Source organism: Marinobacter sp. OP 3.4, assembly GCF_036224885.1.
GTDB lineage: Bacteria > Pseudomonadota > Gammaproteobacteria > Pseudomonadales > Oleiphilaceae > Marinobacter.
Genome location: NZ_JAVVLT010000104.1, coordinates 56,684 through 113,331 on the forward strand (window position 1 = coordinate 56,684; position 56,648 = coordinate 113,331).

General features: G+C 62.5%; 57 protein-coding genes (2 of these 57 running past the window's edge). 31 read left to right on the forward strand and 26 right to left on the reverse strand.

All coding sequences use genetic code 11. The annotated features are described in order from the left end of the window. On the reverse strand, positions 1–376 hold the beginning of the coding sequence (gene guaA, locus RO069_RS17345) for a glutamine-hydrolyzing GMP synthase (RefSeq protein ID WP_328189322.1). Its footprint begins 1,202 nt before the window's first position; only the first 376 of its 1,578 coding nucleotides appear in the window; the start codon lies at positions 374–376; its stop codon lies beyond the left edge, outside the window. A 60-nt stretch (positions 377–436) separates the two neighbouring features. Beyond that, positions 437–1,900 carry an IMP dehydrogenase gene (gene guaB, locus RO069_RS17350; protein ID WP_328189323.1) on the reverse strand — a complete coding sequence of 488 codons (1,464 nt, stop codon included), beginning with the start codon at positions 1,898–1,900 and terminating at the stop codon, positions 437–439. A 260-nt stretch (positions 1,901–2,160) separates the two neighbouring features. Between guaB and xseA the strand changes: the two genes are divergently transcribed. The 3 genes from xseA (at position 2,161) to RO069_RS17365 (ending at position 6,063) form a co-directional block, all read left to right on the forward strand. Next, positions 2,161–3,519 (forward strand): exodeoxyribonuclease VII large subunit, encoded by a 1,359-nt coding sequence (gene xseA / locus RO069_RS17355; protein ID WP_328189324.1) that lies wholly within the window; start codon positions 2,161–2,163, stop codon positions 3,517–3,519. 153 nt (positions 3,520–3,672) lie between these two features. Continuing rightward, positions 3,673–5,547, forward strand: a complete 1,875-nt coding sequence (locus tag RO069_RS17360; RefSeq protein WP_328189325.1) for a propionyl-CoA synthetase — start codon at positions 3,673–3,675, stop codon at positions 5,545–5,547. Between the two features lie 306 nt (positions 5,548–5,853). Further along, the gene (locus RO069_RS17365) at positions 5,854–6,063 is read left to right on the forward strand and encodes a cold-shock protein (protein WP_328189326.1); all 210 of its coding nucleotides are present in this window, start codon (positions 5,854–5,856) and stop codon (positions 6,061–6,063) included. A 91-nt stretch (positions 6,064–6,154) separates the two neighbouring features. Here RO069_RS17365 and leuA read toward each other — a convergent pair whose 3' ends face one another. Then, positions 6,155–7,828: a 2-isopropylmalate synthase gene (leuA, locus tag RO069_RS17370; protein ID WP_328189327.1), complete on the reverse strand. Its 1,674-nt coding sequence runs from the start codon at positions 7,826–7,828 to the stop codon at positions 6,155–6,157. A 146-nt stretch (positions 7,829–7,974) separates the two neighbouring features. Between leuA and RO069_RS17375 the strand changes: the two genes are divergently transcribed. Then, positions 7,975–8,478, forward strand: coding sequence for an Lrp/AsnC family transcriptional regulator (locus RO069_RS17375; protein ID WP_328189328.1), 504 nt, complete (start codon positions 7,975–7,977; stop codon positions 8,476–8,478). 98 nt (positions 8,479–8,576) lie between these two features. Here RO069_RS17375 and RO069_RS17380 read toward each other — a convergent pair whose 3' ends face one another. Next, positions 8,577–8,813 (reverse strand): thioredoxin family protein, encoded by a 237-nt coding sequence (locus tag RO069_RS17380; RefSeq protein WP_328189329.1) that lies wholly within the window; start codon positions 8,811–8,813, stop codon positions 8,577–8,579. A gap of 180 nt (positions 8,814–8,993) precedes the next feature. On the opposite strand from RO069_RS17380, the gene RO069_RS17385 reads away from it, so the two are divergent. Continuing rightward, complete coding sequence (locus tag RO069_RS17385) at positions 8,994–9,269, forward strand: winged helix-turn-helix transcriptional regulator (protein WP_328189394.1); 276 nt, start codon at positions 8,994–8,996, stop codon at positions 9,267–9,269. A gap of 105 nt (positions 9,270–9,374) precedes the next feature. On the opposite strand, the gene RO069_RS17390 is transcribed toward RO069_RS17385, so the two are convergent. Then, positions 9,375–10,253, reverse strand: a complete 879-nt coding sequence (locus RO069_RS17390; RefSeq protein ID WP_328189330.1) for a dihydrodipicolinate synthase family protein — start codon at positions 10,251–10,253, stop codon at positions 9,375–9,377. Positions 10,254–10,277: 24 nt separating this feature from the next. Beyond that, a complete protein-coding gene (locus tag RO069_RS17395; protein ID WP_328189331.1) occupies positions 10,278–11,054 on the reverse strand; it encodes an aldolase in 777 nt (258 codons plus the stop codon). A 109-nt stretch (positions 11,055–11,163) separates the two neighbouring features. Here RO069_RS17395 and pdxR point away from each other — a divergent pair, with 109 nt between their 5' ends. Continuing rightward, a complete protein-coding gene (gene pdxR, locus RO069_RS17400) occupies positions 11,164–12,621 on the forward strand; it encodes a MocR-like pyridoxine biosynthesis transcription factor PdxR (protein WP_328189332.1) in 1,458 nt (485 codons plus the stop codon). 148 nt (positions 12,622–12,769) lie between these two features. On the opposite strand, the gene RO069_RS17405 is transcribed toward pdxR, so the two are convergent. Further along, positions 12,770–13,195: an OsmC family protein gene (locus RO069_RS17405; RefSeq protein ID WP_328189333.1), complete on the reverse strand. Its 426-nt coding sequence runs from the start codon at positions 13,193–13,195 to the stop codon at positions 12,770–12,772. A 210-nt stretch (positions 13,196–13,405) separates the two neighbouring features. Between RO069_RS17405 and RO069_RS17410 the strand changes: the two genes are divergently transcribed. Continuing rightward, positions 13,406–15,139: a proline--tRNA ligase gene (locus RO069_RS17410; RefSeq protein WP_328189334.1), complete on the forward strand. Its 1,734-nt coding sequence runs from the start codon at positions 13,406–13,408 to the stop codon at positions 15,137–15,139. Positions 15,140–15,197: 58 nt separating this feature from the next. Here RO069_RS17410 and murB read toward each other — a convergent pair whose 3' ends face one another. The 9 genes from murB to RO069_RS17455 all read right to left on the reverse strand — a co-directional run bounded on the left by murB (position 15,198) and on the right by RO069_RS17455 (position 24,017). After that, entirely contained in the window at positions 15,198–16,241 is a 1,044-nt protein-coding gene (gene murB, locus RO069_RS17415) for a UDP-N-acetylmuramate dehydrogenase (RefSeq protein ID WP_328189335.1), read from the reverse strand. Further along, entirely contained in the window at positions 16,241–16,723 is a 483-nt protein-coding gene (locus tag RO069_RS17420) for a low molecular weight protein-tyrosine-phosphatase (protein WP_328189336.1), read from the reverse strand. Before RO069_RS17420 ends, murB begins: the two co-directional genes overlap by 1 nt. Before the next feature lie 9 nt (positions 16,724–16,732). Then, positions 16,733–17,509, reverse strand: coding sequence for a 3-deoxy-manno-octulosonate cytidylyltransferase (gene kdsB / locus RO069_RS17425; protein WP_328189337.1), 777 nt, complete (start codon positions 17,507–17,509; stop codon positions 16,733–16,735). 4 nt (positions 17,510–17,513) lie between these two features. After that, on the reverse strand, positions 17,514–17,708 hold the full coding sequence (locus tag RO069_RS17430) for a Trm112 family protein (protein WP_328189338.1): 195 nt from the start codon (positions 17,706–17,708) through the stop codon (positions 17,514–17,516). Between the two features lies 1 nt (position 17,709). Next, positions 17,710–18,738, reverse strand: a complete 1,029-nt coding sequence (gene lpxK / locus RO069_RS17435) for a tetraacyldisaccharide 4'-kinase (RefSeq protein ID WP_328189339.1) — start codon at positions 18,736–18,738, stop codon at positions 17,710–17,712. After that, a complete protein-coding gene (gene msbA, locus RO069_RS17440) occupies positions 18,738–20,483 on the reverse strand; it encodes a lipid A export permease/ATP-binding protein MsbA (protein ID WP_328189340.1) in 1,746 nt (581 codons plus the stop codon). The genes lpxK and msbA overlap by 1 nt, the downstream gene beginning before the upstream one ends. Positions 20,484–20,519: 36 nt before the next feature. After that, on the reverse strand, positions 20,520–20,942 hold the full coding sequence (locus tag RO069_RS17445; protein ID WP_328189341.1) for an ExbD/TolR family protein: 423 nt from the start codon (positions 20,940–20,942) through the stop codon (positions 20,520–20,522). Between the two features lie 5 nt (positions 20,943–20,947). Next, positions 20,948–21,577 (reverse strand): MotA/TolQ/ExbB proton channel family protein, encoded by a 630-nt coding sequence (locus RO069_RS17450; RefSeq protein WP_328189342.1) that lies wholly within the window; start codon positions 21,575–21,577, stop codon positions 20,948–20,950. Between the two features lie 91 nt (positions 21,578–21,668). Next, positions 21,669–24,017: a DNA internalization-related competence protein ComEC/Rec2 gene (locus tag RO069_RS17455; RefSeq protein WP_328189344.1), complete on the reverse strand. Its 2,349-nt coding sequence runs from the start codon at positions 24,015–24,017 to the stop codon at positions 21,669–21,671. Positions 24,018–24,170: 153 nt separating this feature from the next. On the opposite strand from RO069_RS17455, the gene RO069_RS17460 reads away from it, so the two are divergent. Continuing rightward, on the forward strand, positions 24,171–24,683 hold the full coding sequence (locus RO069_RS17460; protein WP_328189345.1) for a DUF2062 domain-containing protein: 513 nt from the start codon (positions 24,171–24,173) through the stop codon (positions 24,681–24,683). A 17-nt stretch (positions 24,684–24,700) separates the two neighbouring features. Here the strand turns inward: RO069_RS17460 and RO069_RS17465 are convergent, their stop codons facing one another. Together RO069_RS17465 and RO069_RS17470 are read right to left on the reverse strand one after the other, a co-directional pair. Then, complete coding sequence (locus RO069_RS17465; protein ID WP_328189346.1) at positions 24,701–25,408, reverse strand: ABC transporter ATP-binding protein; 708 nt, start codon at positions 25,406–25,408, stop codon at positions 24,701–24,703. Beyond that, positions 25,401–26,642, reverse strand: a complete 1,242-nt coding sequence (locus tag RO069_RS17470) for a lipoprotein-releasing ABC transporter permease subunit (RefSeq protein ID WP_328189347.1) — start codon at positions 26,640–26,642, stop codon at positions 25,401–25,403. The genes RO069_RS17465 and RO069_RS17470 overlap by 8 nt, the downstream gene beginning before the upstream one ends. Positions 26,643–26,803: 161 nt before the next feature. On the opposite strand from RO069_RS17470, the gene RO069_RS17475 reads away from it, so the two are divergent. The 9 genes from RO069_RS17475 to infA all read left to right on the forward strand — a co-directional run bounded on the left by RO069_RS17475 (position 26,804) and on the right by infA (position 33,744). Further along, positions 26,804–27,388: a PilZ domain-containing protein gene (locus RO069_RS17475; protein WP_328189348.1), complete on the forward strand. Its 585-nt coding sequence runs from the start codon at positions 26,804–26,806 to the stop codon at positions 27,386–27,388. Positions 27,389–27,453: 65 nt separating this feature from the next. Beyond that, the gene (locus tag RO069_RS17480; RefSeq protein WP_328189349.1) at positions 27,454–27,759 is read left to right on the forward strand and encodes a hypothetical protein; all 306 of its coding nucleotides are present in this window, start codon (positions 27,454–27,456) and stop codon (positions 27,757–27,759) included. Between the two features lie 142 nt (positions 27,760–27,901). Next, on the forward strand, positions 27,902–28,936 hold the full coding sequence (locus RO069_RS17485; RefSeq protein ID WP_328189395.1) for an agmatine deiminase family protein: 1,035 nt from the start codon (positions 27,902–27,904) through the stop codon (positions 28,934–28,936). Then, the gene (locus RO069_RS17490) at positions 28,933–29,847 is read left to right on the forward strand and encodes a carbon-nitrogen hydrolase (protein ID WP_328189350.1); all 915 of its coding nucleotides are present in this window, start codon (positions 28,933–28,935) and stop codon (positions 29,845–29,847) included. The genes RO069_RS17485 and RO069_RS17490 overlap by 4 nt, the downstream gene beginning before the upstream one ends. A gap of 21 nt (positions 29,848–29,868) precedes the next feature. Then, the gene (locus RO069_RS17495; RefSeq protein ID WP_328189351.1) at positions 29,869–30,786 is read left to right on the forward strand and encodes an AAA family ATPase; all 918 of its coding nucleotides are present in this window, start codon (positions 29,869–29,871) and stop codon (positions 30,784–30,786) included. Between the two features lie 140 nt (positions 30,787–30,926). Beyond that, a complete protein-coding gene (gene trxB / locus RO069_RS17500) occupies positions 30,927–31,880 on the forward strand; it encodes a thioredoxin-disulfide reductase (protein ID WP_328189352.1) in 954 nt (317 codons plus the stop codon). A gap of 61 nt (positions 31,881–31,941) precedes the next feature. Further along, the gene (aat, locus tag RO069_RS17505; RefSeq protein ID WP_328189353.1) at positions 31,942–32,664 is read left to right on the forward strand and encodes a leucyl/phenylalanyl-tRNA--protein transferase; all 723 of its coding nucleotides are present in this window, start codon (positions 31,942–31,944) and stop codon (positions 32,662–32,664) included. A gap of 2 nt (positions 32,665–32,666) precedes the next feature. Then, complete coding sequence (locus RO069_RS17510; RefSeq protein ID WP_328189354.1) at positions 32,667–33,392, forward strand: arginyltransferase; 726 nt, start codon at positions 32,667–32,669, stop codon at positions 33,390–33,392. Positions 33,393–33,525: 133 nt separating this feature from the next. Then, positions 33,526–33,744: a translation initiation factor IF-1 gene (infA, locus tag RO069_RS17515; RefSeq protein WP_008938619.1), complete on the forward strand. Its 219-nt coding sequence runs from the start codon at positions 33,526–33,528 to the stop codon at positions 33,742–33,744. Between the two features lie 150 nt (positions 33,745–33,894). Here the strand turns inward: infA and clpA are convergent, their stop codons facing one another. After that, on the reverse strand, positions 33,895–36,165 hold the full coding sequence (gene clpA / locus RO069_RS17520; protein ID WP_328189355.1) for an ATP-dependent Clp protease ATP-binding subunit ClpA: 2,271 nt from the start codon (positions 36,163–36,165) through the stop codon (positions 33,895–33,897). Between the two features lie 22 nt (positions 36,166–36,187). Beyond that, complete coding sequence (gene clpS / locus RO069_RS17525; protein ID WP_328189356.1) at positions 36,188–36,556, reverse strand: ATP-dependent Clp protease adapter ClpS; 369 nt, start codon at positions 36,554–36,556, stop codon at positions 36,188–36,190. A 586-nt stretch (positions 36,557–37,142) separates the two neighbouring features. On the opposite strand from clpS, the gene RO069_RS17530 reads away from it, so the two are divergent. From RO069_RS17530 to RO069_RS17565, 8 genes are all read left to right on the forward strand, one after another. Beyond that, positions 37,143–37,445 (forward strand): cold shock domain-containing protein, encoded by a 303-nt coding sequence (locus RO069_RS17530; RefSeq protein WP_328189357.1) that lies wholly within the window; start codon positions 37,143–37,145, stop codon positions 37,443–37,445. Between the two features lie 70 nt (positions 37,446–37,515). Further along, on the forward strand, positions 37,516–38,142 hold the full coding sequence (locus RO069_RS17535) for a pseudouridine synthase (RefSeq protein WP_328189358.1): 627 nt from the start codon (positions 37,516–37,518) through the stop codon (positions 38,140–38,142). Between the two features lie 13 nt (positions 38,143–38,155). Then, positions 38,156–38,605: an NUDIX hydrolase gene (locus RO069_RS17540; RefSeq protein ID WP_328189359.1), complete on the forward strand. Its 450-nt coding sequence runs from the start codon at positions 38,156–38,158 to the stop codon at positions 38,603–38,605. Positions 38,606–38,669: 64 nt separating this feature from the next. Next, positions 38,670–39,842 carry a tRNA 2-thiouridine(34) synthase MnmA gene (gene mnmA / locus RO069_RS17545; RefSeq protein ID WP_328189360.1) on the forward strand — a complete coding sequence of 391 codons (1,173 nt, stop codon included), beginning with the start codon at positions 38,670–38,672 and terminating at the stop codon, positions 39,840–39,842. Next, positions 39,839–40,489 (forward strand): high frequency lysogenization protein HflD, encoded by a 651-nt coding sequence (gene hflD / locus RO069_RS17550; protein ID WP_328189361.1) that lies wholly within the window; start codon positions 39,839–39,841, stop codon positions 40,487–40,489. The genes mnmA and hflD overlap by 4 nt, the downstream gene beginning before the upstream one ends. Positions 40,490–40,633: 144 nt before the next feature. Next, entirely contained in the window at positions 40,634–42,007 is a 1,374-nt protein-coding gene (gene purB / locus RO069_RS17555; RefSeq protein WP_328189362.1) for an adenylosuccinate lyase, read from the forward strand. After that, on the forward strand, positions 42,004–43,167 hold the full coding sequence (locus RO069_RS17560) for a ribosomal protein uL16 3-hydroxylase (RefSeq protein ID WP_328189363.1): 1,164 nt from the start codon (positions 42,004–42,006) through the stop codon (positions 43,165–43,167). Before purB ends, RO069_RS17560 begins: the two co-directional genes overlap by 4 nt. Next, positions 43,164–44,138, forward strand: a complete 975-nt coding sequence (locus RO069_RS17565; protein WP_328189364.1) for a GNAT family N-acetyltransferase — start codon at positions 43,164–43,166, stop codon at positions 44,136–44,138. Before RO069_RS17560 ends, RO069_RS17565 begins: the two co-directional genes overlap by 4 nt. Here the strand turns inward: RO069_RS17565 and RO069_RS17570 are convergent. Next, positions 44,127–45,137 carry a LysR family transcriptional regulator gene (locus RO069_RS17570; protein WP_328189365.1) on the reverse strand — a complete coding sequence of 337 codons (1,011 nt, stop codon included), beginning with the start codon at positions 45,135–45,137 and terminating at the stop codon, positions 44,127–44,129. The genes RO069_RS17565 and RO069_RS17570 overlap by 12 nt on opposite strands. Positions 45,138–45,355: 218 nt before the next feature. Here RO069_RS17570 and RO069_RS17575 point away from each other — a divergent pair, with 218 nt between their 5' ends. After that, positions 45,356–46,129, forward strand: coding sequence for a hypothetical protein (locus RO069_RS17575; RefSeq protein WP_328189366.1), 774 nt, complete (start codon positions 45,356–45,358; stop codon positions 46,127–46,129). A gap of 38 nt (positions 46,130–46,167) precedes the next feature. Beyond that, the gene (locus tag RO069_RS17580) at positions 46,168–48,177 is read left to right on the forward strand and encodes an ATP-binding protein (RefSeq protein WP_328189367.1); all 2,010 of its coding nucleotides are present in this window, start codon (positions 46,168–46,170) and stop codon (positions 48,175–48,177) included. On the opposite strand, the gene RO069_RS17585 is transcribed toward RO069_RS17580, so the two are convergent. Both RO069_RS17585 and RO069_RS17590 read right to left on the reverse strand, forming a co-directional pair. Next, complete coding sequence (locus RO069_RS17585; RefSeq protein WP_328189368.1) at positions 48,140–48,634, reverse strand: MarR family winged helix-turn-helix transcriptional regulator; 495 nt, start codon at positions 48,632–48,634, stop codon at positions 48,140–48,142. The genes RO069_RS17580 and RO069_RS17585 overlap by 38 nt on opposite strands. Further along, on the reverse strand, positions 48,635–49,120 hold the full coding sequence (locus tag RO069_RS17590; RefSeq protein WP_328189369.1) for a glutathione peroxidase: 486 nt from the start codon (positions 49,118–49,120) through the stop codon (positions 48,635–48,637). A 224-nt stretch (positions 49,121–49,344) separates the two neighbouring features. Here RO069_RS17590 and RO069_RS17595 point away from each other — a divergent pair, with 224 nt between their 5' ends. The 3 genes from RO069_RS17595 (at position 49,345) to htpX (ending at position 52,061) form a co-directional block, all read left to right on the forward strand. Continuing rightward, on the forward strand, positions 49,345–50,559 hold the full coding sequence (locus tag RO069_RS17595; protein WP_328189370.1) for a pyridoxal phosphate-dependent aminotransferase: 1,215 nt from the start codon (positions 49,345–49,347) through the stop codon (positions 50,557–50,559). Positions 50,560–50,586: 27 nt separating this feature from the next. Then, complete coding sequence (locus tag RO069_RS17600; RefSeq protein ID WP_328189371.1) at positions 50,587–51,066, forward strand: hypothetical protein; 480 nt, start codon at positions 50,587–50,589, stop codon at positions 51,064–51,066. A gap of 110 nt (positions 51,067–51,176) precedes the next feature. Beyond that, a complete protein-coding gene (gene htpX / locus RO069_RS17605; RefSeq protein ID WP_328189372.1) occupies positions 51,177–52,061 on the forward strand; it encodes a protease HtpX in 885 nt (294 codons plus the stop codon). A gap of 18 nt (positions 52,062–52,079) precedes the next feature. On the opposite strand, the gene RO069_RS17610 is transcribed toward htpX, so the two are convergent. Genes RO069_RS17610 through RO069_RS17620 form a run of 3 tightly spaced genes read right to left on the reverse strand, consistent with a single transcriptional unit; the run spans position 52,080 to position 55,219 of the window. After that, complete coding sequence (locus RO069_RS17610) at positions 52,080–53,246, reverse strand: 4-phosphoerythronate dehydrogenase (protein WP_442915390.1); 1,167 nt, start codon at positions 53,244–53,246, stop codon at positions 52,080–52,082. A 25-nt stretch (positions 53,247–53,271) separates the two neighbouring features. Further along, on the reverse strand, positions 53,272–54,627 hold the full coding sequence (locus tag RO069_RS17615) for a DEAD/DEAH box helicase (RefSeq protein ID WP_328189374.1): 1,356 nt from the start codon (positions 54,625–54,627) through the stop codon (positions 53,272–53,274). Next, complete coding sequence (locus tag RO069_RS17620) at positions 54,611–55,219, reverse strand: elongation factor P hydroxylase (RefSeq protein WP_328189375.1); 609 nt, start codon at positions 55,217–55,219, stop codon at positions 54,611–54,613. Before RO069_RS17620 ends, RO069_RS17615 begins: the two co-directional genes overlap by 17 nt. Positions 55,220–55,388: 169 nt before the next feature. Here RO069_RS17620 and dsbD point away from each other — a divergent pair, with 169 nt between their 5' ends. Further along, positions 55,389–56,648 carry the 5' portion of a protein-disulfide reductase DsbD gene (gene dsbD, locus RO069_RS17625; RefSeq protein ID WP_328189376.1) on the forward strand. 645 nt of this gene lie beyond the right edge of the window, so 1,260 of the gene's 1,905 nt are visible here — the first part of the coding sequence; the start codon lies at positions 55,389–55,391; its stop codon lies off the right edge, out of view.

Sequence of the window (56,648 nt, forward strand, 5' to 3'; positions counted from 1 at the left end):
TGATGTCCTTCAGCAACGGTCCTTCAGCCCGCACCTTGACCTGAGCATAGCCGAACTCCCGCTTCTCGGAACTGGCCACGCTGCCACCAAGCTGCTCCGCCATGGTCTGCATGCCGTAGCAGATGCCCAGCACCGGCACGCCGCGCTCGAACACACCTTCCGGCGCACGCGGACCACCCAGTTGGGTGACGGATTCCGGACCACCGGCCAGGATCAGCCCCTTGGGACGGAACTCGTCGATCTCCTCCGCCGTCATGTCAAACGGCTTGATCTCACAGTAGACCCCGATCTCCCGTACCCGGCGGGCAATGAGCTGGGTGTACTGGGATCCGAAATCGAGAATCAGGATGCGGTGGTCGTGAATGTTCTGGGACATGGATTCCTCAACATGAAAGACGAAAACGGCCCTCCGGAGAGGGCCGTAAACCAGGCAACATTAGCCTACGCGGTAGTTCGGGGCTTCCTTGGTGATGGTCACGTCGTGAACGTGACTCTCACGCATGCCGGCATTGGTAATGCGGACGAACTGGGGACGGGTTCGCATGGTTTCCATGTCAGCGCTACCCGTGTAGCCCATGGAAGCCCGCACACCGCCCATCAGCTGGTGGACAATGTTGCGCATCGGGCCCTTGCAGGCCACGCGGCCCTCGATGCCTTCCGGTACCAGCTTGTCGACGCCTTCGCTGGCATCCTGGAAATAGCGGTCACTGGAGCCCTGCCCCATGGCGCCCAGGGAGCCCATGCCACGGTAGGCCTTGTAGCTGCGGCCCTGGAACAGTTCCACTTCGCCGGGGGATTCATCGGTACCCGCCAGCAGGCCGCCAACCATGACGCTGTAGGCGCCGGCAGCAATAGCCTTGGCAATATCGCCCGAGAAGCGGATGCCCCCGTCAGCAATCAGCGGCACACCACGGTCCTTCAGGGCGGCGGCCACATTAGACACTGCCGTGATCTGCGGCACGCCAATGCCCGACACAATGCGAGTGGTACAGATGGACCCGGGGCCGACACCCACCTTAACGGCATCCGCACCGGCATCCGCCAGGGCAATGGCCGCTTCAGCGGTTGCAATATTGCCACCGATCACCTCGACCTGGGGATGGTTCTGCTTGATCCACCGGACCCGTTCAATAACACCGGCAGAATGGCCATGGGCGGTGTCCACCACAATCACGTCGACACCGGCCTCCACCAGCGCGGCGATACGGGCTTCGGTGTCACCACCGGTGCCCACGGCGGCGCCCACGCGCAGGCGACCCTGTTCATCCTTGCAGGCCAGCGGATAGTCCTTGGCCTTCTGGATGTCCTTGACCGTGATCAGCCCGCGCAGCTCAAATTCGTCGTTGACCACCAGCACCTTTTCGATACGGTTGCGGTGCAGCAGTTCCTTCACTTCCTCCAGGTCGGCGCCCTCACGGACGGTGACCAGCTTGTCCTTGGGGGTCATGATATCGGCGACCCGGGTTTCCATCCGGCTTTCAAAGCGGATGTCACGACCGGTCACAATGCCCACCAGGTCCTTGCCGTCCACCACCGGCAGACCGGAGATGCTGTTGGCCATGGTGATATCGACCAGTTCGCGCACCGTGTTGGAGGGCGATACGGTGATGGGATCCTTGACCACGCCGCTCTCGAACTTCTTGACCTTGCGCACGGCGGCGGCCTGCTGCTCGACGGTCATGTTCTTGTGCATGATACCGATGCCGCCCTCCTGGGCCATGGCGATGGCCAGTTCGGCTTCGGTGACGGTATCCATGGCGGCTGAAACCAGCGGAATGTTGAGGGTAATGCCTTTGGTGAGCTGGGTCTTCAGGTCCACGTGCTTGGGCAGCACATCGGAGTAACCCGGCATCAGGAGAACATCGTCAAACGTGAGGGCTTCTTCGGCTATTCGCAACATTGGGACCCGCCTTCTGGACAATCTGTGTGGAGGCCCGGCGCCGGTGTGGCAGCGCGACATCGGAACCGGTCACCTTAATCGAACTATTATAAGTGCCGCGGGCCCGACAGTAAACCGCGCCAACACCCGCCCCAGCGCGCATCTTGCTGAATTTCGGCAACTTTTAACCAACCCCTTTCTCGGAAAACCCGTATGGCAGACGGGAAGGTTCTGATAACATGGTGGTTTTCCAGACTCCCCGCACAACGATAGAGGCACCGATGCACTCCGACCCATCCCCGTCCCTGCGGCCCAGGGCCCTGACGGTTTCCGAACTGAACCGCCAGGCCCGGCACCTGCTGGAGACCAGCTTCATGCAGGTGTGGGTGGAAGGTGAGCTGTCCAGCCTGTCGCGACCATCATCCGGGCACTGGTACTTTTCCCTGAAGGACCAGCGGGCCCAGGTGCGTTGCGCCATGTTCCGGGGGTTCAACCAGCGCATCCGCCAGGTGCCGAAAGAAGGGGACCAGGTCCGCATCCGAGGCAAGGTCAGCCTCTACGAGAACCGGGGCGACTTCCAGATCATCGTTGAACACATGGAGCCGGCCGGCCTCGGCGCCCTGCAGCAGGCCTTCGAGGCCCTCAAGGCCCGACTGCAGGCCGAGGGCCTGTTTGCGGTGGAACGCAAGAAGCCGATACCGGACACGCCCCGCCATATCGGGGTGGTCACCTCCCCCACCGGCGCCGCCATCCACGACATCCTGACGGTGCTGGGCCGTCGCTGCCCCGGCATTCCGGTAACCCTGTACCCCACGGCGGTCCAGGGTCAGGCCGCGACGGCCAGCATTGTCGGCGCCATTGACCGGGCCGTCCGCCACAACCAGGCCGACGTGCTGATTATCGGTCGGGGCGGTGGCTCCCTGGAGGACCTGTGGTGCTTCAACGAGGAAGCCGTGGCCCGGGCCATTGCCGCCTGCCCGATTCCCACCGTCAGCGCCGTGGGTCATGAGGTGGATGTGACCATTGCCGACTTCGTGGCAGACCTCCGGGCCCCGACGCCCTCCGCCGCGGCCGAAAAGATCTCCCCGGACCAGGCCGCCTGGCTGGCCCGGCTCACCGAAACCCGCCAGCGACTGGCCAGCGCCGCCAGCCGTTACCTGCGCCAGCAGGAGGTCCGTCTCGACCAGCTTGCAGCCAGACTGCGGGACCCGCGCCGGCAGTTGCAGGAAAAAGCCCAACGACTGGACGACGTGGAGCTGCGATTCCGCCAGGCCATCAGCCAGCGCCTGGGCCGGGAGCGAACCCATAGCGACCACCTGGCCCAGCGACTGCTGGCCCACCGGCCCTCCCGACGCATCGGGGAACAGACACAGCGGGTGGACCAGTTGGGTGAACGGTTGCAGGCCAGCCTCAGCCGGCAACTGGAGAAGCGCAACCAGCGCCTGGAATCGGCTGCCCGCACCCTGAACGCCGTCAGCCCCCTGGCCACCCTGGGACGGGGCTATGCCATTGTGTCCAGCGACAACCAGACGGTGGTCCGGGACCCGGCCACCCTGTCCCCGGGGGATCGTATCCGGGCCAAACTGGCGAAGGGCACCGTGGACGCCACGGTCTCGTCCGTAAATACGGATTCCGACTGATATCTCTTTGCTCACTCAGTGCGGCAATCTGACATGAAACTGTAGCCAAAGTCTCCCTTAGCCTTTGGTCTACTTCCTCTGTGCCTGATATCCCTTACAGTCAAACCCAACAGTGCAATAAAACAACAATGATCGACTGCATGAGGTGGACCCATGGACTACCAATCGGAGTTCCGTCGCTCGGTGGAGCAGCCAGAACAGTTCTGGCGTGAAAAAGCCAACGCGATCGACTGGATCCGTCCCCCCGAGGACATCTGGAAGGCCAGCGAAAACGGCCATGGCGAGTGGTTTCCGGATGGCCTGATCAACACCAGCGATGTGGCCCTGGACGCCAACATCCGTGCCGGTCGCGGTAACCAGAAGGCATTGATCTATGACTCCCCTGTCACCGACACCACCCAGAGCTATACCTACCGCCAGCTGACCGACCAGGTGGCGCGCTTTGCGGGTGTGCTCAAGGCCCGGGGCATTGGTCACGGCGACCGAGTCATCATCTATATGCCCATGGTGCCCCAGGCGGTTATCGCCATGCTCGCGTGCGCCCGGCTCGGAGCCGTTCACTCGGTGGTCTTCGGGGGCTTTGCGGCCCGGGAGCTGGCGGTCAGGATCACCGACGCCCGACCCAAGGCCGTGGTGACCGCCTCCTGCGGCATCGAGGTCAACAAGGTCATCGCCTACAAGCCATTGGTGGACAGCGCCATTGAGCAGGCGGAGCACAAGCCGGAGTGCTGCATCGTGTTCCAGCGGCCCCAGGTGACGGCGGACATGACCACGGGACGGGACCTGGACTGGGAGGCCGAGATGGCCAGGGCCACCTCGGCCGACCCGGTGCCCGTGGCGGCCACTGATCCGCTGTACATCCTCTATACCTCCGGCACCACCGGCAAGCCCAAGGGGGTTGTACGGGACAACGGAGGCCACGCCGTCGCCATGCGCTACAGCATGGAACTGGTCTACGGCGCCCGGCCCGGGGATGTATTCTGGGCGGCGTCGGATGTGGGCTGGGTGGTTGGCCACAGCTATATCGTCTATGCACCGCTGATCACAGGCTGCACAACGGTCCTTTACGAGGGCAAGCCGGTGAAAACACCAGACGCCGGTGCCTTCTGGCGGGTAGTGCAGGACCACCGCGTCAACTACCTGTTTACCGCCCCCACCGCCTTCCGTGCCGTGCGCAAGGAAGACCCGGAAGCGGACCTGATGGGCAACTACGATATCAGTTCACTGAAACGCCTGTTCCTGGCCGGCGAACGCCTGGACCCCTCCACCTACGAATGGCTGGTGGAACATACCGGTCTGCCGGTCCTTGACCACTGGTGGCAGACGGAAACCGGCTGGGCCATCTGCTGCAACCCGGTGGGCATCCAGGAGATGAAGACCAAGCCCGGCTCCGCCACCCTGCCGTCACCCGGTTTCAATGTGCAGGTGGTCGGCCCCGACGGACGCCCCGTGCCCCCCGGCGAACAGGGACAGGTCGCGGTGAAGCTGCCACTGCCCCCGGGCTGCCTGTCCACGGTCTGGGGTGACGATGCCCGGTTCCGGAAAACCTACCTGGCCCCCATCCCGGGCTATTACAGCTCCGGTGACGGCGGTTTTGTGGATGAAGACGGATACGTGTTCATCATGGGGCGGACCGATGACGTCATCAACGTGGCCGGGCACCGCCTGTCCACCGGCGAAATGGAGGAAGTGGTGGCCTCCCACCCGGCGGTGGCGGAATGCTGCGTGGTCGGCATGCGGGATGAGATGAAGGGACAGGTTCCCCTGGGACTGGTACTGCTGAAGGATGGCGCCACCATCGACCCGGAGGAGCTGGAGGAGGAACTGGTGGAGATGGTGCGGGAGCGGATCGGCGCCGTCGCCTGCTTCCGCCGGGCGGTGCTGGTGGAACGACTGCCCAAGACCCGGTCCGGCAAGATACTGCGGCGGGTGATCCGGCAAATCGCCGATGGCGAGGAGTGGAACGCCCCATCCACCATCGATGACCCGGCGATACTGACGGAAATTGACCAGCAACTGCGCCGGTAATCAATCCACAGGCCTGTGTCATGAGTATGACAGACGCCTGTTTTTTCTCCGAAATCGGGGGTGGTTCAAGGGCCTCAAAAAATCTTTGACGCCCCCCGAACTCGGTCTATACTGAATTTTGCTGTGGAACAACAGCGGTATTAAGTGAAAGTGTTTCAGCGGTCTGCTTTATCAGGCGTTCGGTTACTCCTTCCCTCAGTACAACTGCCATGTTCCCGGCTATACCGTGCCGGAACTTTCCCCATGGACCGGCACACAGGAAAGGTCCCGTGAGGGCACAACGTACAGGAAACACAGGAAAGATCAATGTCCGATATCAAAACCGGCCACGTGAAGTGGTTCAACGAGTCCAAGGGTTTTGGCTTCATCGCCCAGGACGGTGGCAGTGACGTTTTCGTTCACTACAGTGCAATCAACGCCAGCGGATTCCGCACTCTGGCCGAAGGCCAGCAGGTGCAGTTCTCCGTTACCCAGGGACCGAAAGGCCCCCAGGCGGAAAACGTAACCCCGGTATAGGGTTATGATTTCCGTCCATTGCCCCTCACGGGCTTTGGAGTGAGTCAAGGAAAGCCGGCAGTTGCCGGCTTTCCTGCGTTTGGGGCCGACCTCAGGCCGTGGCCGGCTCGACAACCGCCGACGCACCCACGTGGTTACTCACCGCTGACAGCAGGGCCTGCAAGGTGGCGGAGGTGGTATCCTCGGCCAGGGCGGCGGCACTGTGGACCTGGCCGCCCACCACAATGCGGATGCAGGCCATGGCGTTGGCGTTGGTGCCCTCACCCAGGGCAAACTCGTCATAGGCCTCCACGGCCACAGAGATGCCATAGTTCTCTTCCAGCGCGGCCACCACCGCTTCAACCGCACCCAGGCCATGCCCTTTCAGCTCCACGGTCGGCTTGCCGAACCGCACAGTGGCGTTAACGCCTTCCTCGTCCCGGTGCAGGTCGTAGGTGGACAGGGCCCAGCTTTCGGCCACCGCCAGGTAACGGTCCTCAAACAGGCGGTGGATGGTCTCGGAGTCGATTTCGCCGCCGTTGGTTTCCGCCTCTTTCTGCACGCACTGGCTGAACTCGATCTGCAGCCACCGGGGCAGGCTGATCTTGTAGTCCCGCTCCAGCACGTGGGCCACGCCACCCTTGCCGGACTGGCTGTTGATCCGCACCACTTCCTCGTAGCGACGGTTCAGGTCCCTCGGATCAATGGGCAGGTAGGCCACGTTCCACTTGTCACCGTCCTGGCGGTAGGCCAGGCACTTGCGGATCGCGTCCTGGTGGCTGCCGGAGAAGGCGGTGAACACCAGTTCGCCGGCGTAGGGATGACGCGGATGGGTGGAGATCTCGGTGCAGGCCTCCACCACATCGGTGATCTCGGCCATGTTGGACATGTCCACCTTCGGGTCGATGCCCTGGCTGTACAGGTTCATGGCCATGGTGACCAGGTCCATGTTGCCGGTACGCTCACCGTTGCCCATCAGGGTGCCTTCCACCCGGTCGGCGCCGGCCATCACCGCCAGCTCGGCGGCGGCGACGCCACAGCCACGGTCATTGTGGGTGTGCACGCTGATGCTCAGGTGCTCGCGGCGCTGGATGTTATCGCAGATCCATTCGATCTGGTCGGCGAACACGTTGGGGGTGGCCATTTCCACGGTGGCGGGCAGGTTGATGATCACCTTCTGGCCCTGGTCCGGGCGCCACACCTCGGTGACCGCATCCACCACCTCGGCGGCATAGTCCAGTTCGGTGCCAGTGAAGCTCTCCGGGGAATACTGGAAGGTCCAGTCGGTATCCGGATAGCGTCCGGCAATCTCCTTCACCAGCTTCGCGCCATTCACGGCAATCTGCTTGACGCCCTCCCGGTCCATGCCGAATACCTGTTCCCGCTGGACGGTGGAGGTGGAGTTATACACGTGCACGATGGCCCGCTTGGCGCCTTCCAGGGCCTGGTAGGTGCGCTCGATCAGCTCCGGGCGGGCCTGGGTCAGCACCTGGATGTGGACATCGTCGGGAATCCGGTCTTCCTCAATCAGCTTGCGACAGAAATCGAAGTCCGGCTGGCTGGCCGCCGGAAAGCCGATCTCAATCTCCTTGAAGCCCACCTTCACCAGGAGATCGAACAGGCGTTGCTTCTGGGCCACGGTCATGGGTTTCACCAGCGCCTGGTTGCCATCCCGCAGGTCCACGGCACACCAGGTGGGTGCACGTTCAATAACCTTGTCCGGCCAGCGGCGGTCGGTCTTGCGAACCGGCTGGAAGGGGATGTACTTGCTGTGATCGAAAGCCATGGTTGTGTCCTTTTGTCTGAAACAGAGTCAGGAATGATATGACACTATATTAACGCAGGATGCCTAGAATTTTATTGCTATTTTTGCTCCCGCTGCCAGAATCAGGGCAATATCTACATCGTTCAAACCAATACTTGTGGAATATTATGCCGGATAAGCACCAGGAACTGCATAAACTGGACCGTACAGACCGCCGCATCCTGGATGCCCTGCAGCGGGATGGCACCCTCAACAACCAGCAACTGGCGGAGGCCATCGGCCTATCCCCCTCCCCCTGCCTGAGGCGCGTCCGGGCCCTGGAAGAAGCCGGCATTATCCGCCAGCGGGTGACGGTGCTGGATCACAAGAAACTGGGCCTGTCCCTGACCGCCATCATCCTGATCGGCATGGACCGGCACACTCCGGAGCGGTTCGAAGCCTTCGAGCAGCAGGTGGCCCAGTACCCCGAGGTGCAGGAGTGCTACCTGATCACCGGCCAGGACGCCGACTACATGCTCAAGGTGGTGGTTCCGGACATGGACCACTACCACCACTTCCTGCTGAACCAGATCACCCGCATACCCGGCGTCAGCGGCGTGCATTCCAGCTTTGTGCTGCGACGGGTAATCGATTCCACCGCCCTGCCCCTGAAATATCTGGAGGGCCTCTGAACATCACCCTTCCATCTGATAGTGGTGAAGTAGAAACAAGGTGGGCAACAAAAGTACGGCGCCTCAACAACCGGAGGCGCCGCGAGTGGAGGAAACGATCACTTCAAATCTGAAATGCTCGCCCCGAAGTTGATGTGGAAGGGGGCACCCTCCAGGACCAGAGCGGGGACCGACTGCACACCGGCCGCCTCGGCTTCGGCGATCCTCGCCTTGTCATTGCCGAGATGGACCACTTCAACATCGTAGCGAGAGCGGTCAATCGCCTTAGCCACATTGTCCTCAGCAGCAACGCATACTGGGCACCCTGCATGGTAGAAAACAGCTTTTGCACTCATCTCTGAACTCCTGAAATCGGTTGGTTAATTGGCGTGCGCACGACTAAACGATAGAGTTGGCGGAGTGCGTTGACTAGCGGGCACAAATAAGTGGGCTGGGCACCTTCTGGTGTAATTTGTCGAAACTAAAGGAGAAATTTTTTGCAGACTCCCAGTACGTATCGCAAGTTGGAGGACATAGTGGGCTGCAAATGGTCGGTTTCGGTCCTTCTCGCCGTCGAGAAGGGCATCAACCGGCCAGGGGCTCTCGAGCGGCATATCGAGGGAATCTCAACAAAAGTTCTCTCTGAACGACTGCGAAAACTCACAGCGTACGGTCTGATGCACAAGGAGAGTTTTCCGGAGATCCCGCCACGTACCGAATATTCACTGACCAGGTCTGGCCAGAAGCTCATCAGGATCATTCAGCAAATACAGGATCTCGATGACGAGTTAAGCCAAAAAAGTGAAAGGTAATAGCCTCAGGGCTGTCTGCGTATTGAATGCCGTCAAAGGAAAATGGAAGGTTTGCAATTAGTTATTACGAAAAACTGCAAACCTTCATCGTTCTCTATTCTTATCTTAAGCCAGCATCTCCAGCATTCCCTGAAGGCGCTGTTGTGCCCGCTCATTCAAAGGCAGCAGAGGTTTTCTCGGGCTGCCGACATCGTTACCCTGCAGCGCCAGACCGGATTTAACCGCTGCCGCCAGACCCGATGAAACGATAAATTCCAGAAACTCATACTGCTGATAGAACAGTTTCCTGGCCTTCCCGTTATCACCTTGCTTTATGGCATCGTACAGCCGCTTCGGCTTGTCACCGATCAGGCAGGGGGCTGCCGTACACCATCCGCTGGCACCCGCATTGAGGGCTTCCAGTGCCATGTGGTTGCAACCATTAAAGAACGGCACTTTGCCATCCGATAGCGTGTAGATTTTATGCATGCGCTGAATGTCGCCGGTGCTTTCCTTGATCATGCTCGCGTTCGGTATGCGCTCAACCATTTTCAGCATGAATTCCGGCGACATGTCCACGCCACAGGTGGCGGGGTTGTTGTAGATCATGATGGGCAGCGGGCTGGCGCTTGCGACCGTTTCGTAGTGCTGGAAGATTTCCGCCTCGCTCAACTTGTAGTATGAGAATGGCGAAAGCATGATCATGTCGGCACCGATCTGGTGGGCATGCTGCGCGTGTTGCACGGCCTGTTCAGTGGTCAGCTCGGCAATGCCGATGATCACCGGCACCCTTCCCCTAACATGCTGCACCGTGTACTCAGCCACCTGCTTCCATTCCGCGTCACTCAGATAGGCGGCTTCACCGGCACTGCCCAAGGCCGCTATGGCGTCCACTTCCGCTTCAAGCAGCACATCGATGACGTCGCCGAGCTTGTCGAGATCAACCTGTTTATTGTCCTGGCTAAAAGGGGTTACCGGATAGCCAATGATGCCTGATAGGTTCATGTCCTGTTCCTCGAAAAAAGGGTGTTAAATGCAGTCCGCGTGGTGTTTAAGCGCCTGCCGTGCGTAGTAGGCGAAATTCACCTTGTTGCGCTTGTCAGTGGATACCCAGTCGTGCGCTTCCCGGGCCAGTTCGTGGGGTAGCGGCTTGATCTCACCGGCGGCCATCGCCAGCAGTTGCAGTTGTGCCGCGCGCTCGATCAGCACGGCCAGGTTGCAGGCTTCTTCGATTGTCTTGCCGGTGACCAGTTGGCCATGGTGGGCGAGGAACACGGCGCGGTTGTTGCCCAGGGCGTTTGAGATCAGCACGCCTTCCTCATTGCCAACCGGAACGCCCGGCCAGTCCGCGACGAACGAGCAGTCGTCGTACAGAGCGCAGACATCCATCTGGGAGATCTGCAGTGGCACCTCCAGCATGGACAGCGCCGCCACATGGGTGGGATGGGTGTGAATGATGCAGTTAACCTCCGGATGCTCTTTATAGATCCAGGTATGGAAGCGGTTGGCCGGGTTGGGCATGCCTTCGCCCGTCAGCGGCTTGAGGTCATGATCGACCGCGATCAGGTTGTTGGCCGTGATCTCGTCAAATCCCAACCCCAGTCGCTGGGTCAGGAAAGTATCCGGGCGCTCGGTACGACAGGTGATCTGGCCCGCCAGGCCCGAGTCGTGGCCCTTGTCGAACAGGATGCGACAGGTGAGCGCGAGCTTCTCACGGTCGGTCAGCTCCATATCCTGAATCAGCCTTTGCATATCGCGTTCGGTGCTCTGCATCAGTGTCTGCTTGCTTTTGGTAGCGGTCTTCATGCGCGTTCTCCTTGGTCTCCGCTTTGACATCGGTTGCACGATATCGTTAATCTGGACCGGTCATAAGGACCAGTTTTGATAGGTTTTCTGGTCCAGTGGAGAGGCTGGCGTGTTAAGACCCTGGAATGTGCAGCTGTGGCTGGAGGACAGCCCCGGCAAGACCCTGCATGCAAGATTGCTGAATACGTTGACGGCGGATATCAAGGAAGGTCGGCTGCCGCCGGGGACCATGCTGCCGGGCTCGCGCTCACTGGCCGATCAGCTGGGCGTGAATCGCAAAACCGTGCAGCAGGTGTATGAAGAGCTGGAGGCCCAGGGCTGGCTGGTGACGCGCCCGAGGTCGGGGACCTTTGTGTCCGGGACGCTGCCCGAGCAGGGGCTATCGTCCTCGGACCGTCAGCTGGTCAACAGCACAGACAGAACCAGATCCGCCTCCGAACTGGTGGAAATCCTCTATCAGGATGCGCTTTGCTCCTACAACGCCATACCGGTCACCAATGACGGTACCCCGGATTCACGGATGATCCCTTACGAACTGCTGGCGCGCACCTATCGACGGGTCTGTATCGACCTGAGCCGGAATTCCAGGTTGGGCTATGGTGACCCCAAGGGCAGTGTCGAACTGCGTAAGTCGGTTGCGAAGATGCTGTCCGGTGATCGATTCATGACCTGTTCGACCGAGCAGGTGTGCATTGTCAGGGGCAGCCAGATGGGGATCTATCTCGCCTCCCGCATTCTTGATCCGAGCAAGGGCGCCATCGTGATGGAAGACCTCTGCTATCTGCCGGCCCGGGCGGCCTTCGAGTCAAACGGCTTCAAAGTACTGAAGTGCAGGCTCGATGACCAGGGGCTGGATGTCGAGCACCTGCGGGCATTGCTTGCCGAACATTCGATTGCCGCCATCTATGTCACACCGCATCACCAGTACCCCACCACCGTTTGCCTGCCCATGGATCGGCGGCTGGCACTGCTGGAACTTTCTAAAGCACACAGGTTCGCGGTGCTGGAGGATGATTATGACCATGAATTCCACTATGAGACGAATCCTGTTCCCCCGCTTGCGAGCTTGCCCAATGCCGAGAACGTGGTGCACATTGGCTCGATGTCCAAAGTGTTTGCGCCGGGGTTGAGGCTTGGTTACATCGCAGCGGATCCCCGCTTTGTCGAACGCGCTGCACAGGAAATCATACTCATCGACCGCCAGGGCAATACGGTCACCGAGCAGGTCCTGTCGAACCTGATGGAGTCCGGTGAGGTCCGGCGTCACATCCGTAAGACGCGCAAGGAGTATGAGGCCCGACGTAATTTTGCAGCGGACGAGTTTATCCGGGTGTTTGGCGATAAGGTGTCTTTTACCGTGCCGACAGGCGGAATGGCTATCTGGGTTGATATCTCCAAACTGGTCAAGGGCCGGAAGCTGGAGAGCCTTCCGGGGAAGGACTCAACCCTGAGTACTGCCTATACTGACGATCAGGTGGACCCTACCCATCTGAGGTTTGGGTTTGGAGCACTGAGCAAAGCTGAGATTACACAGTCAGTTGAGTTGTTAGCGAAGCAGTTGGCCTGATATTTTCCGATTGGACTTCCCCCGGTGTAGTGCACCCAAAACCTATCAAGGCCGCCTATCCACGCCCACCTGGAAATCCCGGAAGCAAAGCCACGGAACAACAAACGCCACCGTGACCTACTTCCTCAACCGGGGAAAGCATTCTCCTCTATGACTCCAGCTTGGCGTCCATGGTGATTTCCGCCTTCAGCACCCTGGATACCGGACAACCGACCTTGGCCTTTTGCGCCAGTTCCTCAAACTGGGCCTGGTCCGCTCCCGGCACCCTGGCGGTTACGTCGAGGTGTACCCTGGTGATGGAAAAACCGTCCTCCGTCTTTTCCAGGGTCAGATGGGCCTTGGTGTCAATTTTATCCGGCGTGAGGTCCGCTTCCCCCAGAATCATCGATAGGGCCATGGAAAAGCAGCCGGCATGGGCTGCGGCAATCAGTTCTTCCGGGTTGGTGCCCGGCTCTTCCTCGAAGCGGGTCTGGAAGCCATACTTGCTGTCGGACAGTACGCCACTCTGGGTCGTGAGCTGGCCCTTGCCTTCCTTCAATCCGCCCTGCCAAATAGCTGAACCTGTGCGTTTCATGGGTCCTCCTTGTCTCTGGATGAGAGAAAGCCGTCTGTGTGGCGGCCATCCATAAAGGTAGGACACAACCACAACAACGAAAAGTTTCACGGCGCCCGGAACACCTGACCGGTTCATTTCTTCCTCAGGGCACGTACAATACGGGGCAAGCATCAAGGAGCCCTGCAGAACTCCTGAACCAACAACACTTCTTTCGTTACGGAAACCATAATGCGAGCAAGCCGTTATCTGATTGCCACCCTCAAGGAAAATCCCTCCGATGCCGAGATTGTCAGCCACCAGTTGATGCTGCGGGCCGGCATGATCCGCAAGCTGGCGTCCGGCCTGTACACCTGGCTGCCAATGGGCTTGCGGGTATTGCGCAAGGTGGAGCGCATCGTGCGGGAAGAGATGGACCGAAGTGGTGCCCAGGAGGTGCTGATGCCCGCGGTGCAACCGGCGGAGCTGTGGCAGGAATCCGGTCGCTGGCAACAGTATGGCGGCGAACTGCTGCGGATGAAGGACCGCCACGAGCGGGACTTCTGTTTCGGCCCCACCCATGAGGAAGTGATCACGGACCTGATCCGTAACGAGCTGAAGAGCTACAAGGAACTGCCTGCCAACTTCTACCAGATCCAGACCAAGTTCCGGGACGAGCGGCGGCCCCGTTTCGGTGTGATGCGCGCGCGGGAATTCCTGATGAAGGACGCCTACTCCTTCCATGTGGATGGTGAATCCCTGAACGAGACCTACGAGGTAATGCACCGCACCTACTGCGCCATCTTCGACCGCCTGGGCCTGGACTACCGCCCGGTGGAGGCGGATTCCGGCGCCATCGGTGGCAGCGCCTCCCACGAATTCCACGTGCTGGCCTCCTCCGGCGAGGACGAGATCGCCTTCAGCACGGAAAGCGACTACGCCGCCAATATCGAGAAGGCGGAAGCCGTGGCCCCGGCCGGTGAGCGCCCTGCCCCCGCCGAATCCATAACGGAAGTGGAAACCCCGGGCCAGACCACCATTGCCGCCATTTCGGACTTCCTGAAGGTGCCCACGGAGAAAACCGTCAAGACCCTGCTGGTGAAAGCCGAGGCGGAAGAAGGCGAGGAAGCCGGCCTGGTGGCCCTGATCCTGCGGGGCGACCATACCCTCAACGACATCAAGGCGGAAAACCTGCCGGGTATTGCCGAACCGCTGACCATGGCTACCGACGACGAGATCCGCGCAGCCACCGGTTGCCCCCCGGGCTCCATCGGCCCGGTCAAGCTGCCGGTACCGGTGATTGTCGATCGCGCCGCCGCGCATCTGACGGACTTTGTCTGCGGCGCCAACCGGGAGGGCTATCACCTCACCGGCGTGAACTGGGAGCGGGACGTGCCCCTGGAACGCGTGGAAGACCTGCGCAACGTGGTGGAAGGCGACCCCAGCCCCGATGGCAAGGGTAAGCTGGAGATCCGTCGCGGCATTGAAGTGGGCCACATCTTCAAACTGGGCAACAAGTACAGCCAGGCCATGGGCGCCACGGTGCTGGACGAGAACGGCAAGAGCGCGATCCTGGAGATGGGGTGCTACGGCATCGGCGTATCCCGTATCGTGGCGTCGGCCATTGAGCAGAACCACGACGACCGGGGCATTATCTGGCCCGAGGCCATCGCCCCCTTCGAGGTGGCCATCGTGACCCTGAATGGCCACAAGTCCCCGGCGGTGCAGGAAGCGGGGGAAAAGCTCTATGAGCAACTGCGTCAGGCGGGCTTCGATGTGCTGCTGGATGACCGCAACGAGCGCCCGGGCGTGAAATTCGCGGACCTGGAACTGATGGGCCTGCCCCACCGGATCGTCGTCTCGGACCGGGGTCTGGGCGCCGGCACCCTGGAATACAAGGGCCGCCGGGATGCGGACAAGCAGGACGTTGCCGTGGAGGACATCCTGCCGTTCCTGCTCAATGCCTCCCCCCGCCGGGGTCTCTGAGACAGCGCAGGCGGGCGGCAGGCTAGCCGGAATAGCCGTCGCCCGTAGTAATCCCGCCTCAGGCTGGCGGCGTCAGTCCACAGCCTGAGGGTACGACCCCCGGTTCCATTTCCAGCGTGACTCCGTAACGTTCCCGCACGTCATCACGAATCCTCCGGGCCAGGGCCAGCACATCGGCACCGGTTCCCGATGAGTGGTTTACCAGCACCAGGGCCTGCCGGTGGTGCACCCCGACCGTCCGGTTCCGATAGCCCTTCCAGCCACACTGATCAATCAGCCAACCAGCCGCCAGCTTGACGCCGTCGTCCAGGGGATAGGCCACCATTTCCGGCCATTGCCGCCGCAGCGACTCCCACTGGTCCCGGGTGACCACCGGGTTCTTGAAAAAACTGCCGGTGTTGGGCAACTGGGCCGGGTCCGGCAGCTTGCGGCGACGCACCGCCATCACCGCCTCGGCCACCTCCGTGGGGGATGAGGGCACCTCACCCTCGAACCACCGGGAAAGCTCGCCGTACCCCAGGGACCAGGGCCGGCTGCGACTCAGGGCAAGCCGGATCTCCAGGATCAGGTAGCGCTCGGGGTCGTGCTTGAACAGGCTGTCGCGGTAGCCGAAGCGGCAATCCTCGGTGGTCAGCACCACCTCTTCCCCGCGCTGCCGGTCCCAGGCGGTGAGGCTGACGAAGGTATCGGACAACTCGACGCCATAGGCGCCGATGTTCTGGACCGGGGCGGCACCCGCCGTGCCGGGAATCAGGGCCAGGTTTTCGATGCCCCGGTAGCCTGCCGCAGCCGCATAGAGCACCGCCCGATGCCAGTTCTCACCCGCGGCCAGCACCAGGGTGGCGCAGTCTCCCTGCATGGCCGTCCAGTGGCGGCCTTTCAGGGCCATGTGCAGGACCAGTCCGGGAAAGTCGTCGCAGAAGATCAGGTTGCTGCCACCACCGACCACCTGGACCGGCAACTCCTCTTCCTGTGCCCATGCCAGGGCCGCCTTTGCCTCCCCGGCGTTGGTCGCTTCCACCAGGTAGCGGGCGACGGCCGGAGTCGCCATGGTGCTCAGGTTCCGCAGCGGGGCGTTTTCAATCAGGTTGTGGGGGCGCATCAGTCCAGTCGCGCCCGGATGTCGGCCAGCAGGCCGTCGCTTGCCTCGGTAATCAGGTCCAGTACCCGTTCAAAACCGTCGTTGCCGCCGTAATAGGGATCGGGCACCTCGTCCTCGTGACCGGCCTCCAGGAAGTCGAGGAACAGCCGGGGCTCGGTGCCGCCCTGCTGCAGCCAGATATCCCGCACGTCCGCCAGGTTCTGACGGTCCATGGTCAGCACGTAGTGGAAATCCTCCAGGTCCTCCGGGCGGAACTGCCGGGCCCGGAGATGGCCGATATCGATACCCCGGCTCGCCGCGGCCTGCCTGGCCCGCTCGTCCGGCGCCTTGCCGATGTGCCAGTTTCCGGTGCCGCAGGAATCCACCCCGACGTGGTCAGACAGGCCACTCTGTTCCAGGCGCTGGCGGAACACGCCCTCGGCGGTGGGTGACCGGCAGATATTGCCAAGGCACACGAACAGTACGCGAATCTGGTTGCTCATCAGGGTCTCCTACACTCCTTTTACGGATGCCAGTTGCTGACGGACCCGCTCCAGGTCTTCCGGGGTGTCCACCCCCGCCGGTGGCGGCTCCGACGCCTCGCTGACATGAATCCTCGCGCCATGGTAGAGCGCCCGGAGCTGTTCCAGGCTCTCGGTGGTTTCGGTGGGCGCGGGGGGCCAGCCAACAAAACGGTGCAGCAGGCTGACGCGGTAGCCGTAGATACCGATGTGGCGCCAGGCCCGGTAGTCGTCCGGCAGGCTGTCCGGTATCGCCAGACTCTGCCACTGGTTTCTCAGCCACGGCATGGGGGCGCGGCTGAAATAGTGGGCGTAGCCGTCCTGGTCGCGGACCACTTTCACCACATTGGGGTTGAACAGGTCCGCCGGCACGGTAATGCGTTCACACAGCGTGGCGATGGCCGCCTGGGGATAGTCGTCCAGCGCCTTTGCCACCTGGTCGATCAGGCCCGGGGGGATAAGTGGCTCGTCGCCCTGAACGTTGACCACCCGGGCGTCATCCGGCAATCCCAGGGTCTCGACCACCTCCTGCAACCGATCCGTGCCACTGGCATGGTCTGGCGATGTCATAACCGCTTCCGCGCCGAATGCCTCGCAGGCGGCCAGGATACGCTCATCATCGGTGGCTACCAGGACCCGGCCGGCATGGCTGCGACAAGCCTGCTGGTAGACGTGACGGATCATCGGTACGCCATTGATATCCGCCAGGGGCTTGCCCGGCAGGCGGGAGGAGGCATACCGGGCCGGAATCACAACGGTGAAGGACATAGACCTACCCCAGCGTCCGGTCGAGGCGCTCATCCGTGGACAGGGTGCGGGCCTCGGTGGCCAGCATCACCGGGATACCTTCGCGGATGGGGAAGGCCATGGCATCGGCGTAGCACACCAGCTCATTGCGCTCCCGGTCGAGTTTGAGGTCTCCCTTGCACACCGGGCAGGCGAGCATGGCAATCAGTTTCTTGTCCATGTCAGGTCTCTCGTAAAGAAGTCGGTTCCAGGCCGCGCCCCGTCAGTTTCCGGTGCAGCGCCTGTTCCAGCGCCGGTCCAAACCCCGGGGACAGGGTCGGCTCCACGTCCAGCACCCAGCACTGGTCATGGGCGAATGGCCGGATCTTGACAGCGTCCTTGGCGGTCATCAACAGGGGACGATTGTCGCCCATGGCAATATCCCGTTCAGTATATCGATGATGATCGGCAAACGCCCTCCCCTCTACGGCAGCCCCAAGGGCCCGTAGCTGGTCGAAGAAGCGTTGCGGGTTGCCAATGCCGGCCAGGGCGGCGCAATCTTTACCCCGTAACCAGTCCGGGGACTGTATCTCGCCAGTGGCCAGGTTACGGACCCGGGACGGCTCAAGGGTCATGGCATAGCGGCCGGGATGGGTCGGTACGGGCCCGGTGGCCTCACCATTGACCACCACGAAGTCCACCTCCAGCAGGCGCTCGGGCGGCTCACGCAAGGGCCCCACCGGCAGGCCGGCACCATTGCCGATACCCCGGGCGCCATCGAATACCGCCAGTTCCAGGTCCCGGTCCAGGTAATAGTGCTGGAGGCCGTCATCGCAGAGCACCAGGTCACCCAGGCCCTGGTCCAGCGCCAGCCGGGCCGATTCGAGACGGCGGGGATGGACCACCACCGGGCGGCCGGTCTGGGCCGCCAGCATCACCGGTTCATCACCGGCACGGGCGGGATCACTGTCGGGGGTGACCACCATGGGCGAATCAGCGGGGCGGTCGGAACCATAGCCCCGTGACAGGATCACCGGGCGCCACCCCTGCTCCGCCAGATAGCCCGCCAGCCAGGCAGTCAGGGGCGATTTCCCGGTGCCCCCAGCGGTGATATTGCCCACCACGATCACCGGTACCGGCAAGGGTCGGGCCGCCGCCTGCAAACGCTGGCGACGGTTACGTGCAATCCGCTGGTAAAGCCAGGACAGGGGCAGCAGCGGCCACAGCGGGCGTCGCTGCCGGTACCAGAGCGTCTCCACCAGGCCCGCCATCACCCTTCGCTGAACTGCATCCGGTGCAACTGCGCATAGGCACCATTGGCGGCCAGCAGTTGCTGGTGGCTGCCGTCCTCGACAATGCGGCCGGACTCCATCACCAGGATGCGGTCCGCCTTTTCGATGGTGGACAGGCGGTGGGCAATCACCAGGGTGGTGCGCCCTTTCATTACTACTTCCAGGGCCTCCTGGATATGGCGCTCGGACTCGGTATCCAGGGCGGAGGTGGCCTCGTCCAGGATCAGCACCGGGGCATCCTTGAGCAGGGCCCGGGCAATGGCCAGGCGCTGGCGCTGGCCGCCGGACAGCATCACGCCATTGTCGCCCACCACGGTATCCAGCCCCTCGGGCATGCGTTCGATGAACTCCAGGGCATGGGCCTTGCGGGCGGCTTCCTCGATCTCCTCCCGGGACCGTTCCCGCAACGAGCCATAGGCAATATTGGCGGCAATGGTGTCGTTGAACAGCACCACGTTCTGGGTCACCAGGGCGATCTGGGCCCGCAGTGCCGCCAGGCTGAAGTCGGTGATGGGGTGATCGTCGAGCCGGATCTCCCCCTGATGGTATTCGTAGAACCGGGGCAGCAGGCTCACCAGGGTGGACTTGCCGCTGCCTGACCGCCCCACCAGGGCCACGCTCTGCCCCGCCGGGATATCCAGGCTGATCTGGTGCAGGACGTCGTCCAGGGTGTCCTGGTAGCGAAAGCAGACGTTATCGAAGCGGATCGCACCGTCCACCCGCTCCGGCGCGTACTGGCCGGCATCCTCTTCCGGCTCCTCGTCCATGGTGCCGAACACATCATGGGCCGCGGCCACCCCTTTCTGGATCTTGCTGTGCACCGAGGTAACCTGACGGATCGGCTTCGCCATGGTGGCCGCCGCAGTGATAAATGCCACCAGTTGCCCGGTGGTCATGCTGCCCCGGATCTCCGGCGCCAGCATCACCCAGACCAGGGCGGCCAGGGCCAGGGCCACCAGCACCTGCACCACCGGTGTCGCGATGGCCTGGGTGGAGGCCATCTTCAGGCCCTGGCGCATGGTACGGTCGGCCACATCACCGAAGCGCTGCCGTTCATAGTCCTCGCCGCCAAAGGTACGCACCACCCGGTAACCGGTAATGGATTCTGACGATACGTGGGTGATATCCCCCATGGAGCTCTGGATACGCCGGCTGATCTTGCGGAAACGCTTGCTGGCGTAGTTCACCACCAGCCCGATCAATGGCCCCAGGGCGACAAAGATGAGGGTCAGTTTCCAGTTGGTATAGACCATGAACCCGAGCAGGCCGACGATGGTCAACCCCTCCCGGAGGATAATGGTCACCGCATTGGTGGTGGCGTCCGCCACCTGCTCGACGTTGAAGGTCAGCTTGGATACCAGCCGCCCGGAGGCGTGGTTGTCGTAGTACCGGGATGGCAGCGACATCAGTCGGTCGAACAGTTGCTTACGCAGGGCATTGACTACATGGCGGCCGACGTAGGCGATAAAGTACTGGCTCATGAAGGTGCCCACGCCCCGGAAGGCAAACACCCCCACGATCATCCCCGTAATCAGCATGCGGTTCTGGGCGGTGGGGTTCTCGATGGCCTGGATGACAAACTCCATGGCCGCCGCCATGCCGGTGGAGGCAGCCGCATAGATAACGTTGCCGACCACCGCCAGTGAGAAGGCGAACCAGAAGGGTTTGACGTACTTGAGCAGGCGCCCGTAGGTCTGCCAGTTGGAAGCTTCAGCTTGGTTCATCGCCCTGCCAGTTGTTTGCCGGATTCGGTGTCCCAGCTAGGAGTCATCCGACGTGGGATCGGTGGTGAATTTGATCTTGGTGAACCCCAGTTTGCCGGCCACATCCATGGCTCGGATGACAAATTCGTGGGCCGTGCGGGCATCCGCCGTAATCACGAAAGGCAGCTCGCTGTTGTCGCCCGCCACATCGCGAATGGCCTGCTCCAGCGTCTGACGACGATTATTGATCAGGGTGCGGCCATTAACAATGTAGTGGCCCTGGGCGTTCACCACCAGATCGATCAGTTCCGCCTCCACAGCCACCGGTTCACCGTCAGCCTCGGGCAACTGGATGTTGAGCTGGTTATCGTCCGGCAGGGTGGTGGACACCATCAGGAAGATCAGCAACAGGAACACCACATCGATGAGGGGGGTAAGATCCACCCCCACTTCCCGGCTTCGCTGGCGTTGGAATTTCACGGCCGTCAGGCTCCCTCAACGTCGATTTCGCGGTCACCATGCACCACCTCCACCAGGCGGATGGCTTCCTGCTCCATACCCACTACCAGCGCCTCGATACGGCGGATCAGGTATCGGTGGGCGATCAGCGCGGGGATGGCCACGGTGAGGCCGGCGGCGGTGGTCACCAGGGCCTCGGAGATACCACCGGACAGGGTGGCAATATTGGCAGCCCCTTCGGTGCCCTGCATCTTGGCGAACACCTTGATCATACCGATAACGGTACCCAGCAGACCCAGCAACGGCGAGATGGTGGCGATGGTACCCAGGGGGTTGAGGAACCGTTCCAGGTCGTGAATCACCTGGGCCGCTTCCTGCTCGATGCTCTCCTTCATGACCTCACGACCATGCTTGGCGTTCATCAGGCCGCTGGCCAGCACCCGACCGGTGGGAGACGATGCTTGTAGTGCCTTGAGCTTGCGGCCATTGAGATCCTTGGCCTTGATCCAGCGCCACAGCTCGGACATGACATCCGGCGGCGCCACCCGTGAGGGTCTGAGGGTCCACAACCGCTCCAGGATAATGGCCAGGGCCAGAATGGAGCACAACACAATCGGCACCATCAGAATGCCACCCGCTTTCAGAAGCTCAAACACGCACGGTCTCCCTGATCTGTTACAAGCGGCGCTACTTTAGCATAGCCACGGAATCAGACCACACCCGAAAGCGACGGTTGGGAAGGATTCCTCAATCCGGGGTGACCGGCTCCGGTCCACGGACCCAGAATGGCACCCTCTGCCGCCAGGGTGTCACCCATAGTCGGTCGGCCTGCAGGTCCAGCCTCAGGGCACCGGAGGTCGCGGTATTGAACAGGTCGCCGCCTGCGGACTGGTAGCGTGCCACCACATCCTGATGCGGGTGGCCGTAGCGGTGCCGGTAGCCTGCGGTAAAGATCACCCGCTCCGGCGACAGCCGGCGGACGAAGGCGGCCCCGGAAGAAGTCTTGCTGCCGTGGTGCGGCGCCAGCAGGGTCAGTTCGCGCCCCGCCCCGAGCGCCAGGGGCCATTCCGCCAGCAACCTGCGTTCAGTCGGCACCGAAATATCCCCCGGCAACAGGATCTGCTGGTTGCCATGGCGAATGGCCAGGACACAGGAGCGGTCATTGGCATCGTCGATGGCCGCCGGCACCGCCTGCCAGAAATGGACCTCCACCGCCCCCACCGTCAAAGGCCTCTGCCGATGGCACGGCGCCACCTCACGGTTGCCGACACCGATGGCGACCCGGTCCGGCTCGCCAGAGATGATCCGCCCGGGCTTATAGCGGCGAAACAGATGGGACAGACCGCCGGCGTGGTCCTGGTCGCCATGACTGAGCACCAGGGTGTTGATGTGCCGGACACCGATGCGCTCAAAGGAAGGGATTAACACCTCGGACACGGCGTTGTACCCCGAGGCGGATTCCGGTCCGGTATCATAGACCAGCACCTCATCCCGGTGTCGGAGCATCACCGACAATCCCTGCCCCACGTCCCAGACCCATAGCTGGGGTGTTGTCTGCCACCGGTTTCCGGCCGGCATCCCGGCACCCACCAGCACCGCCCCCACCAACAGCACCGAACACCAGCGCAGCCGACGGTCCGGTACCCACAGGGCGACCAGCACGGTGCCGGCCACCACCAGCGCCAGTGCCAACGGCATCCGTCCCTGGGGCAGGTCCAGCCCGGCCAGCGCCGTCAGCACCCACCACAGGCTGCCCAGCACACCGTCGAACACCATGCCGACCCACTCAGCCGCCTGCCCACCGGTGACCAGCAACACCAGGCCACCGGCCAACAGCACCGGCATCACAATCAGGGACAGCAGGGGGATCGCCAGGATATTGGCCACCAGGCCGGCCCATGCAGCACCCTGGTCCAGCACCGACAGCACCGGCCATAGCCCCGCAAACACCGCCGCCTGAGCGATCACCAGGGCCCGGATGGCCCCGGGCTGTGCCTGTCGGCGGCTGAACACCAGGATCAGTACCGCCACGGCGCAGAACGACAACCAGAAGCCCTGGTCCAGGGGTGACAGCGGGTCCAGCAGCAGGACCGCCCCCAGGGCCAGTAACCAGCCATGCCAGGGCGAGGACAGGCGTCCCACCAGCAACAGCCAGCCAGCGATCACCACCATCACCAGCGCTCGTCGGGTAGGCACCGTAAAACCGGCCAGAAGCGCATAGCCAGCGGCCACCAGGATCACACACAACCAGAGCCACAACCGAAGTTGCCGGGGAGACGAGGCCCGGCGCGGCAACCGCAGGGCCAGCCAGCGCAGTACCAGGGACGCCAGCGTCGCCACCAGGCCCAGGTGCAGCCCTGATATGGCCACCAGGTGGATGGTGCCGGTGGCTTCCAGCACCTGCCAGTGGCGGTTGCTCAGGTCCCCGCGATAGCCCAGCAGCAGCGACAGCGCCAGACCGGTATGTTCCATATCATCGAGGGTATCGCGGGTGGCCAGCACCACCTGCTGGCGCCAGTGATAGTACCGGCAGGACAGGCCACAGGATTCCGATGGGGCGGCGGCCACCCCACGCACGGTGCCGGTGGCGCCATAGCCCTTGCGGAACAGCCAGGTCTCGTAACGGAAACCGCCGGGGTTGACGGCGCCGTGGGGGCGCTTGAGCACCACCGTGGCGTTCATGGGGGTGGGCAGATCCAGGGTTGCACCATCGCCGTACCAGGACAGACGCAACCGGCGGGGCACCCCATCGGGGCGGTCGCCGTTAAGGCACAGGCTGAAGCGGACACTGTCCCAGGCCCCCGGTGACGGGGCGTCACAGAGGTACCCGGTAACCGTCAGTTCCCGGCCCTCCAGAGCGGACACCAGTCGATCCTCCAGGCGCCCCTGGGAGGCCAGGGCGGCCCAGGCGAGCCCCAGAACCAGGCAGGCAGCCATCACCAGGTAGCGGCGAACCCTGTCGGCCCGCCACCAGAGTATCGCGGTCACCATCAGGGCCAGGCAGATAACCGACACCAACAGCGCCCGAGGTGGCGGAAAAAGCCCGGAGTACAGTATGATGACGCCGCAGGCAAAGGCGGCGATCCTTGCCCCCATGAGTTGATCGTCCCTATCCTGAAGGGGATTCCTGGTCTCCGGTCCGGCTCATTCAGCAAACCGGACGAGACCCTGCCCCATTTCCATCAACCAGGCGTTCGGAACCCGGTTTCTTCATGCCGGGCCATCCAGGCAACCAGGCTTTTCTTCGATATGCCGAAGAAGTTCATGAAACGTTACATCCCGTCACCGGAGAAAGTGCGCTCCATCGAGTCGCTGCACTTCCTGGGGGATATCCTTCATGAACCCAACCTGTGGCACATCAACCGACACTGCGTGGCCCGGGCCTTCCTGATCGGCGTTTTCCTCGCGTTTATTCCCATGCCGGCCCAGATGGTGGCAGCGGCCTTCGGCGCCGTCTGGTTTAATGCCAACCTGCCGCTGTCGGTGACCCTGGTGTGGATCAGCAATCCCCTGACCATGCCGCCTATCTTCTACTTCAACTACAAGGTGGGGGCCATGCTGCTGGACCGCCCGGTGATCACCTTCGAGTTCCAGCTGTCGTGGGGCTGGTTCAGCGAGCGGCTCGTGGAAATCGGCATTCCGCTGTACATCGGTTCGGTGGCGGTGGCCACGGTGCTGGCCTGCGCCAGCTACCTGCTGATCCAGTTCCTCTGGCGCCGCAAGGTGCGCGCGGAATGGCGCCATCGTCGCCGCCACCCCTGATCCCCCCTGTCGCCTGGTCAGGCCGGATGCAACCTGCCCTGCTCCAGCCTGAGTACCCGCCCCAGACCACGGGCAATGGTCATGTCATGGGTGACCACCACAAAGGCGATGCCCAACCGGTCCCGCAGGCCCTCGATCAGCGTCTGGACACCGTTGGCGGTCTGCTCATCCAGGTTGCCGGTGGGTTCGTCCATCAGCACGCATTCAGGCTCGTTCACCAGGGCCCGGGCAATGGCCACCCGCTGGCGCTCACCACCGGACAGTTCGCCGGGCTTGTGGCCCAGGCGCTCCGCCAGGCCGACCTGGGCCAGCATGTTATCCGCCCTGTCCCCGGCCTCCCGGATGGACATCCCGCCCAGGGTGCAGGCCAGCATCACGTTCTCGCGGGCGGAAAACTCCGGCAGCAGATGGTGGAACTGGTAGACAAAACCCAGGTGACGGTTACGGAAACGCGCCCGCCGGGCCTCGCCCATCCGGTGGATGTCCTCCCCACAGATGGCGATATGGCCGGACGACGGCTTGTCGAGCCCCCCCAACAGGTTCAGCAGGGTGGTCTTGCCGGCCCCGCTGCTGCCCACGATGGCCACGGTCTCCCCGGCCCCGACGGTCAGGGAAATGTCGGAGAAAATGGTCAGAGTGGCGGGACCTTCCCGGTAGGTTCGGGTGATGGTCCGGCACTCGATCACCGGCCGCTGGTTTGATTGCATGGACAGTTCCTCACTCATACCTCAGGGCCTCCGCCGGATCGATGCGGGATGCCCGCCAGGCCGGATAGATGGTGGCCAGCAAACTCATGACCAGCCCCGCCGTACTGATGATGGCCACATCCAGCCATTGCAGGTCGGAAGGCAGGTAACTGATGAAATAGACATCGGCGTTGAGGAACTGGTGATTAAGCAGACTCTCCAGCCCGCTGATCAGGTCACTGATGTACCAGGCGCCGAAGATGCCCAGGGTGGTCCCCACCAGCGTACCGAAGACACCGATAATCGCCCCCTGGATCATGAAAATCCTCATGATCCGACCCGGGGTGGCCCCCATGGTGCGGAGTATGGCGATATCACCGGTCTTGTCGGTCACCACCATGACCAGGGTCGACACAATATTGAACGCCGCCACCGCCACGATGAACATCAGCAGCAGTCCGATAATGGTCTTTTCCATCTGGATCGCACTGAACAGACTGCCATGGGTGCGGGTCCAGTCGGAGATGTAGTAGCGCCCGCCCAGGCTCAGGGCCGCCTCTTCCACCACGGCGGGCGCGGCGAACAGGTCATCCACCAGCAGGCGCACGCCTTCGGCCCGGCCACCGGTACGCATCAGCTTGCTGGCGTCCTCCATATGGACCAGGGTGTAATTGCCATCCAGCTCGGCCCCGGTACTGAAGATGCCCGCCACGGTAAAGCGCTTGAGCCGGGGCATCACTCCCGCCGGGCTGACCGAAGCTTCCGGCAGCACAATGGTCAGCCTGTCACCCACCTCCAGCCGCAGGCTGGCCGCCAGGGGGCGCCCCACGATGATGCCGAACTCGCCAGCCTTCAGGTCCTCCAGTTTCCCCTCAATCATCTGGCTGGAAATGATCGACACCGTGTCCTCCTCCTCAGGCACGACCCCCTTGATCAGCACACCACGGACATTACCGCCCCCGGTGACCATACCCTGTCCCTCGATAAAAGGTGCGGCGGCCAGAACCCGGGGGTGGGCCGTCACGGTCTGGTCAACCTCCTGCCAGTCCGAGAGGTACGGGTCCCCCTTGACCACGGCATGGGGCACCATGCCCAGCACCTTCTGCTTGAGTTCCCGGTCAAAACCGTTCATCACCGACAGCACAATGATCAGCACGGCCACGCCGAGCATCAGGCCGATCATCGACGTCAGGGAAATAAAGGAGATAAAGTGGTTTCGTCGCTTGGCCGCGGTATAACGCAGACCGATGTAGAACGAGAGAGGTCGAAACATACAGGTCGCCTGTCACTGCCGGAAATCGAATCGAGTGCCCCCGCTTTCTTGCCACCGGGAAGCTGCTAAACTGCTCTGGATACGGGTGCCCTTCCGATTCCTGGTCCCGGTGACCGCCTGTTACGAATCGCCCGGTCACCCGTCAATGTGCTGGAGCCCGAATGACGTCAGATCACAACACCCCCGACCGCCGGGATTTTTACCGCATTGAGGATCGGATCGGTCTGGAGTACCGGCGGATTCATCCGGACGATACCGGTGGTGATCCCTTCGCGGAGGACCACCTGGACAGCCTGAAATCGGAGCTAAAACGCCTGGACCAGGAATTCCGCAACCAGCTTCCGTTACTGGCGGAGCGGGACCGGCTGGCGGCTTCCCTGCTCAAGTCGCTGAACGGTAAGGTTGATACGCTGGCGCGCATTATGGCCTTTGACCAAAATCCGTTGCAACCGGAAGATTGGCGGGAGGTTACCCTGAGTGAAGGCGGTGTAAGCTTTCCGACGCAGGGTGGCGAACTGTCCCGGGGTGACCTGTTGGCCCTGCGCCTGACCCTGCCACCGGAACTCTACCGCCCCCAGGGGGCCGCCGAGGTGGTCGACATCACACCACTGGAATCGGCTCCGGGCGCCGGCCTGGAGCTGATACATACCTCCTTTGTCGACATACCGGAAGGTGACCGTCAGCAGATTGCGAAACACGTCATGGCATGGCAGATTCGACAGAGACAGGGCGGCGAACCATCGTAATAATGAACTGGTTCGACTCATAATGGACCGGATCAATCATTAAAGAAGTTTCAGGAGAACAAATAATGAACAAGCTGATGTCCGCAGCCGCCGCTGCGAGTCTTGCCATTACCGCACTGGGAGCCGGGTTCGCGCCCACGGCCCAGGCCGACGAGGTCAAGGTGCCGGTAATGTCCCAGGGCGATCGCCAGACCATGACACTGCCGGATACCGGCCAGTCACGGAAGACGGTACGTCAGCGGTTCGGCGATCCGGTCCGTACTTCCGGCCCCGTGGGCGATCCCCCCATCTCCCAGTGGCACTATGATGACTTCGTGGTCTACTTCGAATACAACCACGTCATCCACACGGTCGCCAGACACTCCCGCTGAATGCCGTACACACGCCCGAACACGACTGACGTCAGGCTACCAAACCGGTAGAATGCGGCGAAATCCGACGCGGGATCCAATGGCCGGTTCCCTACCGTGAACCACTGACAGGATGGTTGCTATTTTGACTTCGACACGCGTGATGCCTGCCGAATGGGCACCCCAGAGTGCCGTCATGCTGACCTGGCCCCACCCCGGAACCGACTGGTTCAGCCAGCTGGATCAAGTGGAACCGGTCTTCCTGGCCATTGCCCGGGCGGTTCTCCGGTTTGAGCACCTGGTGGTGAGTTGCGAGCATGTGTTCCGGGCCCAGAAGCTCGAACAGGAGCTCAACCAGTGGGCCCGGGAACAGGACCTGCCAGGCAGGGCCCACTGCGTGGCCGCACCATCCAACGATACCTGGGCCCGGGACCACGGCCCCCTTGCCGTGACGACCGTAGACGGGACCCGGCTGCTCGATTTCCGCTTCAATGCCTGGGGCGGCAAGTTCCCCTGGGAGAAGGACAACGCCCTGAACCAGCACCTGGCGACCGGGGGCTGTTTTGGTGATACCCCACTGGAAACGGTGGATTTTGTCCTGGAAGGCGGGTCCATCGAATCCGATGGCGAAGGCACCATCATGGTGACCAGCGAATGCCTGCTGACGCCAACCCGAAATCCGGACTATGACCGTGCCGCCATTGAGGCCCTGCTGGGGGAAACCATCGGTGCCCGACGCGTGCTCTGGCTGAACCACGGCTACCTGGCCGGTGACGACACCGACAGCCACATCGATACCCTCGCCCGCTTCTGTAGCCCGGACCATATATGTTACGTCCGTTGCGAGGACCCGGACGACGAACATTACCCGGCCCTCAAGGCCATGGAGGAGGAGTTGCGCCAGTTTCACCAGGCTGACGGCTCCCCTTACCGCCTGACACCGCTACCCTGGCCGGCCCCGGTCCTGGACGAGGATGGCGAGCGCCTGCCGGCCACCTACGCCAATTTCCTGATAATCAACGGTGCGGTGCTGGTACCCACCTATGACGTTCCCCAGGACGACGATGCCCTGGCCACCTTCCGTACGCTGTTCCCGGATCGGGAAATCATCCCCATCCCCTGCCGCCCCCTTGTGGAACAGCATGGCAGCCTGCACTGTGTCACCATGCAACTGCCGCAGGGTGTTGTGGAACTATGACCGCAGACCGGATACTCAGGGTTGCCGCCATCCAGCAGGCCTGCAGTGACGATAAATCCGCCAGCCTGGAAACCACGGAGCGGCTGGTCAGGCAGGCCGCCGCCGAGGGCGCGCAACTGGTGGTGCTGCAGGAACTGCACGCCACCCTGTATTTCTGTCAGACGGAAGATACAGCGGTCTTCGACCTGGCGGAACCCATTCCCGGCCCCACCACCGATCGCCTGGCGTCGCTGGCACGGGAACTGGGCATTGTACTGGTGGGATCGGTGTTCGAGCGCCGTATGAACGGCGTGTATCACAACACCGCCGTGGTGGTGGAGACCGACGGCTCCATCGCCGGCCTCTACCGCAAGATGCACATTCCCGACGACCCCGGCTTCTACGAGAAGTTCTACTTCACGCCAGGGGACGCCACCTTTAACAGCGGCGCTAGCGGATTCACCCCCATAGACACCTCCGTGGGCCGGCTGGGCGTGCTGGTATGCTGGGACCAGTGGTATCCGGAAGCGGCCCGCCTGATGGCACTGGCCGGCGCGGAACTGCTGATCTACCCCACCGCCATTGGCTGGGACACCACCGATGACGCCGACGAACAGGCACGGCAACTGGACGCCTGGATCACCGTACAACGGGGTCACGCGATCGCCAACGGCCTGCCGGTGATTGCCCCTAACCGGATAGGCACCGAACCGGACCCGTCCGGCCAGACCACCGGCATCCGCTTCTGGGGCAACAGCTTCATCTGTGGCGCCCAGGGCGAATTCCTGGGCCGCGCCGACGAGCACCAGGAAACCACCCTGGCGGCAGACATCAACCGGCACCGCAGTGAGTCCGTGCGTCGCATCTGGCCGTATCTCAGGGACAGACGTATCGATGCCTACAGCGACCTGCTCAAGCGCGTGCGGGACTGACACACAACCATCGGATCCTCCATGAAGAAACTGATCGACGCCGCGATCACCGAACTGAACCACATTGTCCTCGGCAAGGAACCCCAGATCCGGCTCGCTCTGTGCGGCCTGCTCGCCCAGGGTCACCTGCTGATCGAGGACATCCCCGGCATGGGCAAGACCACCCTGTCCCACGCCCTGGCCAAGGTCATGGGCCTGTCCTACCAGCGCATCCAGTTCACCAACGACCTGCTGCCGGCGGACGTTCTGGGGTTCTCCATGTACGACCGGGAAGCCGGCTCACTGGTATTCCACCAGGGCCCCATCTTTGCCCAGGTGGTGCTGGCCGACGAGATCAATCGTGCCTCTCCGCGCACCCAGAGCGCGCTGCTGGAAGCCATGGAAGAACGCCAGGTGTCCATCGAGGGCGAAACCCGCCCCCTGCCCCTGCCGTTTTTCGTGATTGCCACCCAGAACCCGGTGGAACAGGGGGGCACCTATCCCCTGCCCGAGTCCCAGCTTGACCGCTTCCTGATGCGCCTGCGCCTGGGCTACCCGGACCCCAAGGCGGAACGGGAGCTGCTGGAAGGAGAGGACCGGCGCCAGATGACCGAGCGGCTTCGTACCATGTTCCGCCCCGAGGACCTGAAAACCCTGCAGGAGGGTGTCGCCCGGGTCAGTACCAGCCCGGCCCTGCTGGACTACATCCAGAACCTGCTGGAGGAGAGCCGTCGCATGCCCGGCCTGCTCTATGGTCTGTCACCCCGGGCCGGTCTCGGCCTGATGCGGGCCGCCCGGGCCTGGGCCCTGATGCAGGGGCGCCATCATGTCCTGCCGGATGATGTTCAGGCCGTCTTCCCCGCCATCGCCAGCCATCGACTGGAACAGGGCGACAGCGGCAAGGGCGAGCAGCGGGTCCGGCAGTTGCTGGACCAGGTGCCGGTGATCGGCCGATCCTGACCGTCTGAGCGGCCGGCCATCCGTCAGGAATAGCGCCGCTCAATGACCTGGATTACGGCAATCAAATTCGCGTTTGCCATAGATCTTGGTATCCTTTTCCGCCACGGACAATCGCCCCGAGAACTGAAGAGACACGAGCAATGACCGACAGCAAACACTCCCGACTGATCATCCTGGGTTCCGGCCCCGCCGGTTATACCGCCGCTGTCTACGCGGCCCGCGCCAACCTGAAGCCGACCCTGATTACCGGCATTGAGGTGGGTGGCCAGCTCACCACCACCACCGACGTGGACAACTGGCCCGGCGACAACGACGGCGTCCAGGGCCCGGAACTGATGCAGCGAATGCTCAAGCATGCCGAGCGCTTCGAGACCAGTGTGGTCTACGACACCATCAACGAGGCCGACCTGCGTAACCGCCCGTTCCGCCTCAAGGGCGACAGCGGAGAGTACACCTGCGACGCCCTGATTATTGCCACCGGTGCCACGGCCATGTACCTGGGCCTGGAGTCCGAGGAGAAGTTCAAGGGCCAGGGCGTGTCCGCCTGTGCCACCTGCGATGGCTTCTTCTACAAGAAGCAGAAGGTCGCGGTGATCGGTGGCGGCAATACCGCCGTTGAAGAGGCCCTCTACCTGTCCAACATCGCCGACGAGGTGACCCTGGTCCATCGCCGGGACAAGCTCCGGGCGGAGAAGATCCTGCAGGACAAGCTGTTCGAGAAGGCCGAGAACGGCAACGTGAACATTGTCTGGGATCATACCCTGGACGAGGTCCTGGGCGACGGCACCGGCGTTACCGGCATGCGCATTCGCAGCACCAAGGATGACAGCACCCGGGAACTGGACCTGGCCGGCGTATTCATTGCCATTGGCCACCGCCCCAATACCGAACTGTTTGAAGGTCAGCTCGATATGGAAGGCGGCTATATCCGCATTCGCAGCGGCCTGGAAGGCATGGCCACCCAGGCCAGCGTGCCCGGCGTGTTTGCGGCCGGCGACGTGGCCGACCATGTGTACCGCCAGGCGGTCACCTCCGCCGGCTTTGGCTGCATGGCGGCACTGGATGCCGAGAAATTCCTGGACCAGCAGGGCTAAGCCCACGTCGCAATCATCCGTCCCGGTGTCCATCCGGGGCGGATAACAAGAGGCAGACCCGATGAGTGCCCTGCCCTGGCTTGATCCGGACTACCTGTGGTTTCCTCCGGCGGAGGAAGCCCTGCGGGAACCCGACGGCCTGCTTGCCCTCGGGGGCGACCTGTCCCCCGAACGGCTGTTGCATGCCTACCGGAGCGGCATCTTTCCCTGGTTCAGTGACGACCAGCCAATCCTCTGGTGGTCCCCCGACCCCCGGTGTATCCTCTTTCCTGATGACATCCATATTTCCCGCAGCCTGCGCCGCACCCTGAACCAGGGACGCTTCCGCATCACCACGGACCAGTCGTTCCGACGCGTCATCCACCTGTGCGGCTCCACCCGGCCCGAGGGCACCTGGATCACCGACGATATGGAGCAGGCCTACAAGGAACTCCACCGCCGTGGCCACGCCCACTCCATCGAGGCCTGGAATCACCGCGATGAACTGGTGGGCGGCCTCTACGGACTGGCCATCGGACGCTGCTTCTTCGGTGAGTCCATGTTTTCCCTGGAGGCCAACGCCTCAAAGACGGTGCTGGTCCACCTGTGCGGCGAACTGTGGCGCTCCGGCTACCGCCTGATGGACTGCCAGGTGGAAAGCCCCCATCTGTTGCGAATGGGCGCACGGACTATTCCCCGGCGGGTATTCTTATCTATACTGGAGGAGAACATCGACCAGCCACCTCGCCAGGACCGCTGGCGACTGGAGTGGGCCTGGCACGGCTCACGCCCGGGGGAGGGATAAGGATGAGCAGCCTGAGAACGCTGGTATTCTTTGCGACACCGGCCCACAGTTGCAGTTACCTGCCCGGCCGCGACGCCACCACCATGTTCGTGGACCCCAGGGCCCAGGTGGACAAGCGGCTCTACAGCCAGCTTACCGCACTGGGCTTTCGCCGCAGTGGCTCCCACTACTACCGCCCCCACTGCGAGCACTGCAACGCCTGTATCCCGGTTCGCCTGGATGCCCGTGCGTTCCACCCGGACCGGTCCCAGCGACGGGTCTGGAAGCGCAACGACGATGTCACCTTCAAGCTGGTACCCGCCCGGTTCTCCGAGCGTTACTACCAGCTCTACGAGCATTACATCAATGAACGTCATGCGGACGGCGACATGTACCCGCCTTCCCGGGACCAGTTCCAGTCCTTCCTGGTGGAAGGTGCCACGGACAGCTGGTTCCTGGAGATGAATGTCGGTGACGAGCTGATCGGCCTGGCGGTGCTGGACAAGCTGGATGACGGACTATCCGCCATCTACACCGTATTCAGCCCCGACCATGACAGGCGCAGCCTGGGTACCCTGGCCATACTCTGGCAGATCCGGGAGGCCCGGGAGCAGGGACTGCCCTGGGTCTACCTGGGTTACTGGATTGCCCAGAGCCGGAAGATGAACTACAAGACCCGCTTCCGTCCAATCGAGGCGCTGATCGACGGCTCCTGGCAGCAGTTCGACCCGGACCAGGAGCCCTCCTGAGCACCGTCTTTCGGTTATTCCATAGACCGACATTCCCGCAGAATGGACGCTTTTTTTGCCAATCGCGACCAAATGAGGCAGAATTGCGCCATTCCGGAATCTGGGAAACCCAATCAAGCGAGGTCCTTACTGAATGGCGAAATCAGATGTCATTGAAATGGAAGGGGTAATTGTGGATACCCTTCCTAATACCATGTTCCGTGTGGAGCTGAGCAACGGCCATGTTGTCACTGCCCACATCTCCGGCAAGATGCGCAAGAACTACATCCGCATCCTCACTGGCGACAAGGTCAAGGTAGAGCTGACTCCCTACGACCTGAGCAAGGGGCGCATCGTCTACCGCGCCCGTTAATGCCGCCAGCCTGCCGGGCCGGCAACACCGCGGCCTGACATCTGCGCAAGAAAAAGCCCCGCCAGTGCGGGGCTTTGTCGTTGTTGTGCAGGGTGCAGATCACAGGCCCCGGCTCCCCGGGGCCTGATCAGCAGTGTTCCGTCCGGGACACTAGACCGCTTCGGCCGGCTCGTTCTCGTACTCGAACACCAGTTCCCCATCCTTGAGGTGAACATTCACCTCGCCACCGTTCTCGGACAGCGCGCCAAACAGGATCTGTTCCGCCAGCGGACGCTTGATCTTGTCCTGGATCAGGCGGGCCATGGGACGGGCGCCCATGGTGGGGTCGTACCCCTTCTCCGCCAGCCAGAGCTTGGCCTCATCGTCCACGTGCAGTACCACCTGCTTCTCGTCAAGCTGCGCCTGCAGTTCGGTGAGGAACTTGTCCACCACATGGGTGATGATCTCCGGCGCCAGCCCGCCGAACTGGATAATGGAATCCAGGCGGTTGCGGAATTCCGGCGTGAACATCTTGTTGATCACCTCCATGCCATCGGTGCTGTGGTCCTGCTCCTGGAAACCGATGGAGCGACGACTGATGTCCTCGGCACCGGCGTTGGTGGTCATCACCAGGATCACGTGGCGGAAGTCCGCCTTGCGACCGTTGTTGTCGGTCAGGGTACCGTGGTCCATCACCTGCAGCAGCAGGTTGAACACTTCCGGGTGCGCCTTCTCGATCTCGTCCAGCAGCAGCACACAGTGTGGGTGCTTGTTGACCGACTCGGTGAGCAAACCACCCTGGTCAAACCCGACATAGCCCGGAGGCGCGCCGATCAGCCGTGACACGGTGTGACGCTCCATGTACTCGGACATGTCGAAACGAACCAGCTCGATGCCCAGCACCTTGGCCAGTTGGCGGGTCACCTCGGTCTTGCCGACACCGGTGGGGCCGGCAAACAGGAACGCGCCCTCCGGCTTCTCCGGCGCCTTGAGACCGGCCCGGGCCAGCTTGATGGCATTGGACAGCGACTCGATGGCCGGGTCCTGGCCGAACACGGTCATCTTCAGGTCCCGCTCCAGGTTGCGCAGCAGGTCCTTGTCGCTACTGGACACACTCTTCGGCGGAATCCGGGCAATAGTGGCCACCACGTCCTCAATGGCGGACACACCGATCACCTTGCGGCGCTTGGCTTCAGGCAGCAGGCGCTGACGGGCACCGGCCTCATCGATCACATCGATGGCCTTGTCCGGCAGGTGACGATCGGAGATATACCGGTCCGCCAGCTCGGCGGCCACCCGCAGGGCCTTGTCCGTATACTTGAGATCGTGGTGCTTCTCGAAGTGCGGCTTGAGCCCCTTCAGGATCTGGTAGGTGTCATCCACGCTGGGCTCGTTGACGTCGATTTTCTGGAAACGACGGGCGAGCGCGCTGTCCTTCTCGAAGATACCCCGGAACTCGGAGAAGGTGGTGGACCCGATGCAGCGGATCTCACCGGAACTGAGCATCGGCTTGAGCAGGTTCGACGCGTCCATCACGCCACCGGACGCGGACCCGGCACCAATGATGGTGTGGATCTCGTCGATGAAAAGGATGGCCCGCTTCTCCTTCTTGAGCTCCGCCAGCAGCCCTTTCAGGCGTTTCTCGAAATCACCGCGGTATTTGGTGCCCGCCAGCAGCGCGCCCAGATCCAGGGAATAGACCACCGCATCGGCAATGATGTCCGGCACATGGCCGTCCACGATGCGACGGGCCAGGCCCTCAGCGATGGCGGTCTTGCCAACACCGGCCTCACCCACCAGCAGCGGGTTATTCTTGCGGCGACGGACCAGGATCTGGACCACCCGCTCCACTTCGTGCTCGCGGCCAATCAGCGGGTCAATACGCCCCTGACGGGCCTGCTCATTCAGGTTGGAGGCATAAGCTTCCAGGGGGCGATTGGAGGAACCTTCCTCGGCGCCCTCTTCCTGTGCGGCCGGATCCGGAGCTTCCGGCTCTTCGCCACCCTGGACACGGGAGATGCCGTGGGAAACGAAATTGACCACATCGATACGGGCGATATTCTGTTTCTTCAGCAGGTAAACCGCCTGGCTCTCCTGTTCACTGAAGATGGCAACCAGGACGTTGGCACCGGTGACCTCCTTCTTGCCAGAGGACTGTACATGGAAGACGGCCCGCTGCAGTACGCGCTGGAAGCCCAGGGTCGGCTGGGTTTCCCGCTCACTGTCACTGCCGGGAATCAGGGGCGTGGTGGAGTCCACGAATTCGGTCAGCTCATCCTGCAGCCGCTGCAGGTCAGCCCCGCAGGCTTTGAGGACGCCCACCGCTGAATCGTTGTCCAGCAATGCCAGCAGCAGGTGCTCAACCGTCATGAATTCATGACGCTTGTCCCGGGCATTCCGGAACGCGGCATTCAGCGTAATTTCTAGATCTTTGCTCAGCATGGGCCACCCCGCATAAGGTCAGTCAGTCCGCACGTTCAATCTCGCACAGCAGCGGATGCTCGCACTCGGAGGAATACTGGTTCACCTGCGCTGCTTTCGTTTCCGCGATGTCCCGGGTATACACCCCACATACGGCCTTTCCCTGCGTATGGACGAGCAGCATCACCTGCGTCGCCTTTTCTTCGTTCATGGCGAAGAACTTCATCAACACATCCACCACAAAATCCATGGGTGTGTAATCGTCGTTAAGAAGGACCACCCGGTATTGGGGCGGCCGCTTCAGGGCCGGTTTCTCCGGAGCCACGCTGACGCCGTCTTCGCGCCCTGGCTCGTCCTCACCGTCGTGATCCCCCTGATTCAATATTAGTAGAGAATTTCTGAGTGTCCGCATGATTCTCATACCGGATGTCGGTTTCTGTGACATAAGATGGATGTCCGGGGGCGGGTTTTCAAGATCCGAGCTATCCTGCCGCCCGTCTTCTTCGGACCACCTTTCTGGTATTCCAGGGAAGAAACAGAAGGTCAGCACTCGACAGTCACTCAGACAGCAAAAACGCCACCGGGTTCAATGGATCATGATACCCCGTCGGCACCCGGGGCAACCAGCCCGGAGTGCCCCTGTCACCAAAACAACACCTGTCTCCCGGGCAAGATTTTACATTGGGTGCCCAGCGGCAGGCCGGCAACGGTGACAGTACACCATTCACGAATGTCTTAGATCCCGTCCTTTTATTAATTTCGCTGCTATAACGTATTGCTCCATAAATACCAAAAACCTGTAGATTTCAGTGGACCATAGCTCCCCATAACAATGATGTAATGTGCGCAATCAGTGATTCCCGCAACTTTGGTGTTGACTCCCACCCACTAATGATCAAAAGTAAATCCTGCAATGTAAAATTGTGTAAAACGCCGTATCAAGCGGCCTGCGCAGGCCGTAGGTTACGACAGATAATGACTGGACAAGGGAGTTCATCATGCCTAGGGGCAAAGTAAAGTGGTTTAACAACGCCAAGGGTTATGGCTTCATTATCGAAGAGGGCTGCAGTGACGACCTGTTTGCACATTTCTCCTCGGTACAAATGGAAGGGTATAAAACCCTGAAAGCCGGCCAACTGGTCACCTTTGACAAGAAACCCAGCGACAAGGGTGTTCACGCGGTGAACATCGTTCCGGAACAGCAACCCGCCACGAAGGGGCAGGATCCCCGTTCCGCGCGGGAAAACGCCGACCAGGAACAGGGTCAGGCCAGCAACGTGGTACGTATGGTCAACGGCTGACTCAAGATCGCTACCACGATCATAAGCCATCCCCGGATGTTAACGGATGTCAGTCTGTTAACATGTCGGGATGGCTGCCCTTATCCTGCTCAACAAACCCTTCCGTACCCTGTGCCAGTTCAGTGATGAACGGGGGCGATCCACGCTGGCCGATTACGTGGACCTGCCGGACGTCTATCCCGCCGGTCGTCTGGACTACGACTCCGAGGGTCTGGTCCTGCTGACCAATGACGGCGGACTGCAACACCGAATTGCCTCCCCGAACCAGAAGATGCCCAAGACCTACCTGGTCCAGGTAGAAGGCGCGATCACCGATGCAGCCCTGGACCGGTTGCGCCAGGGTCTCGACCTGAAGGATGGCCCCACCCGACCCGCCGGCGCCCGTCGCATACCACCACCCGCACTCTGGCCCCGGAAGCCGCCGGTGCGTGAGCGGGCGACGATCCCCACCTCCTGGCTCGAACTCAGGCTGACCGAAGGCCGCAACCGGCAGGTACGCCGTATGACCGCCGCCATCGGCTTCCCGACCCTGCGGCTGGTGCGCTGGCAGATCGGGGAATGGAGCCTGGATGGCCTTGCCCCCGGGGAATACCGCCAGCTCACGGTCCATCTTCCCAAAGCTACGGGCAAAACAGCCGGCAAGGGCCCCGCCCGCTCCGGCCGCCGACGCCCACGACACCGCCACCAACACACCTGACCGGGAGTCGCCCATGACCTGGAAACCACACGCCACCGTCGCCGTTATCGTGGAAGATGAGCAGGGTCGCTTCCTGCTGGTGGAAGAACGCATCAACGGCGACCTGGTGTTCAACCAGCCCGCCGGCCACATTGAAGAAGGCGAAGCCGTGGCCGATGCGGCCCGCCGGGAAGCCCTTGAGGAAACCGGCTGGGAGGTGGAACCCGAAGCCTTCCTGGGTATGTACCGCTATATTGCCCCCGCCAACGGGGTGACCTACTTCCGTTTCTGCTTTAGCGCCTCCCCGGTCCGACAGGTAACCACGGAACTGGATACCGACATCGCGGCGGCCCACTGGCTGACCCTGGACGAAATCCGCCAACGGGGGGACCGCCTGCGCAGCCCCATGGTGCTCGACTGCATACTGGATTACCGAGAAGGCCGCCGCTTCCCCCTGGAGGTCATCGTGGAGCCGGAAGCATAGCGACCACAAACGGTGTTACAATCGCGCCCCTGACATTCACCGGCAACCAGAAACCGTTTACGCCATGAACCAGCTCACCACCAGTGCACCAGCAGATACCCGGGTTATCGTCGGCATGTCCGGCGGTGTGGATTCCTCCGTGGCCGCCTGGCTGCTGAAGGACCAGGGCTATCAGGTGGAAGGCCTGTTCATGAAGAACTGGGACGAGGACGACGGCACCGAATACTGCACGGCCATGACCGACCTCGCGGATGCCCAGGCGGTGGCGGATGCCATCGGTATTCCCCTGCATACGGCCAGCTTCGCCGACGAATACTGGGACCGGGTGTTCGAACACTTCCTGTCGGAATACAGCGCCGGTCGCACCCCCAACCCGGATATCCTGTGCAACAAGGAAGTGAAGTTCCGGGCGTTCCTGGACTACGCCGTTACCCTGGGGGCCGACTATATCGCCACCGGCCACTACACCCGCCAACGTCCCGATCCGGATCACCCTGGCCGGGCCCAGTTGCTCAAGGGGCTGGACAACAACAAGGACCAAAGCTATTTCCTGCACGCGGTGTCCGGCGAGCGGGTCGCCCGCACCCTGTTCCCCGTGGGCGAACTGGAAAAACCGGAAGTCCGGCGTATTGCCGAGGAGCAGGGCTTTGTCACCCACGACAAGAAGGACTCCACCGGCATCTGCTTCATCGGGGAACGCAAGTTCAGCGATTTCCTCAAGCAGTATCTGCCGGCCCAGCCCGGTGAGATCCAGACGCCGGACGGCCAGGTGATCGGTCGTCACCAGGGCCTGATGTACCACACCATCGGCCAGCGCCAGGGCCTGGGTATCGGCGGCCTGGCGGGGTTCAGTGACGATCCCTGGTATGTGGCCGAAAAGGATCTGGACCGCAACGTGCTGGTGGCCGTCCAGGGCAAGCACCATCCCCTGCTGCTGTCCCGGGGACTGCTCAGCGGGCCGGTGGACTGGGTGGCTGGAGAGCCTCCGGCACAACGCTTCCGCTGCAAGGCCAAGACCCGCTATCGCCAGCCGGACCAGGACTGCGAGGTGACCGTGACCGGCCGCGGCACCCGGGTAGTGTTCGATGACGCCCAGCGGGCAGTCACCCCCGGCCAGTCCGTGGTGTTCTATGAGGGCGAGGTCTGCCTGGGCGGCGCCGTTATCGAGACCACCTGGCGGGACGACCAGCAGGAACCATCGGTCCCGGCCACCGGCGCCAGGGCGGAGGCGTCTTGAGCAAGTCCCTCACCGACCAGACCCTGGCACTGGCAGGCGTTTTCCAGGCTGCCACCCTGGTCAGCCAGGTGGCTCACCAGGGCCGCTGTGCCGAGTCCACCCTGGAAACCTCCCTGCGGTCACTGTTTGTCACCAATCCGGACGACACCCTGGAGGTGTACGGCGGTGAGCTGATGAACCTCCGCGAGGGCCTGGATGCCCTGGCCAAGATCCTCAGCAACCAGACCCGCCAGCAGGACATGGATATCCTCCGCTACAGCCTGAACCTGATCCAGCTGGAATCGAGCCTCAACCGTAACCGCGACATGCTGTCCGCCATCGGCCAACGCATCGACAGCGCCCGTCATACCGCCAGCCATTTCGGGTATGTGCACAGCAACCTGATCAGCAACCTGGCCTCGGTCTATCAGGACACCATCAGCACCTTCCGCCTGCGCATCCAGGTAACCGGCGACCCCAACGTGCTCCAGCGGGAAGAGAACGCCGCCAAGGTACGTGCCCTGCTGCTGGCCGGCATCCGCTCCGCCGTGCTCTGGCGCCAGACCGGGGGACGTCGTTGGCAACTGATCTTCCGCCGCCGCAAGGTGGCTGCCATTGCCAGGGAACTGGCGGAGAAGGCCAACCAGTCGGTCTACCACTCTGGCTAGCCTGCCCACGCCATTGCGTCACACCAGACGCCCGCCCCGGCGCTGAATTGCCGCTCGCGCTGGTGTATCATGGATGTCAGATTTTTCACCCGCAGGCCTCGCACATTCCTGCGCCCTGCCCGATTCTGATGAGGTTACAATCTGATGGAACTGACCAGCCTGACCGCCATTTCTCCGGTGGACGGCCGCTACGGCAACAAAGTTTCGGTATTCCGGGAAATTTTCAGCGAGTACGGGCTGATCCGTAACCGGGTCAAGGTGGAGGTGCGCTGGCTGCAGCAGCTGGCGAACCATCCCGGGATTACCGAGGTGCCCGCCCTGAGCGCCGGCGCCCGGGACGCCCTGGACCGGGTGGTGGAGAACTTCAGCCTGGCGGATGCCGAGGCCATCAAGGCCATCGAGCGCACCACCAACCACGACGTCAAGGCGGTGGAATACTTCATCAAGGAACGGATCGCACCGGTGGAGGAGCTGCAGGCCATCACCGAGTTCGTCCACTTCGCCTGTACCTCCGAGGACATCAACAACCTCTCCCACGCCCTGATGCTGCGGGAAGGCCTGGACGACGGCCTGTTGCCAGCCATGGACCGGATTGTCCGCCGCCTGGAAGAACTGGCCCGGGAACACGCCAGGCAGCCCATGCTGTCCCGTACCCACGGCCAGACCGCCTCCCCGAGCACCGTGGGCAAGGAACTGGCCAACGTGGTCCACCGGCTGCGCCGCCAACTGAAGCAGATCCACGCGGTGGAACTGCTGGGCAAGATCAACGGCGCCGTGGGCAACTACAACGCCCACCTGTCTGCCTACCCTTCCGTGGACTGGGCCGCCAACGCCAAAGACTTCGTCGAGGGCCTGGGACTGTCCTGGAACCCCTACACCACCCAGATCGAACCCCACGACTACATCGCCGAGCTGTTCGATGCCATTGCCCGCTTCAACACCATCCTGATCGACCTGGACCGGGATATCTGGGGCTACATTTCCCTGGGCTACTTCAAGCAGAAGACCGTGGCCGGCGAGATTGGCTCCTCCACCATGCCCCACAAGGTCAACCCCATCGACTTCGAGAACTCCGAGGGCAACCTGGGCATCGCCAATGCCATCCTGGCGCACCTGGGTAGCAAACTGCCCATCTCCCGCTGGCAGCGGGACCTGACCGACTCCACCGTGCTGCGTAACCTGGGGGTTGGTTTCGCCCACAGCCTGATTGCCTATGAGGCCACCCTGAAAGGTCTCGGCAAACTGGAAGTAAACCCGGCGCGCCTGGACGCCGACCTGGACAATGCCTGGGAGGTGCTGGCGGAACCGATCCAGACGGTGATGCGCCGCTACAACATCGAAAAGCCCTACGAGAAGCTCAAGGAGCTGACCCGGGGCAAGGACATGAGCCCGGAGCTGATCCACGAGTTCGTGCAGAACCTGGACATCCCCCAGGCCGCGAAGGATGAACTCATGGCGCTGACGCCGGCCAACTATACCGGCAATGCAGCCGAACAGGCGGAAAACATCGGATCATGACAGTACCTGACCGACTCCCCGGCGGCCTGTCCGCCGACACCTTCCTGCGGGACTACTGGCAGAAGAAGCCACTGGTGATCCGCCAGGCCTTTCCCGGCCTCCAGAGCCCAGTCAGTGCCGATGAACTGGCCGGCCTGGCCTGCGAGCAGGCGGTGGAGTCACGACTGGTTGTGGAGGAGGAGAACGGCCACCCCTGGCAACTCCACAACGGCCCGTTCAGTACCGACCGCTTCACCTCCCCGCCACCGGGGAACTGGACCCTGCTGGTGCAGGGGCTGGACCACTGGGTGCCGGAGGTCGCCGAGATCCTGGACCACTTCCGTTTCGTGCCCAACTGGCGTCTGGACGACATCATGGCCAGCTACGCGCCTCCGGGGGGCAGTGTCGGCCCCCATTTCGACCAGTACGATGTGTTCCTGCTGCAGGCGGAAGGTCATCGGCGCTGGCGGTTCGGCGGCGCCTGCAGCGAACAGTCTCCCCGGGTGGAGGGCACCCCACTCCGCATCCTGAAGGACTGGCAGGCGGATGAGGAAGTCCTGCTGGCACCCGGCGACATGCTCTACCTGCCCCCGGGCATCGGCCACCACGGCGTGGCGGAAGATGACTGCATCACCCTCTCGGTGGGGTTCCGGGCGCCAACCGTGGACGACCTGCTGACCAGTTTTACCGATTTCCTGTGCACGGAAACCGATGTCTCCGCCCATCTCTCTGACGGCGATACCCGTCTGCCGGATAACCCGGGGGCCATCGGCGACCAGGCACTGGACAGGCTGGAGGCGGAAATCCGCTCACGGGTGTCCGACCGACGCAACCTGGCGCTGTGGTTCGGCCAGTTCAGCACGGCCCCGAAGAACAGCGACATCGTGATTCCCGCGGAACCGCCGGCCACCACCGACGACCTGCTGGAAGCCCTGGCGGATGGCGGTGTACTACGCTGGAATGAGGGTTCCCGTTTCGCCTACACGGAGCTTGACGACCAGACCGCCCTGTTCGTGGACGGGGAACGCTACCTGCTCAGCGGTGATGCGCGCCCCCTGGCGCCGCTGCTGTGCGCCTCCAGTCGACCGGACACGGCACAGGTCGCCCGCTTATGTCAGGACCCGGCCCTGGCGGAACTGCTGACCGTACTCTACAACCAGGGAAGCCTCTATTTCGAATGACTGTGAGATTCCGCAAGTACAGCTGGCAACTGGCGCCCCGGGATGTCAGGGATATCCGCCAGACGGTCTTCATTGACGAACAGGGGGTGCCGCCGGAACTGGAGTGGGACGACACCGACGAGATCGCCGACCATTTCCTCGCCGTGCTGCCGGACAACACCCCGGTGGCCACGGCACGGATGTTCTACACCCTCGATGACACCGCCCATATCGGGCGCATGGCGGTACTGCCCCGGCACCGGGGCACCGGCCTCGGCGAGAAAGTGCTGCGTCACCTGATGGCGGAGGCCGCCGGCCAGGTGCCAAACCTGTACCTGTCGGCCCAGGAGCACGCCGTCCCCTTCTACCAGCGCAGCGGCTTCCATGTCTGCACGGAACCCTACGACGACGCAGGCATCCCCCACTACGGCATGCGCTGCCTGGCACCAACGCTGGTGACCCCGGGATTTAACCATGACAGCCCGCGGCACAAGCCCATGATCCTTGGCGAGGATGAACAAAGCTGGCTGATTGACGCCGACCACCAGGTTCCCGACCTGATGGACAGCCTGGTGGGTCAGGCCCGGCAACGGCTGTGGCTCTATGACCGCCTGCTGGACCACGACCTCTACGACCGACAGCGCCTGCGGGACCTGCTGTCGTGGCTGGCCCGGCATCACCGCAACAGCGAAGTCCGTCTGCTGGTCCACGACGACGGGCCGCTGGTGAAACGTCGTCACCGGCTGGTGGACCTGCTGCGGCGCCTGCCCAGCGCCATCGACCTGCGCCTGGTCAATACCGACTATCCGCCGGTGGAACAGCCGTTCCTGCTGGTGGACCGGGAAGGCGTGCTGGTCCGGCACCGGTTCGACCGCCCGGAGGGCTTCGCCAGTTTCGCGGACAGCGGCCGGGCCCGGCTGCTGGCGGAGGACTTCCAGCGCATGTGGGACATCGCCCGCCCGTCACTGGAACTGCGGGAACTACCGCTCTGACCGGTGAGGCCCGTCCGGCTCCACCGCCTCGAACTGGCGCCCGAACTCGGCAAACTCCTCGTCCACCTCTTCCGCCACGGCGGCCACCAGTCGCCGCAGCCACTGGTGGTCGGCGTTGTGCTGCAACAGCGGACTCCACGCCATCTTCAGCTCGAAGGGCGGAATGTCAAAGGGGGGCGGCTTGATCACCAGGCTGGTGTTGTCCTTCTGCAGCCACGCCGCCCGGCTGGGCAGGGTGGCAATCAGGTCGTGCTGCTCCGCCAACAGCATCGCCACCTGGTAGTGGCGGGTGAACACAGCGATATGCCGCTTGCGCCCCATCAGGCCCAGGGCCTCGTCGACCCACCCCAGACGCTGTACGTCCTTGGGATTGACACCGACACCGACACCAAACCCGGTCTTGCTGACCCAGATATGACTGGCCGCCAGGTAACTGTCGAGTGTGAACGGATCCTGCAGGATCGGGTTACGCACGTTCATCAGGCAGGCGAAGTATTCCGTCCACAGGGTTTTCTGGTGGAAGGACTGGGGAATCTTGTCGAAGCGGTTGATGGCCATATCCAGGCGCCCCTGCTCCACGTCCTGGAAACTCACGTCACTGGGCGTGAGCACGTCGAGGATGACATTGGGGGCTTCCTGGCGAATCCGCCGCAACACCCGGGGCATCAGGCAGGACTCGGCATAGTCACTGGCCATGATGCGGAACACCCGCTGGCTCTCGTTGGCGGAGAACGACGCCTTCTCCTGCACCGCCTGCTCGATATCCGACAGGATGCCCCGCACCAGCGGTTGCAGCTCGGTGGCCCGCTCGGTGGCGGTCATGCCCTCGCTGGTGCGCACCAGCAGCGGGTCGTCAAACAGGTCGCGGAGCCGCCGCAGGCCATTGCTCATGGCTGGCTGGGTGATGCCCAGGTGGTTGGCTGCCTTGGTGACATTCTTCTCCCGCAGCAACACATCCAGGTACACCAGCAGGTTCAGGTCAACGCGGGAAATATCCATTGCGGGCAACACCTCCGGAGCACGACAAACACCTTATTCTATCACCTGTAACAAGTTGGAACGGAATCGATTAGACTTTTCTGTCAGTCTGCCAGATACTTGCGTTAGCTCCGGCGCTATAGGAACAGGTCCTGTGCCGCCACCATGGGCACTGGCGGATCTGTTTCATGGCTGCCTTCCCCAAATCAGAAAGATAATCAGGGAGCCCCCCGGGATACATGAATACCATCACCATTGTTCTGCTGTTGCTGGCGGTTGTCGTTGTCTCGATCGTGATTGTGGTGATCAGCCAGATGCGCGAACGGGCCCGGATTGAACAGGCCCGCCGTATCACCTCACTGGAAGATGCCTACAACCGCGCTTACCGGATCTATGACGAACTGCCGGGCCAGTACCTGACCCGGGACATCAAGCTGCTGCTGCTGCGACGGATGGAGGAAACCTGCAAGGGCCTCCAGCAGGAACGGGCCGACCTCCCCGTGAAAGACTGGCTGGCCAGGGTGCAGGAAAACAAACAGAAAGTGATGGACGGCACCGACGAGCATCCGAAGGTCATCATTGATTCCCCCGACAAGTCGAACTACATCAAGGAACTGCTGCAAAGCCTGTTCAAGCTGATCGAATCCCTTCACAAGTCCGGCAAGATCAACGCGGCCACGGCCAAGGCCAACCTGCGCCACGTGCTGTTCACCATTCACAAGACCCACGCCGACCTGTTCGTTTTCCAGGCGCGGGACCATGTCAGGCATAATGACCTGCGCAAGGCAATCCACGCCTACCACCTGGCGGCGTCGGAAATGGCCAAGTCCAAGGGCAATGACATGGCCGCCAAGGCGGTGGCAGCCTTCAAGGAACGCATCCATGAACTGGAACAGGAGCTGAACAGTGGCGAAAGCACCCGTTCCGCGGAACAGCAGAACCGGTTGGACAAGGAATGGGATACCTTCCTCCACGATGATGACTGGAAGAAGAAAGCCGACTACGACGACTGACAACCCACCCAGGTCTGTCCAGCCGCACAGGGAATAGAGTGACGCATCTTTTCAGGAACCGTCTGTCATACCGCCTCACCCGCAACACCGTGTTGCTCGCCATGGCCGTGGGGCTCGTTCTCAACCTGATCCAGGTCACGGTGGAATACCACAGTACCCGCACCTACATGGATCAGGATATCGAGGCGTTGATGGACATCAGTCACAGCCCGGCCTCCCAGATCGCCTACAATATCGACACCCGGCTGGCGGGTGAGCTGCTGGACGGCATGCTCCGCCACCCGGCGGTGATCGACGCCCGCATCCTCGACACCAAGAACCGCACCCTGTCCGCCGCCAGCCGCGGCAGTGGTGATGGCAGCTACCGCTGGATCAGTGACCTGCTGTTCGGGGAAACCCGCCGCTACTCCACGGAGCTGGAAGTACCGGACCTGCAACAGATCGAACTGGGTGAGCTCGTTATCACCATTTCCACCAACTACTACGGCAACCTGTTCCTGTCCCGGGCCGCCTTCATCCTGATCAGCGGCATCCTCAAGAGCCTGGTGCTGTCGGCCATGCTGCTGGTGGTGTTCTATTTCGTGCTGACGAAGCCCATGATGCGGGTTATCAGCAGCCTGCAGGACGTCCGCAACGCCCCGGAAAAGGCCCGGCTGCCGGTTCCGCCTTCCCATGAGCATGACGAAATCGGCAACATGGTGGCCATTATCAACCGCCACCTACAGACCGTGGACACCTCACTGAGTCAGTTGCGGGAAGTGGAAAGCCAGATGAAGGACTATTCCGGCAAACTGGAGCGGGAGGTTGAGGACCGGACCCGGGAGATCTCGGAAAAGAACGAAGCCCTGCAGCGGGGTAATCGGGCCCTGATCCGCGCCAAGGAGGACGCCGTGCGACGGGCCCAGACCCGCGCCCGCTTCCTGGCCAGCATGAGCCATGAAATCCGTACGCCCCTCAACGGCGTGCTGGGCATGCTGGAGCTGGCCCTGGAAGGCAGCCTGAAACCGGCCCAACGCCATCAGCTTGAAATCGCCCACCGGGCCGGCCAGAGCCTGCTGAGCCTGCTCAACGATATCCTGGACATCTCCAAGGTAGAGGCCGGCAAGCTGGACCTGGAGGTGATCTCCTTCGACCTGCGGCAACTGATCAACGAGTGCGCCACCATCCATGGCGAACAGGCCCGCCGCAAGGGCCTGAACTTCACCACCCACCTGGAAACCGCTCTCGCGAACCGGTACCTGGGCGACCCCACCCGTCTGAGGCAGGTCGCCAATAACCTGCTGTCCAATGCCATCAAGTTCACGGATGAAGGCACGGTCTCCATTCACCTGGAGCAGACGCCGGAAGGCATCCGGCTGGAAGTCCGGGACACCGGAATTGGCATGTCACGCCAGGAGCTGGACCGGATTTTCTCGCCATTCTCCCAGGCGGCGACCGACACCACCCGGCGCTACGGTGGCACGGGGCTCGGCCTGGCTCTGTGCCAGCAACTGGTGGAACGCATGCACGGCCAGATACGGGTGGATTCCAGGGAGGACGAGGGAACCTGGTTTACCGTCACCCTGCCGCTGCCGGTGGATGAAAGTGCCGACAGGGAAGGGACGGAGACGGCGGAAGTGGTGGAAACCGGGCCCTCCAGACGCCACTGCCGCATCCTTCTGGTGGAGGACAACCGGGTCAACCAGATCGTTGCCTCGGGCCTGCTGCACAAGCTGGGTCATGAGGTGGACCACGCCGAGAACGGGGAACGGGCTCTGGCGGCCCTGTCGCTGAAAGCTTACGACCTGGTGCTGATGGACTGCCAGATGCCGGTGATGGATGGTTACGAGGCCACGCGGCGGATTCGCCAGAATCCGGAGTGGAAAAAGCTACCGGTAATCGCGGTCACCGCCAATGTCATGTCCGGCGACCGGGAAGAATGCCTGGCGGCGGGGATGGACGACTACATCACCAAACCCTACAACCGGGACGTACTGGACCAGATGATCCAGCGTTGGTCCGCCTCGGAGGTCACTCGCGGTGATGTTCCGCCTGCTCAAGATGACTGAGCAGGTCCCGCAGCTCACCACGCAGACGCACGGCATCCTCCGGCCCCACGCCCAGCTCGCACAACAGCCGCACCGGTACGTCGGTGGCCCGCTCACGCATGGAGCGGCCCTCGTCCGTCAGGGCAACCGTCACCACCCGCTCATCCTCGCTTGACCGCTGGCGGGTGATCAGGCCTCGCTGTTCCAGGCGCCGCAACAGCGGCGTCAGGGTGCCTGAATCCAGGCGCAGGCGCTCACCGATGGAGGATACCCGTGGCCTCTCCCCCGCCTCGTCTGCTTCCCACATCACCAGCATCACCAGGTACTGCGGGTAGGTCAGATCCAGCTCCGCCAGCAGTGGCCGGTAGCGACTGGTAATCGCCCGGTTCACCGCGTACACGGCAAAACAGAGCTGGTTGTCCAGGGCCAGCAGCTCATCACTGTCCGCCTTGCTGGCCCGGGTAGCCGAATCACTCACTTACAGCAACTCCACAATATCATCGCGGATGGCTTCAGGTTTTGCGGTCGGCGGATAACGCCGGACCACCTGGCCCTCCCGGTTCACCAGGAACTTGGTAAAGTTCCACTTCACTTTCTTCGACCCCATCATACCCGGCGCTTCGTCTTTTAGCAGCCGGTACAGGGGATGGGTATCCGGTCCATTAACCTGGAGCTTGGCGAACATGGGAAAGCTGACGCCATAGTTCAGGGAACAGAATTCGCTGATCTCACTGTTTTCCCCCGGGTCCTGGTTCATGAACTGGTTGCAGGGGAAACCGAGCACTTCCAGCCCCCTGGGAGCCAGTTCATCATGAAGTGACTGCAGGCCTTCGAACTGGGGCGTAAAACCACATTTGGAAGCGGTATTCACGATCAGCATCACCTTGCCAGCATAGTCCGCCAGGGTGCGGGACTGGCCCTTGATATCCGTTACTTCGATGTCGTAGATGGGGGCGTTCGCCATTCCGGTCTCCTTATGGATTTTCAGCAACTATATTGTGCACAATTTTATTTCCGAAAGCCAGTTTGAGAAACCGGCTGCAAATCGCAGCCCTCCCTGCCATTTTTCATCACAATTGCGCCCTTTTCGGACTGTTTTTTTGAACCCCGGCTCCGCTAGAATGGTGAGCCTGTTCTGATCCTGCCGCCTGTTGCGGCATGCGTAACAACACCGGGAAGACGCCTTCTATGCAGAATTACAGAAAATCCGCGAAACTGGACAACGTATGCTATGAGATCCGTGGCCCGGTACTGCGTGAAGCGCGTCGCCTGGAAGAGGAAGGCCACCGGATTCTCAAGCTCAATATCGGCAACCCCGCCGCCTTCGAGCTGGATGTACCGGAAGAGATCCAGCAGGATGTGATCTACAACCTGCACCAGGCCCAGGGCTATGTGGAATCCAAGGGCCTGTTCTCCGCCCGCAAGGCAGTGATGCACTACTGCCAGCAAATTGGTATCGACAAGGTGGATATCGACGATATCTACCTGGGCAATGGCGTCAGCGAACTGATCGTCATGTCCATGCAGGCGTTGCTGAACACTGGTGACGAAGTGCTGGTACCCGCACCCGACTATCCGCTGTGGACCGCAGCCATCACCCTGTCCAGTGGCAAGGCCGTGCATTACCGCTGTGACGAACAGCAGGACTGGTTTCCGGACCTGGACGACATCCGCCGGAAGATCACCAATCGCACCAAGGCCATCGTGCTGATCAACCCCAACAACCCCACCGGGGCAGTCTACCCGAAGGAGTTGCTGGAGGACGTGATCGAACTGGCCCGGCAGCACAACCTGATCATTCTGTCCGACGAGATCTACGACAAGATCCTCTATGACGGGATCGAGCACGTGCCCACCGCCTCCCTGGCGGACGACGTACTGTTCTTCACCTTTAACGGGCTGTCCAAGAACTACCGGGCCGCCGGCTACCGCTCCGGTTGGCTGATCATCAGTGGCGCCAAGCACAAGGCCGTGGACCTGATCGAGGGCATCGACATGCTGGCGTCCATGCGGCTGTGCGCCAATGTGCCGGCCCAGCTTGCTATCCAGACCGCCCTGGGGGGCTACCAGTCCATCGAGGACCTGATTGCACCGGGCGGCCGACTCTACGAGCAGCGGGAAACCGCCTGGCGCCTGCTCAACGACATTCCGGGTATCAGTTGCGTGAAGCCCAAGGGGGCCCTGTACCTGTTCCCGAAGCTGGATCCGGCACTCTACCCCATTGAGAACGACGAGCAGTTCGTACTGGACCTGTTGCGGCAGGAACGCATCCTGCTGGTCCAGGGCTCCGGCTTCAACATTGACGACCGCCAGCACTTCCGGGTGGTGTTCCTGCCCCGGGTCGACGCGCTGGAGGATGCCATCGGTCGCCTGGAACGGTTCCTGTCCACCTGGCGGGCGTAATTCAAGGGACGCAGTAAGGGAAACCCCATGGCCGATATCCACATCGAGGAGTTCTACCGGGATTCCGCCATCGCCCTGGTCCAGCTCTACAGCGTGTTCCCACGGCGTATCAACCTGTTCGTGGAGGATATCGCCGGACCGGATGAACCCGACGAGTTCGGCCTCCACAGCCCCCGGCACATGGCCTGCTTCGGCGCACTGCTGTGGCTGGAGGAAGAGGGCCTGCTGCGGTATGTGGATACCATCCGTCAGGAGGCCCTGGACCAGGCCGTACTCACCCGTCAGGCCTTTATCCGCCTGAGCACCCCGGCACCCGCCGACCTGGCAGCGGCCCTGGATCTGCCGGAACCCGGCGTGCCCGCCCCGGATGACGACTCCCTGCCCGCGTCGGTCCGCCAGGACCGCTCTACCTGGGTGCATGTGCTGCGCCAGTCCATCAGGGGTGGTCACTCCCCCACCCTAAACCGGGCCATGCAGGCAGCTTTCTTCGCACCCACCGGGAACTGATCCCGCCTCTGCCGGTCTTTCTCACCGCATCGGGAACCACTCAGGTCATTGAAATGACGCAGAGTGGCCCGATATTGGGCATTAGCGTCCCTGTTGAGAGAGACTGATCCATGAGAATACTGCTTTTCCTTGCCACCAACCTGGCCGTCGTCCTGGTGGCCAGCGTTACCCTGAGCTTGCTGGGGGTGGACAGTTACCTGGCCCAGAACGGCATCAACTACAGCTCGCTGCTGATTTTCGCGGCGGTTTTCGGTTTTGCCGGCTCATTCATTTCCCTGCTGATGTCGAAGTTCATGGCCAAGCGGGCCACCGGCGCGCGGGTCATCGACTCCCCACGCACTCCGGCAGAGCGGTGGCTGGTGGATACCGTGGCGGAACTGGCGAAGAATGCCGGCATCGGCATGCCTGAAGTGGCCGTCTTCCCGGCCAGCCAGTCCAATGCCTTTGCCACCGGCTGGAATAAGAATGACGCCCTGGTGGCGGTGAGCGAAGGATTGTTACAGCGCTTCAGCAAGGAGGAGATCCGGGCCGTCCTGGGCCACGAGATCGGGCATGTGGCCAATGGGGACATGGTTACCCTTGCCCTGATCCAGGGTGTGGTGAATACCTTTGTGATCTTTGCCGCCCGTGTAATTGGTTCGGTGGTGGATCGTGTGGTCTTCAGGAACGAAGGGGGCCACGGCATCGGCTTTTTCGTGGTGAGTATTGTCGCCGAAATCGTGCTCGGCATCCTGGCCAGCACCATTGTGTTCTGGTTTTCCCGGCGACGGGAATACCGGGCGGATATCGCGGGGGCACAGCTGGCTGGTCGCGGCTCCATGATCAGCGCCCTGGCCCGCCTCAAGCAGGAAAGCGAGATGCCCGACCAGATGCCGGACAGCCTGCAGGCGTTTGGCATCAACCGGGGTGCCCGCCAGGGCCTGGCCGCCCTGTTCATGACCCACCCGCCGCTTGAGGACCGGATTGCCGCCCTCAAGCAGGCCAACCTGGCATAAGTTGGTCCCGCCGGGGCTTCAGGGTCCCGGGGTTTCAATAACCTGGAAGCCGGCCGCCGACAGCAGGGCACCCTGCCGGCTGGCTGTCGGCACCACAACCTTCAGGCTGGCAGGCTCCCGCCGCACCGGATAATGCTTGCGCAGGCCATCAAAGGCTGGCCCCACCGTGGAACCAGGCCCAGCCATATCGGCATACACCGCCCGTAGCCGGGTGTCGTCATCCCGAGGGTCGTAACAGGCCATCAGGGCCCGGTGCAGGGCTTCCATCGGGGTTGCCCGGGCCGTGAATCGCAACTCCGACAGGGGGGGCACCGGCAGCACCGCCGCCAGATCCGTCTCCATGGGTGCCCCTGCCCATTGGTGCAGGGCCCTGGCCACCATTTCCGTGCCCCGGCTCTTGCCCTCCAGGCTGTAACCGGCAATGTGGGGTGTCGCCAGCCAGCAACGGTCCACCAGCGCCGGCGGGGGCTCGGGCTCGTTTTCCCAGACATCCAGTACCACGGTGGGTGCGTCCGGTTCATCAAGACGCCTCAGCAGTGCCTGGTTGTCGATGACCGGCCCTCGCCCGCTGTTGATCAGCAGCTGGTTGCCGTGCAAGCGCGACAAGCGGTCTTCATCCAGCAAATGGGCGGTGGCATGGGGGCCGCCCCGGGTCAGGGGCGTGTGGAGGGAGATCACATCGCACTGGAGCACCTCGTCCAGCGAGGCAAATGGCAGCTCGCCCCCCTGCGCCTGCAGGGGAGGATCACTGACCCGAACCGTCACGCCCAGGGCCTGGAGGCATCGGACCAATGCGCCGCCGACATTGCCCGCGCCCACCACGCCCACGGTGAGACCGTCAAACGACGGTTGCTGGCGATGAAGCAGGAACAGCGAGAGTACCGACAACACATACTGCACCACACTGGTGGCATTGCAGCCCGGCGCCGGGGTAAAGGCAATGCCCTGCTCCGCCAGCCAGTCGGTATCCACATGGTCGGTGCCAATGGTGGCCGTGCCGACAAACCGTACGGACGTGCCAGCCAGCAGGCTTGCGTCCACCCGTGTCACCGAACGCACCAGCAGGACGTCGGCCTCCATTAACTGGTCCCGGCCAAGGGTGCGGCCATTGACCCGGGTCAGACTACCCAGCCTGCCACAGAACGGCTCCAGCAGCGGAATGTTCTCGTCGGCAACGATACGCAGCATGGCCGCCCGCCGGAAACCGGGACTAGCGGGAACCGGACGACCGGGGGCGACCGCCCTGGCGTCCCCGGTTGCCACCGCGGGGACCACCGCCGCCACTTGGCCGGCGACGGCCACGACGACGCTGGATCGGCGGTTTCTCCAGCGGTTGCAGCAGATCTTCCTCCGGCACCGTGGTGGTCAGCTTCTGGCTGATGTAGGTCTCGATGGACGGCAGCGCGAAGGCATCGTCCTCGCTGGCGAAGCTGATGGAGATGCCATACTCCCCCGCCCGACCGGTACGACCGATGCGGTGCACGTAATCCTCGGCGTTGTCCGGCAGGTTGTAGTTGAACACGTGGGTCACGCCCTCGACGTGGATACCACGGCCCGCCACATCCGTGGCCACCAATACCTGGATATCGCCATTCTTGAACTGGTCGAGGGTCTTCAGACGCTTGTTCTGGGGGATCTCGCCGGACATCAGGGCCGCCTTGACGTCCTGGTTCTTCAGGTCTTCCTCCAGGTCACGACACTGGTCGCGGCGGTTGGCGAAGACAATGGCCTTGTCCACACCCGGCTGCTTCAGGGCATTCACCAGCACCGGCAGCTTCTGGTCCTCGGACACCAGGTAGACCGTCTGCTTCACCCGCTCGGCGGTCTTCTGCTGGGGCTCGATCTCGATAAATTCGGCACCGTGGGTCCACATGGACGCCAGGTTCAGCACGTCCTGGTTGAAGGTGGCGCTGAACAGGAGGGTCTGGCGATCGTCCTTGGGCGGGCACTGGCGGATAATCCGCTTGACGTCCGGGATGAAGCCCATGTCGAGCATCCGGTCCGCCTCGTCCAGGATCAGCAGATCCACCTGGTCCAGGTACACATCCTGGGTGCCCATGAAATCGATCAGGCGCCCCGGTGTGGCCACCAGGATGTCCACGATCTCTTCCCTCAGCACTTCCCGCTGCTTGTCGTAGTTCATGCCGCCCACCACGGACACCACCCGATGGCCTGTTCGCTCGCAGAGCTGCTCCGCGTCCTTGGCAATCTGCATGGCCAGTTCCCGGGTCGGCGCCAGGGCCAGGACGCGGGGCTCGGAGGCAAACCGGTCCTTGTCCGGGATCGGCGTCTCCAGCAGCGTCTGGATGGCGGTAATCAGGAAGGCCGCGGTCTTGCCGGTACCGGTCTGGGCCTGTCCGATCAGGTCATGGCAGGCCAGGGTGTAGGGCAACGTCTCCGCCTGGATCGGGGTACAGTATTCAAACCCGATACCGCTGATGGCATCCTGCAATTGCTGGTGGAGGCCCAGCTCGGAGAAGCGGGTTCCACTCTGCGTCAGTTCGGTATCATCGTTTGCACTGGCCACGTTGTCCGTGGTGTTACCAGATTCAGGAGCTTGCGTCATAGGCTTCGCTTTCTGTTGTGAAATGGTGTGGCTGCCGGTGTGACTCATCGGCCAGCCAGGCATGGCGTTCTCGCCACTGGCAGAACTCGTCCGCCCCTGTGCCGTAGAAATCCATCAGGGATTCCAGGAAATGCTCCGCCCTGACCGGAAGACCCTGGTCAAGGTACCGGCATGCCTGACGGTATACATTGCGACGGAATCCGTCCTCATCAATGGCACCGCCGCCATCCAGGTTGTCCACACTGATATGGAAGCGGCTGCCACAGGCCGTGGCGAACAGCCACTCAATCGCCTGGGGCTTCACCTCAACCTGTTCAAAAGACCGTTGCTGCTCACGGGTACGGCCATCGGGGCAATACCAGTAACCATAGTCCGGCAACTGTCGCCGACGCTCGCCGGCGATACACCAGTGACTGATTTCATGGAGAGCGCTGGCGAAATAGCCGTGGGCGAAGATGACCTGGGCGTAGCGACCGGCTACGCCAGCAGGCAGGTATTCAGGCTCATCGCCACCGCGAACCAGTTCCGTTCCCGTGCTTTCCAGGAACAGTCTGTTGAACAGTGTGACAAGGTCTTCTGGACGGTGATTCATGGGTCCGTTATTGTGCGTCTTTAACGAAAGGAATGCCAGCGGGATATTAAGGGATCTTTGAATAAATCCCGGAGATATTCCTGCAAAAGCCGGGAACTTTCCGGATCGAAGCCAGTCTTCCCTTTCACTCAGGACTCGCTCGCTTGCTAACCGACAGACTTTGACACCCATGCCACTGACATCCCGTTTTCCCGCTGCCGTCCTGCGGCTGTTCCTGCTGACACTGGCCACGCTCCTGTCCGCGAGTGCGGGCTGGGCCTCCTTCAACAGCAACAGCCTGGGCGGCCAGGACTTCCTGCCGGTGGACGAGGCGCTACCCTTCAGCTTCACCAATACCGAGTCCGGCGTGCTGTTGCGCTGGGACACCGCTCCAGACCATTACCTGTACCGCGGGCGCATTGCCGTCTCCCCGGTGACCGAGGGAGTCGACGTATCGGAACCGGCGTTCTCCCTGGCGGGCGAGGAGACGGAGGACCCCTATTTCGGCACCGTCACCGTATTCTACGAGCCGGTGGAAGCCCGGGTCGACCTGGACCTGCCGGAAGGCGTCCGGGAGGCGACCCTGGAGGTAACCTACCAGGGCTGCGCCAAGGCCGGCCTGTGCTATCCCCCCCAGACCCGGGAAGTGCTGTTTTACGCCAGCCAGGATCAGTCACAGGGCCCGGCGGCAACCGGTGACAGCCCCACCGGTAGCGGCGCGACCTCCGCCCCGGATAGCAACCTGGACAGCGCCACCGGTCTGGCCGGTTTCCTGTCCGAGCAGTCCCTGGCCGTCATCGCCCTGGTGTTCCTGGCGCTGGGCCTGGGGCTGACGTTTACCCCCTGCGTACTGCCCATGGTGCCCATCATCTCCACGCTGGTGTCCAGCCAGAACACCCGCAGCACGGCGCAGGCCCTTGCCCTGGCCCTGAGCTATGTGCTTGGCATGGCCCTCACCTATGCCGCCGCCGGGGTGATTACCGGACTGCTGGGGGCCAGCTTCAACCTGCAGGCGCATCTGCAGTCACCCTGGGTACTGGGCAGTTTCGCCGCCCTGTTCGTGCTCTTTGCACTGGCCATGTTCAACATCTTTGACCTGCAACTGCCCCAGGGCATCCAGAACCGGCTGAACCAGGCCAGCCAGAACCTCAGCGGCGGTCGTGTCGCCAGTGTCTTCGGTATTGGCGCACTGTCTGCCCTGGTGGTGTCCCCCTGTGTCTCCGCCCCCCTGGCGGGCAGCCTGCTGTACATCAGCACCACCCAGGATGCGGTGGTGGGCGGGGTCGCATTGCTGTCCCTGGGACTGGGCATGGGCATTCCCCTGATTCTGGTGGCCGTGGGCGGTCGGCACCTGCTGCCGAAGACCGGTTCGTGGATGAATGTGGTCAAGGCCTTCTACGGCGTGATGCTGCTGGCCGTGGCCATCTGGCTGCTGGAGCGGCTGGTGCCG

Coding starts and splice junctions, on each gene's coding strand:
- RO069_RS17510 (WP_328189354.1), top strand. CDS start 32,667: ATGAGCAGCCTGAGAACGCTGGTATTCTTTGCGACACCGGCCCACAGT.
- RO069_RS17615 (WP_328189374.1), bottom strand. CDS start 54,627: ATGACGCAAGCTCCTGAATCTGGTAACACCACGGACAACGTGGCCAGT.
- RO069_RS17375 (WP_328189328.1), top strand. CDS start 7,975: ATGCCGGATAAGCACCAGGAACTGCATAAACTGGACCGTACAGACCGC.
- RO069_RS17360 (WP_328189325.1), top strand. CDS start 3,673: ATGGACTACCAATCGGAGTTCCGTCGCTCGGTGGAGCAGCCAGAACAG.
- RO069_RS17490 (WP_328189350.1), top strand. CDS start 28,933: ATGACCGCAGACCGGATACTCAGGGTTGCCGCCATCCAGCAGGCCTGC.
- kdsB (WP_328189337.1), bottom strand. CDS start 17,509: ATGTCCTTCACCGTTGTGATTCCGGCCCGGTATGCCTCCTCCCGCCTG.
- murB (WP_328189335.1), bottom strand. CDS start 16,241: ATGCGCCCCCACAACCTGATTGAAAACGCCCCGCTGCGGAACCTGAGC.
- RO069_RS17570 (WP_328189365.1), bottom strand. CDS start 45,137: ATGGATATTTCCCGCGTTGACCTGAACCTGCTGGTGTACCTGGATGTG.
- RO069_RS17600 (WP_328189371.1), top strand. CDS start 50,587: ATGGCCGATATCCACATCGAGGAGTTCTACCGGGATTCCGCCATCGCC.
- RO069_RS17565 (WP_328189364.1), top strand. CDS start 43,164: ATGACTGTGAGATTCCGCAAGTACAGCTGGCAACTGGCGCCCCGGGAT.
- RO069_RS17480 (WP_328189349.1), top strand. CDS start 27,454: ATGAACAAGCTGATGTCCGCAGCCGCCGCTGCGAGTCTTGCCATTACC.
- purB (WP_328189362.1), top strand. CDS start 40,634: ATGGAACTGACCAGCCTGACCGCCATTTCTCCGGTGGACGGCCGCTAC.
- RO069_RS17540 (WP_328189359.1), top strand. CDS start 38,156: ATGACCTGGAAACCACACGCCACCGTCGCCGTTATCGTGGAAGATGAG.
- RO069_RS17485 (WP_328189395.1), top strand. CDS start 27,902: ATGCCTGCCGAATGGGCACCCCAGAGTGCCGTCATGCTGACCTGGCCC.
- RO069_RS17380 (WP_328189329.1), bottom strand. CDS start 8,813: ATGAGTGCAAAAGCTGTTTTCTACCATGCAGGGTGCCCAGTATGCGTT.
- RO069_RS17405 (WP_328189333.1), bottom strand. CDS start 13,195: ATGAAACGCACAGGTTCAGCTATTTGGCAGGGCGGATTGAAGGAAGGC.
- xseA (WP_328189324.1), top strand. CDS start 2,161: ATGCACTCCGACCCATCCCCGTCCCTGCGGCCCAGGGCCCTGACGGTT.
- leuA (WP_328189327.1), bottom strand. CDS start 7,828: ATGGCTTTCGATCACAGCAAGTACATCCCCTTCCAGCCGGTTCGCAAG.
- RO069_RS17390 (WP_328189330.1), bottom strand. CDS start 10,253: ATGAACCTATCAGGCATCATTGGCTATCCGGTAACCCCTTTTAGCCAG.
- RO069_RS17395 (WP_328189331.1), bottom strand. CDS start 11,054: ATGAAGACCGCTACCAAAAGCAAGCAGACACTGATGCAGAGCACCGAA.
- aat (WP_328189353.1), top strand. CDS start 31,942: ATGAGTGCCCTGCCCTGGCTTGATCCGGACTACCTGTGGTTTCCTCCG.
- infA (WP_008938619.1), top strand. CDS start 33,526: ATGGCGAAATCAGATGTCATTGAAATGGAAGGGGTAATTGTGGATACC.
- clpA (WP_328189355.1), bottom strand. CDS start 36,165: ATGCTGAGCAAAGATCTAGAAATTACGCTGAATGCCGCGTTCCGGAAT.
- RO069_RS17365 (WP_328189326.1), top strand. CDS start 5,854: ATGTCCGATATCAAAACCGGCCACGTGAAGTGGTTCAACGAGTCCAAG.
- guaB (WP_328189323.1), bottom strand. CDS start 1,900: ATGTTGCGAATAGCCGAAGAAGCCCTCACGTTTGACGATGTTCTCCTG.
- trxB (WP_328189352.1), top strand. CDS start 30,927: ATGACCGACAGCAAACACTCCCGACTGATCATCCTGGGTTCCGGCCCC.
- htpX (WP_328189372.1), top strand. CDS start 51,177: ATGAGAATACTGCTTTTCCTTGCCACCAACCTGGCCGTCGTCCTGGTG.
- RO069_RS17460 (WP_328189345.1), top strand. CDS start 24,171: ATGCCGAAGAAGTTCATGAAACGTTACATCCCGTCACCGGAGAAAGTG.
- RO069_RS17530 (WP_328189357.1), top strand. CDS start 37,143: ATGCCTAGGGGCAAAGTAAAGTGGTTTAACAACGCCAAGGGTTATGGC.
- clpS (WP_328189356.1), bottom strand. CDS start 36,556: ATGCGGACACTCAGAAATTCTCTACTAATATTGAATCAGGGGGATCAC.
- msbA (WP_328189340.1), bottom strand. CDS start 20,483: ATGAACCAAGCTGAAGCTTCCAACTGGCAGACCTACGGGCGCCTGCTC.
- RO069_RS17535 (WP_328189358.1), top strand. CDS start 37,516: ATGGCTGCCCTTATCCTGCTCAACAAACCCTTCCGTACCCTGTGCCAG.
- RO069_RS17455 (WP_328189344.1), bottom strand. CDS start 24,017: ATGGGGGCAAGGATCGCCGCCTTTGCCTGCGGCGTCATCATACTGTAC.
- RO069_RS17465 (WP_328189346.1), bottom strand. CDS start 25,408: ATGAGTGAGGAACTGTCCATGCAATCAAACCAGCGGCCGGTGATCGAG.
- RO069_RS17475 (WP_328189348.1), top strand. CDS start 26,804: ATGACGTCAGATCACAACACCCCCGACCGCCGGGATTTTTACCGCATT.
- RO069_RS17470 (WP_328189347.1), bottom strand. CDS start 26,642: ATGTTTCGACCTCTCTCGTTCTACATCGGTCTGCGTTATACCGCGGCC.
- RO069_RS17495 (WP_328189351.1), top strand. CDS start 29,869: ATGAAGAAACTGATCGACGCCGCGATCACCGAACTGAACCACATTGTC.
- RO069_RS17560 (WP_328189363.1), top strand. CDS start 42,004: ATGACAGTACCTGACCGACTCCCCGGCGGCCTGTCCGCCGACACCTTC.
- RO069_RS17430 (WP_328189338.1), bottom strand. CDS start 17,708: ATGGACAAGAAACTGATTGCCATGCTCGCCTGCCCGGTGTGCAAGGGA.
- RO069_RS17595 (WP_328189370.1), top strand. CDS start 49,345: ATGCAGAATTACAGAAAATCCGCGAAACTGGACAACGTATGCTATGAG.
- mnmA (WP_328189360.1), top strand. CDS start 38,670: ATGAACCAGCTCACCACCAGTGCACCAGCAGATACCCGGGTTATCGTC.
- lpxK (WP_328189339.1), bottom strand. CDS start 18,738: ATGGCGGGCCTGGTGGAGACGCTCTGGTACCGGCAGCGACGCCCGCTG.
- RO069_RS17620 (WP_328189375.1), bottom strand. CDS start 55,219: ATGAATCACCGTCCAGAAGACCTTGTCACACTGTTCAACAGACTGTTC.
- RO069_RS17420 (WP_328189336.1), bottom strand. CDS start 16,723: ATGAGCAACCAGATTCGCGTACTGTTCGTGTGCCTTGGCAATATCTGC.
- RO069_RS17590 (WP_328189369.1), bottom strand. CDS start 49,120: ATGGCGAACGCCCCCATCTACGACATCGAAGTAACGGATATCAAGGGC.
- RO069_RS17575 (WP_328189366.1), top strand. CDS start 45,356: ATGAATACCATCACCATTGTTCTGCTGTTGCTGGCGGTTGTCGTTGTC.
- RO069_RS17410 (WP_328189334.1), top strand. CDS start 13,406: ATGCGAGCAAGCCGTTATCTGATTGCCACCCTCAAGGAAAATCCCTCC.